Source organism: Scytonema sp. PRP1, assembly GCF_036697665.2.
Taxonomy (GTDB): domain Bacteria; phylum Cyanobacteriota; class Cyanobacteriia; order Cyanobacteriales; family Nostocaceae; genus Kalymmatonema; species Kalymmatonema gypsitolerans.
In genome coordinates, this window is sequence record NZ_JBAHYJ020000113.1 from 230,687 (window position 1) to 288,357 (window position 57,671).

Below are 57,671 nucleotides of genomic sequence, written 5' to 3' on the forward strand. Positions count from 1 at the left end.
ATCTTCTCTCCTTTATGGGGAATCTTATTTATTGCCTTCGGTCTTGGACCAGTCGTCACACGAACAAACGACTGGCTCCCTATCACTCGCAATATTTCCGGTTTCCTCATAGGTGCTTTGGTTGCTTACCTTTCCCCTATTTTCAGTCGGTCTTCTCCTAGTGCTGAAGACCTTTAGCAAAAGTCAATTTTTTGAAAATGAAACCACAGATAAACAACGGACACTTGCTATCTCCTGCCCAGACGCTGCGCGTTCACGAAGTGTGCCCGAAGGGCTTACAACGGGGGGAACCCCCAAGGGCGCAGTGTGCTCCAGATGCACACAGATAATTTATCTGTATTTATCTGCGTGCAATCCTTTGTCCATCTGCGGTTCCAAATACCCTTAAACAAGGGAGTGAGGGGAGATAAGGGAGTAACATCCTCCTCATCCCTTCTAACTCTCCACTCTACGGCGACGGCGACGCGGTCTTTCATCTTCTTCATCGCGCCGCAGGCGGCTACTGACCCCAGTAAAGAAATCCCGTTGGATACAAGGATAATCACTTACCCATAAGTCTCGACTGGGAATATAAATATCGGAAATTTCGTCAATACTGCTCAAATCTGGCCGATTCGACATAACCAATAATTCTGCCCTCTGACCGCGAGCAATGACTTTGTAGGGAACCCGTAGCGGCGCTTGATACTCAACAGTAAATCCTGTGTCATCGCCGACTTCCAAGTTAATCCGTTTTTCTCGGTTTTCGACAATCACCAAATCGCCTTTTTTATCGACAGTTTCCTGTTTACCAATCAACTCTTCTGAAATCCAGTAATCCAGCACTCGACCACGGAGAAAACCGCTGTACTTGTAACGGCGGCATTTTGCGTTCCGCATACTAGCCCAAAATACTGGTCCCCATAGCCAGTAAAAAGCACCAATTAGCCCGATCAAAAATACGATACCAAAATCAAGCCCCAGAAAAACTTTGACAAGGAAAACAACAGCAACTGTCACTACAGAAATGAGCAGTCGCTGCAAAAAGTCTGAAAAGTTCCCCCAGTAGTACTTGTACTGTAGACCAGTGGCAATTAGAGGAATGAGTTGTTCAAATTTCTGGCGAGTCAGTGGGACTATCATGAGTGCTAAGTTCTAAGTGGTGAGTGCTGAGTCTTTTAAAGAATTTTTTCTAATCCATATACTAACGACTTTAACTGGAGGACTTTACGAATTGCCAGTAGGACTCCTGGCATATAGGCAGCGCGATCGCTTGTATCATGTCTGAGCGTATAAATTTGCCCTGCAGCACCAAAAATCACTTCTTGATGAGCAATCAGTCCCGGTAAACGGACGCTATGAATCCTAACGCCCTCGTCGGCTTGACTCCCGCGCGCTCCTGGTAATTTCTCCGTTTCTTCCACAATTGGCTGGTTATATATTTTACCAACTTCTGCTAGCATTTGAGCAGTTTGAATAGCTGTACCGCTGGGAGCATCAGCTTTTTGGTTGTGATGCAGTTCAATAATTTCAACGTGGTCAAAATATTGAGACGCAGCTACTGCCGCTTGTTGCAGCAGCACCACGCCAATACAAAAGTTGGGAATAATCAAACATCCAGTACTCGCCTTATCCGCAAATTCTGCTAAGTCTTGAATTTGTTCTTGACTTAACCCGGTGGTGCCTACAACTGGACGAAGACCATAGGCGATCGCACTACGAACATTGTCATACACCGAATTGGGATGAGTAAAATCGACCATCACCCCTGGCTGTCTTCCTTGAGCTGCAAAAGCCAGCATCGGTTCCAATTGATTGGTAATTGGAATTTCCAAAGCTTCACCTAAACCCGCCAGTTCTCCTGCATCCTGCCCTTGAAGTTCGGGAGTTGTATCAATCGCACCCACAAGATTCATATCTGGTGCTTGCGCCACCGCTTTCACCACCTCACGACCCATTTTGCCCGCAGCACCGATGATCACAACTGGGATTGGACCTTGATTTGCCATAAGAGAAATACTTTTTACATCAACAAAGGCATTGTAAATCCAGCAGGGGAGCTATTGCCGTAGAGAGAAAACTCGATTGTAACTATTTTTGATAGCAGCCCATTTACTAGCAATAGGCATTCGCCAACCAGTCCCAAAAGCGCGATCTGTAATTTTCAATCCCGGGGGTGCTTGTCGCCGTTTAAATTCCGAACGCGCCACCATCTTAATCACTTTGTCTACAGTTGCTGGATCGTGACCTGCTGCGATAATTTCTGCTGTAGACTCATGGTTGTGAATCAAGCGTTGCAAGATATCGTCCAAAATATCGTAAGGCGGTAGCGAATCTTGGTCAACTTGACCAGGTTTAAGTTCGGCGCTGGGTGGTTTGCTAAGGACGTTTTGCGGGATGATTTCACCATTGCGATTTAACCATTGGCAAATCGAGTAAACACGCGTTTTAGGCACATCAGCAATCACTGCTAACCCTCCATTCATATCACCGTAAAGGGTGCAGTAACCAACTGCCATTTCTGACTTATTGCCAGTCGATAGGAGGAGATGACCGAATTTATTGGAAATTGCCATCAATAAATTACCCCTAATTCGGGATTGAAGATTTTCCTCTGCTAGTCCAAACTCTGTTCCAGCAAATAACTCAGCTAGCGTCTTGTCATATCCTTGCATTAACTCCCCTATTGGGATGGTGTGGGTTTTAATCCCAAGATTTTCTGCTAATGCTAAAGCATCACTAATAGAATGGTCAGAACTGTAGGGCGAAGGCATGAGAACACCGAGGACATTTTCTTGACCCAGTGCAGCGCTAGCGATCGCCGCCACCAATGAAGAATCTACTCCGCCACTTAACCCCAGCAGCACCTTAGAAAAGCCACACTTGCGGACATAATCTCCCAATCCTAAAACCAAAGCCTGCCAAATTTCTTCCTCGTCAGAGCTATATTCTGGTGATATGGAACCTAACTGTAAATCTCGTTGTACCTCATCAAATTCCACAACGACCAAATCTTGTTCAAAACCATAGGCACGACACACTATTTCACCCTGACGATTCAAGGCAAAACTTCTGCCATCAAAAATTAAATCATCATTTCCCCCGACTTGATTGGCATAGATAATCGGTTGCCTAAAACGCACTGCACTATGCTTAAGCATTGCTTCTCGAAACTTGTGCTTGCCAACACTGTAAGGAGAGGCAGACAAATTCACAATAAAATCTACACCCAAAATTGCTAAGTCAGCAATTGGATTCGTGATATAACTTCTCTTGCCCCAAAAATCTTCATCATTCCATAAATCTTCGCAAATCGTGACACCAATAGGAACATCATCTAATGTGAAATAATTCGCTTCTGAACCAGCTTCAAAATAGCGATGTTCATCAAACACGTCATAAGTTGGCAAAAGGCGCTTGTGAAAAAGTTGCTGCACCCTACCTTTTTCTAATAAAGCAATGGTATTAAATAAACTTTTCCCGCCATGAGCGTGCGCTGTTAAATTCTCTTCAACGGTTCCTACCAATACAGCTAATTCTGGTGGCAAATCTCTTGCTAATTGTTGCAAGGCAATAGACATTGCCTGTAAAAAGCTCGGATTCAGCAACAAATCACGCGGTGGATAGCCACATAAGGAAAGTTCTGGCGTTAGCAACAAACGTGCACCTTCTGAGACTGCTTTTTGTGCCGCCTCCAGAATTTGTTTGGCATTTCCAGGCAAATCACCAATTGTAGGATTAATTTGAGCGATCGCAATCTTCATTTTTGTTTTGAATTTTGGATTAGAGGTTATACTTCTGGCAAAATTTTGAAATTTTTATGTAAAACCACAGAGGAACACAGATAATCAAGATAATTATTTTGATAATTGTGCTTTATATCAAATAAAAATTTATTTTTCGACTTTCATACCAATTCTCTATAAACTTCCATTTAATAAATCTTCCTCTATTCCTTGGCGTTCTTGGCGTTCTTGGCGGTAGCCTGCGGCACGCCGCTGCGCGTCTACGTTTTCTAATATTATCTGCATTTTCATGGATAATTGCTATTAATAGATAATAGATAAATCAACATAGAACATTGCATATAAATAATTAAGTCTTGTTTTGCCAATGTTTCATATTGCATCAATCCCTTGACGAATTTCTTCGACATTAGAACAATCATCTGGTTTTTTCATAATCTTTTTGCATATTTACAATTAAATAAAAACTAAAGGTTTATCTTTCAATGGAGCAAAAGCTTCGGCATCAAAGCGATATAAACTTGCTGGGCGACCAGCACCACGCGACACTTTTCTTCCTGTATCGCATAAAAAACCTAACTTGAGGAGACGCGCTCGAAAATTAGAGTAATCGGAAAAATTTTCCCCTAAAACTGTTGTGTATAACTGGTATAAATCATTTAAAGTAAACATTTCTGGCAAAACTTCAAACGCCACTGGGCTATACTCCAACTTATTTCGCAAACGCCTGTGTCCATATGCCAAAATTTTGTTATGGTCAAAAGCTAATTGCGGCACTTGCTTTACTGGGTACCAAGCTATGCCAGTAACTCCATCAGTAATCAATTCTGCTTCCTCAAACCGTACAAGGGCAAAGTAACTGACTGATAGATAACGCACACCATAACTACCGGTTACTTCTCGTGGATCTCGTTCAGGACCTCCAAAAGTATACAGCTGTTCCAAATAAAGGTTTTTTACCCTAATTTTTTCAGCCATAATGCGATAAGCAGCATCTTCTAAAGACTCACCTTGACACACCAAAGTACCAGGAAGACTCCAATGATTTAAAAATGGCTCCTGCTGCCTCATGACTAATAAAACTAGCAGTCGATTTTGTGCAGTATCTACAGAGAAAATTACGTTATCAACACCAACTTTGAAATCTGCTAAAGGTGGTTGTTTTAACTGGTGTGCAATCTTTCTTTGGTGGCGTCCTAGCATGGAAACTAATTGTTCAAAGCCTTGCTTTTCCTTTAAGCTAGAGGGAATTTAGGGGTGGCGGAATTCTATGGTAGCGGAGGCGCTCATAGTTCAACAAGTCAAATTTTCGGACAAACATTTGTACAAATGCTCTTTATGAATATAGTCAACGACAAGAGGTGTTAGGGCTTCCTTGTCGCCATTTTCACGATAAGCTGTCGAGGACACATCTGGACCAATAAAATTGGCAACTGTGACTTCCCCCCAAGATTTTGCACAAAGAGCAAGCTAGATTCATCTACTGCATATCCCGGACGCTGTACGACTAAAAGTTGTACTTGCTGCAATAAATCTTCAATACGATACCAATGAGGCAGCTGAGCTAGCAAATCTGAACCTATCACTAATGTAAACTCTGCCTCTCCCCAACGCTCTTTTGCTTTCTCCAACGTTTCCAGCGTTCTCAAGCTACTTAATTCCTGTTCTAAACCAATATTGTGCTTTGACGAATTTATGTCCGTAATTAACAAGTGCAACATCGCCACGCGATGTTCCAAAGGTGTTTGATGTGACTTAAATGGATTATTCGCCGCCCAAACTGCCACATAATCAAAATGCTCTGAGAGCCAGCGGATAATCGCTTGATGTCCAGCTGTTGGTGGATCGGCACTCGTACCAAACAAAGCAACTTTCATAGTCATTAGTTAATAGTCATTAGTCATTAGTCATTAGTCATTAGTTAGGGATTTTCACCTAATGCCCTTCCATCCCCTCTGTACCTACGCGGTATTGTTCTTCGTCTTTTGAGTCAACTCTTCTAACTGGGTGGAAATATCCACTTGCACAGACACAGGATTATCCAAACGGCGCGTCTTATCCGGCAAACTAGCAACCGAAGTAGCAGTTCTTTGTCGAATTTCCGCCAACGTCTCTACGGGTTGCACTCGTTTGCCTTCCTTAAGAAACAGCTGCAACAAAGGCACTTCCGAAGATTGAAGAAATTTTAGATTTTTATCTGTTGTTTTTTCTGTTTCTTCTGTTTTCTCTGTTTGCTGTTGTGCAGCCAAACCCAAAGAGTCTGCTTTTACTTTCCCTCTCTCAAACAAGCGAAAAACCTGCTTGCGTCCTGGGTAAGTTCCTTTACCACTCGAGCGTTTCATCACGGGGATGCCATCAATTTCTACCAGTTTGTAGACTCCATTGATAGGGGAACCTGTCACTAATCGCGTTCCCAGCCCATAACCATCAATCTGAGCACCAGCAGCAACCAGTCGGGCGATTTCCCACTCGTCCAGATCGCCAGTTGCAAAAATTGATACATTTGGAAGAAGCGATCGCACTTGTTTTGACAATGAAACCAAATCACCAGAGTCCAACCGAACCCCTGATAATTTCATTTCTCCTGAATTGACCATCGCCGCCAACCGCTGAGCAGCAGCAATGGTATCGTAAGTATCAATTAACAAAGGCGCACCAGGAAAATACCGATGAAACACTGTGAACGCTTGGTCTTCGCTACCTTCCATTGCTGATAGTGCCATTACAAAAGCGTGAGCCATCGTACCACTAGGTTTTTCTCCCAGTTGTAGCGCAGCTAACACGTTTGATGTCGCATCCAAACCAGCAGCCAACGCTGCACGCGCCGCCCACAAAGACGCTTGAGGGCTAAAGGCACGTCTTGTCCCAAATTCCAGCAGTGTTGCTTGAGACGCTACATCGCGTAATCTTGCTGCGCGTGTGGCAATCAAACTCTGGTAATTTAAGGTATTTAAAAGGTAAGTTTCTACCAGTTGCGCTTGCCAAAGCGGTGCTTCCACTCGCAACAGAGGTTCATTTGCAAACACCGCTGTTCCCTCGGGTACAGCCCAAACATCCCCAGTAAAACGTCCCTCAGCCAGCAGTGACCAAAACTTCTCGGAGGCATTAGCAAAAATTCCCGTCGCCTGCAAAGCCTCTATTCCAGAAGAACTAAAGCGGAATTTTTCCAAATATTCCAACGCTTGCGCCAGCCCCATAGCAATCAAATAGCCAAAATTGTCTGGCAAACGTCTGACAAACAACTCAAAGCTTGCTCGTCGTTGTTCTAAACCTTCACCTGTATAACAAGCTGTCATTGTCAACTGGTAAAGATCTGTCAGCAGGCTGTAATCAACAGCAGAAAGTGTCAATTCTGGATTCTCTATGTTCTGCTGTTGCTGGTTGTTTGTATATCCATAGTTCAAGTTTGGGAAACTTGTCATGGCATAGGGCCCTTAGAAGAATACTTCCTTGCTTTATGGTAAATTTTACCATAAAGTAATGTTAATTTGAAACAGGCTCAGATTTCCGACCTTTTAAAGAAGCCGGGAATCTTGTTGTTCAGGAATAATTTAGTAGGATTGTTATATAGCATAGGGTTCTGTCAAATGTGAAAGTATGCCAAATGGAGGATGAATAGTCACATCCACATTGATTTACACTTCAAACCCTTATCCTTGAACCTTGATTTGGCTGTTTTCTTAGCTAAAGTATTGCAACTATCTATCAATGAATATTGCAGAGAATGTAGATATATTGCCTATTCGTGCCAACAGAGAATGTCAGGCACTAGAGTAGATATGTCAGGAGATATATCGCAATGAAAGCGATTACAAAAAACGGGGGTCTTATATTATGGCTTTCTCCAGGATGCTTGCCACGGTAACACAATATATTTCTGAAGCTTTCATACGTATTTTTGGACCTAATGACGATGCATATCCTAATATCGGTGTACAACCGTTTACAGGAGAGCCTTATAACGAAAGAGCAGCCGACACTTGGTAAATGATTTTATAAAAAGAGCTAATAAAAATTAAAATAGGTGGAGAGGAAAATCCGACATCCACCTATTTTTTTATTTATTAATTATTATTAATTATTAGTTATTCTCCTTTGTTGTTGCCTCTCCTGGTTAACAGTGATCCCACTCGAATTCAGCAAGTAGTAGTAAGCAGATGACCATTAAACCGCCGGTCGTCAGAAATTGCCAACTACCGCTATAAGGCAAGATGAAAATTCCCAGTACATGAACTACGCCTGTAAATAGTAAGGTACGCGATCGCACTGCTAATCCAGTACACAAGTAGCCTAAAGCACATAGACCCAACCACAAAGGACAGAGATTCAATAATATTTCTCCCCATCCTAGAAAAATACCCAAATCAGTTAAGACGACGCCCAATAACATCAGCAGTACCCAGCAATACAGTATCCAGATAACCTGTCTTCGCTTCACCCAATAGGTACTCCAATAGACCATTGCTGCAGTACCAATAAAAGAGAGGATAGACCACAAAGCCGCCTGCAAGTCCCAACCTATAGGTAAAAACTGGGCAGTTGCAAACATTGGTATGATAAGCAAACCCCAAATTATGAAAGCTTGGTCTATGCGGGTATAAAAATTTGAATAAAGCTTAATGTTGCCGATTTGCCAGTTAACTAGCCAAAGTCCTTCTTCTAACTCGTGAATATTTAGCGGTGCTTGTTTGCGACGCAGAGGTGGCACAGAATTATTAAAAAAATTCATTTTATTCATTGCTAAATTTTAGGAAAATTTGACTTTTTCGGGCTTATGATAGCCATATTTCTTTTTTATATATATTTATTTAGTAACTTCTAATCTGAATCTCTCTCTAGCTATGACTTTAGCTATGTTATATTCTGTCCTGCGTTAGAAATTTGTTAGATTTTTTACATACAGCAGATTGCAGATAAATGAGGTACAGTCTTAGTAGTGCATGAATGGCTAAAATGAAAGGTTACTCCAACGAAACAGCGAGAAAAAATAGTAAAGACCTACGAACAGGGAGACACCTCAGTCAGGAAGGTGGCCTCGAGATTTGGTGTAGCTAAAAGTTTTGTACAAAAACTGCTCTCCATGAAGAAAACTCAAGGTCATTTAAAACCGAGACAACAGGGTGGAGTCATGAAGGGGGAGTTGGATCGATGTGAAACTCAACTTGCTGCAATGGTTGAACAATATCCAGACGCAACATTATTAGAATGTTGTAATGGATAATGTTCCGGCACATAAAGTGAAGGAAATAGAGCCTTGAATTCAATTCTGAAACCCCCGGATTCATCCGTGGGGTATTCTGATTCCTGAATTCTGACTTCTGAGTTCTTTTCATTGCGCCTTTTCACTTACACATCTTGTTATAGTTATGTCAAAAATGCAAGGACAGTTAAGACAGTTAGGACAGTTAAGAAATACTTAATATTTTTTTTAGCTTTCGAGAATTAAATTTTAAGGAAGTGATATTTATAGGAAAACCTCCAGTAATAGCAACTACTGGAGGCGTATGCTGAACCAATATTTGTTCTATTCAGTATTAGACAGGTAAAACAAATATTAAAAAACTTAACACAACTGAAAAAGAGAGGAAAGGACAGTTAAGACAGTTAAGACAGTTAAGGAATATTTAATAAAAATTTTTGATTTTGTCATACAAGCTTGAAACATACATCGCTCAACTATCATTTTCTAAACCAAACCGCGATCGCCCCTGTGTCTTCTTCTCCATCATCTACACCGCACCTACCACCGCAATCAGTCCACACCGTAGTCCACACCGCCAGTCCGTCAAGGAAAATCTCCCAATAAGTCAATCAAACGGCGATTGCCCTCGCGGTACGGCACGGCTGCGCCAATATGTAAATAATTTTAAAACAGTGGAGTAGCGCTCACTAAGAACTCTCTTCACCCTGCTTGAAGTGGTAATGCTTTTATATAGACTTTTCTTCAGCACAATCAGCCTTTTCGTTTCACTGCGTAAATCCTATTTCAGCCAAATCACACTACACATTCCCTACTTTTGCTAGGGAACGAGAAATGAGGAGCGTGAAACAATGTTTTGGAAATTCATAGTTAGTGCTTTACTGTTGCCTAGTTGCCTTGGCTTTGAGATTGCCGCAGCATCATTACAAAAAGGAGTTCAGACGCAGCCAGAAGCGGAGGAATTGAAAGCGCAAGTTGCTCAGATTGGTGACGATCCGTCAATTCAAACAGATTGGGAGGCTGATACTGAACAACTAAAACACCATAAACACCACCACTATCATAAGCCCCGTCGCCGATATTCCCGTCCTCATAGACCTTGCCCACAAAGCTACAGACAGCATTACCGTCGCGGATCTTACCATCCACAGTATATTCATTACCGCAGAGGGCATGGCAATCACCACAGATATTACCGTCACGGGCAAAACCACCCCGACTACATTTATGACCGCCATCTGTATCGCAACCCGTACAGATATCACCGTCACGGGCGCTATTACCATTAAAACAGTGAACAGTCAACAGTGACCAATGAACAGTGAACAGTGACCAGTGAGAAGATTGACTTGGGACATCTTGATACTGCGGGTACTTGATAACTGATAACTGATTTTTGATAACTGATAACTGATAACTGGTAACTGTTAATACAAGAACTGGCTTAAAACAAAAGCTAGGGCGGCACTGCCTAAAGGAACTGTCAAATTATCAATACCAACAAAGGAAAAAACTTCTAGGCAAGTAGCGACTAAGGCAACCGTCAAAGATATCAGCCAAGTTTGCCAAAGGTTCCCTTGTACACTGACTAAAATCAAACTCGTGATCAGAAAACTCACAACTGTCATTGTCAGGGAACCTTCCCAACTTTTTTGTCTGTCAAAGATCGTGTATTTGTGTTGCCCAAATCTTTGCCCAATTAAAGCTGCAAATCCATCTCCCCATGTCATAACCAAAACTCCTAGCACGGCATACTGGGGTTGTTGCGTCCAGAAACAGGCAATTAACACACCAATACTAACGGCATAGAAAAATGTCCCAAAACTTTTGCGTCCGACGCTATTAATACCAGGGAGAATCGGAAATCGGTAGGACAATAAGGTAACAGTACTCGCTACAATCGAAGCCGTAATGCCCACACTTGCGGGGATATCTAGCCACCAAGCGAGCAGAATCACATTGCCAGTGCCTATGTGGACTATCTTCCGCAGAATTTCTGGATCTTTATTGGCAAAGCGATTTACCAGCCCTGCGACGAAAAGCATGAGCAGCACCCAAATTGCAACGGCAGCACTTTGCAGCCACAAAGGGGAAATCGACTCTAAATCAAAAAATGAAGTTAGCAAAGATGCAACAAAATGGAAAAATATAATCTTTATTACCACTGTATTAGATTTCGGGGACAGCAATGAAATTATTATTGATTTTGCTGATTCGCTTCTACCGAATGTTTATCTCGCCGCTGTTTCTTCCCACCTGTCGCTTTCAACCAACTTGTTCAATGTACGCCATCCAAGCAATTGAGCGATTTGGAGTCTGGCGCGGTAGTTGGTTGGCAATTCGGCGCATTCTGCGATGTCATCCGTTTCATCCGGGCGGTTCCGATCCCGTACCAGAAGCGTTAGGAACAGCAACAAAACAGTCGTCTTGCTGTGAACATCACGAATGAGACCTTATCATAAAGTACCAATCATTGAGTGTGGTGAACCATTGGTAAAGATTCCTTTGGAACTGTTCGCAGTGGAATCTCCGCATCCTTATGAAAAACTGGGTGCGCCTTATGGCGATCGCTCTCCATATTTTCTTCGCCAAAGCGTTGTTGACAATTTGATAGCAGCCCAAAATGAGCTGCAACTGCTGCTTCCTAACTGGCGTATCCAAATCTTTGATGCTTATCGCCCTGTCGCTGTACAAGAGTTTATGGTTAATTACGCTTTTGGCGAAGCCTTGCAAATGGCGGGACTCACCGAGGCTGAGTTATCACCAGAAAATAGCCAAGTCATATGGGAGGAGGTTTATAAAATTTGGGCTGAACCGAGTCTGGATGAAAAAACTCCGCCTCCCCACAGTACCGGCGCTGCTGTTGATGTGACACTGGTAGATGATACGGGAGAAATTGTGAATATGGGTTCGCCTATAGATGAAATGTCACCAGCGTCGCATCCAGACTACTTTGCCAATTCTTCCACCGCACAGGCACAACGGTATCATACCAATCGCCAGCTATTGTGCGATGTTATGCAAAAAGCAGGATTTCAGCGCAATCCGAGAGAATGGTGGCACTTTTCCCTAGGGGATCAGATGTGGGCTTGGCTGAAGAATCAAGCCAATCCCAGCAATCCAGTTATTGCACGATATGGACGCGTTGTGTAGTTTGACATCTCCTCGACTATCGCGGTACGAGGATTCTTGGGCTGAACTTGCCTTCTTCTGGTTTCCCTTCTACAAGCTCTTACGGTTCATGCTTATCCGAAACACGGTTTTTTACGCCTTGCTCCACTTACGGATAACTCCCCAAGCGTTTACCCATTTCCGGGTACATTTCCGTGTGCCCCACGGTACGCGGATTACTCCAAAACCTTTTAATTTTCGACAATCGTTTGAATGTCTTAGCTGTTTATCGAGTTTTCGCTGCTCGTCGCCCCTAAAATTCCTAACTAAAAGTGTGTCTGAACAGTTTCACGATGTTAGAGGAGTTTCACCCCGGCTTTTTAACTATCGCGCAAAACTTTCTTGTTTGTCAATGCAAAGCCGTCAAACGAAGGACGGGGCTTTAAACCCAGCTTTTCGGTAACGCACCTAAGCATCTTGAGGGTTGAGCTGGATTAACTCTTCTGTAGTGTAAGTTCCCACTGGACTCCAAACCAAATATGGAACGAGTAACAGCGCCGCTAGTTTAGAAATCGGTAAAACAGAGAGTGTGAGCAACACACCCAAGATCACACCAACTGATCCAAGAACTTCCCCGACTCTGAGACTCCGCCACCTTAGCATTGCTGGGATGTAGGCGATGGTGATAATTTCTAACAACAGGTATAAACCCATTACCACCCAGGTTATCAAGCTTCCTGGATTTTTTTGCCAGACAAAATTGGCAGAAGCAGCACCGCAAATAAAAATTACAGTCCAGATGATCGGGATAAGTGGCTCAAAAACCAACCACCGGGGGCGACTTAACCGTGCAAACCATTTGACATCACGAGGCGTGATGAAAAAACTACCGATCATAATTGCAAAAGTGACAGCCCCAATTACTATCCAAGATGGAACCATATTAATTATACCTTTTTAGTTATTTTGTCAAGGTCTTCAAGGCAATTTTGGCAATTTAGGGCATGAGTTTAATCAACCGCAGGGATGAAAATTTCAACCAGTTATCAGTTATCAGTTACCAGTTATCAGTTACCAGTTATCAGTTATCAGTTATCACTTAATTCACTGTTTAGTGTTGACTGTCCACTATTCAGTGTTTTAGGCATCTTGAGGATTGAGTCGTTTCATTGTCCAAGTGGTGTATGTACCTATTGGACTCCAAAGCAAGTAAGGAACGAGGAGCAGTGCCGCCCAACCAGAAACAGGTAAAACTACAAGTGTTAATATAATGCTTATAACGAAACCCGTGCCGCCGATAATCGTACCCGCCTTAAGACTGCGAAGCCTCAACATCACAGGGTTGAAGGCAATGGTAACAATTTCCAGAAGCAGGTATAATCCCATACGCAACCAGGTTGCGGTGGTTCCTGGGTCTTTTTCCCAAACAATATAAGCTGACCAAGCGCCGCAAATAAATACAATAGTCCAAATAACTGGAATCGCTGCTTCAAAAGTTAACCATCTGGGTCTTTGTAGACGCTTGAACCACTTGACATCGCCAGGAGTAATGAAGTTAGCAGCCAAAGCGACTAAGAAAGCCACTCCCCCAATCACCATCCAAGATTTAATCATGCCCGGTCATCCTTTACATGGCTCTTTTATCACGCCATATAGTGCGATTCTGTCAGGTTGGAGGCTGATTACTCATCATACCTGAGTGGGAACTGGTTAGTGGGTAGTGGAATTTAGGTAGTGGGTAACAACAACCAACAACCAATAAATGTACAGACGCGCCATGACGCTACAAACAAATGTAGAGACGCGCTGTTTGAAGCGTCTCTACAACTAACAATTCCTACTTAACCACCCCAGAATGCCCAGGTATATTACCTATTGGTTCTACGCGTCCCCCCAGGTATTTGGCAAGAAACTCTTCGGCTTTCGCAAAGAAGTGTAACCTGTTTTGCGGACGCGCAAAACCGTGTCCTTCATCTGTGTAGAGGATGTACTCTACAGGCTTATTTGCTTTTCGCATCGCTGTAACGATTTGTTCACTTTCCGCCTGCTTCACTCGTGGATCGTTTGCACCTTGTCCAATCAGCAACGGTACTTTGATGCGATCGACAAAAAATAACGGAGAACGAGACTTGAGGAAATCTGGCTCTTTTTCTAGATTACCCACACGATTGTAGAATTCCGCCCGCCCTGACTCCCAATAAGGAGGAATACTTTTTAACAGCGTGAGCAAGTTGCTAGGACCAACAATATCTACACCAGCAGCAAACACATCAGGAGTGAATGTCAATCCTACCAAAGTCGCATAACCGCCGTAGGAACCACCCATGATCGCAACTTTTTTCCGATCAGCGATACCCTGTTGGACAATCCAGTTAACGCCATCAATCAAGTCATTGTGCATTTTACCCCCCCATTCACGATTTCCGGCATTCAAGAACTTTTTGCCGTATCCGGTAGAACCTCGGTAGTTGACTTGTAGAACTGCGTAACCACGGTTTGCTAGCCACTGCGCCTGTGAGTCGTAACCCCAAGTATCCCGCACCCAAGGTCCGCCATGCACGAGTAAGACTGTGGGTAAATTCTTTGCTGGAATTCCTACAGGTGTTGTCAGGTAGCCGTGGATAGTCAACCCGTCCCGAGATTTGTAAGAAATCGGTTTCATTTGGGCGAGTTGTAGTCCTTCCAATTTCGGTTGATTGCTGAAGAGGAGTTTGCTTTGCTTGGAGGTACGGTCATAGGTGTAGTAGTAGGTAGGACCGTTGTCATTATTGTAAGAGACTAGCCAAGTTTTATCAGCAAGGTCGCGGTCAACTACGGAAAATTCCCCTCGCCGGACTTTGGATATTGTCTGAAAATCTGGGGCAATACTTTTATCGAGTACTTGCCACTCTAATTTATCTTTGTAAAAGGCAACAGCCTGAATTTGGCGTTTCGTTGGATGAATAAACATCCCTCCCTGATCATACTGTGGGTCTTGGGCAATCACGCTTTCTTTACCCGTTGCTAAGTTAAGCGCCAAAACTCGTGTCGCATTAGCATTATGACTACCCGTGATATAAAGCGTTTTGCCATCAGCGGAAAAGCCAACAGTACCGCCTTGATCATCAGGTCCCCATTTGCGAACTATCTTCCAGGGTTGATTTGTTGTTTCCCTAACGGATAAGGTAGAACCACCATCAGGAGTCGTGGCTACAGATGCACGGATTTTTAACTGTGGATCTGCAACTGACTCAGTCACGTTGACAGAGTTTTCTAATTCCAGCTTTGCTGTTCCCGTTTTCAGGTCGATACGGTAAGCATCGTGCTTGCGGGGGTCTTTGATATTCATCCCCACCAACATTTCATTAGGAAAATTGGGATCTAGGGCGATCATTTGGGCTTTCACGCCCTTGTATGGTGTCAGGTCGCGCACCTGATTGGACTTTACATTAACAGCATAAAAATGATAGTTTTCATCACCATCTGTATCTTGCAAGTATATTAATTGCTCACCGTTATAAGTCCAAAAGTAACTACGGATACCCCGCTTTTGATCAGCAGTCAGCACGCGATCGTCGTTCTTACCTACAGTGCGTATCCATACCTGTAAAACATTATTTTTATCAGGTGCAATGTATGTCAAGTATTTTCCATCGGGAGAGAGTTGCGGATTCGTTCTTTCTGGATTTCCAAATAGAATCTGTCGGGGAATGAGTGGCGGTAAAGCAGCTAAGGATTGACTGATGTTGGTGAGGAGAGTTGCAGCAACTGCTAAGGGTACAGCTGCTATAGAGAAATATTTTTTGTTCATAAACTGAATACACTGGAAAACCTGCAAAGCCGAATGCTTGCAAAGACAGTCACAAGTGTGACGTTGCATATTTGCAGGATGAATTTTGTGTTTTTGTGGGATGAACCGGACAGCCCTTCCCTTGAATTTTTTGGGTAGGTAGGATGCCTACCCCACAAGAATCATCCCTGAATTCAACAACGCCCACAAGTATAAAAGACTCGTTCACGAGGTTCTAATACTCACTCACGAGTATAAAAGACTCGCTCACCAGGTTCTAACACTCGCTCACGAGTATAAAAGACTCGCTCACCAGGTTCTAACACTCGCTCATAAATATAAAAGTACTAGTACGTTACGGCGGAAATAAAGCTACCCTTCGGGTATCTCCTACGGAGACCCTACGCGAACACCAGTCGCTGTGAGTTCGGGAAACCCTCCTGCAGCGCTGGTTCACCATTCCAAATCAACGAAAAGCTTACATCATAAGCTTTTTGACTTTTGACCCCTTCGGGGTTCGCCAGTCGCCTGCGGAGGGAAACCCTCCTGCAGCGCTGGCTCACTTTTGACTTCCGCGCAGCGGTGCTAGGTTTCTTCCGAAAAATTGGTAGATGCTACGGTATATTCTGTAATACAGAATTATCTAGTGTTCCATAAGTGCCCATTTGTGGTTCCTATTTCCTGATGTATTGCACTCAACCCCTGAAGGACTATATAAGTGACAGTAACAACCAGATGCAGCCGACTCGCCATCACAATGTCGATGATCATATCATGACCACAGCGGGCAGCTTAACTAGGTGGAATGACTTTTAGCAAAGCCCATCGAAAATTTACAAATTCAACATGGCATATGGATAGTACAAATCTAGCGCAATACATCGAAGCAACTGGCAGTATTGCCAAACCTTGGCTATTAGTGCAACTGCGACTGAAAAAACTTCAAGAGTGTCGAGCCACACTTTCAGAAAATGAGTACGCTCAACAGTTAGAAGACATTCATCAAGACTTGATGAATTTGGGGGAATGGTGGCGGGGTATCGAAGATGAGGTATTTTAAGAGTTACCAGTTATCAGTTATCAGTTTCATCCGCGCATGTTTAAATCCCCCACCAAAGCGAGCCGTCACTGCGGCTGGTACTGTTCACTGTTTTAAGCTTATGATTATTGACTAACTTGAATTGATAGCGGTGTTTTAACTGATGGATTATAAAGATGCTGGAGTTGATGTTGAGGCTGGTCGAGAGTTTGTCAATAAAATTCGTAATTTAGTTCACAGCACCTTTAGACCGGAAGTTGTTGGTGGATTGGGTGGCTTTAGTGGCGGCTTTCAACTACCAAGTGGTTACAAGGAACCTGTTTTGGTTTCTGGGACTGATGGTGTGGGAACAAAGCTGAAAATCGCTCATGCTCTCAATCGTCACGACACCGTTGGCATTGATTTGGTAGCGATGTGTGTCAACGATGTGTTGACATCTGGCGCAGAACCGCTGTTTTTTTTGGATTATCTGGCGACAGGTAAACTAGACCAAGAGCAGCTCGCTGGAGTGGTTGCAGGTATAGCCTCTGGGTGTCAGCAGGCGGGTTGCGCTTTACTAGGAGGAGAAACGGCAGAAATGCCGGGTTTTTACCAGGTTGGTGAGTATGATTTGGCTGGGTTTTGTGTGGGAATTGTGGAAAAAAGCCAGATGCTCGATGGTTCCCAGGTACAAGTGGGAGATGTGGCGATCGCACTGGCTAGCAGTGGTGTACACAGCAATGGCTTTAGTTTAGTCAGGAAAATTGTCAGCGAAAAAGAATTTTCCTGGAGCGATCGCCTAGAAATATTTAATTCACAAACATTAGGAGAAACTTTCCTCACACCCACGCGTATTTACGTCAAACCCGTACTTGCTGCGCGTCAAGCGGGTTTAGAAATTCACGGTATGGCTCATATCACGGGTGGAGGATTGCCAGAAAATTTACCTCGTTGTTTAGGTAAAGGACAAGCGATTAAGATTGAGGGCGATTGGTCTATCCCACCTCTATTCCAGTGGTTGGCGGAAGTTGGCTCGGTGAGTCCGCAAGCTATGTATAACACTTTCAATATGGGGATTGGTTTTGTGTTGCTAGTACCTCCCCATCAAGTACAGCAAGTAATAACCTACTTTGATTCACAAAACGTAACAGCCTTTACAATTGGTGAGGTTATTGCTGGCTCAGGTGAATTAATTGGATTGCCAACATAAGTGATAAGATTTATACACTATATAATTAATTTTTTTTTGTGTTTTAAAGTGCTTATTTGCACTATTTTTAATATTTACTAAATATTTTTCACGGTAGCAAAATGTGGGTTTAACCGACATGAATTGCAACATTTCTTACTTTTGCTTATAAAACTAATCGAAAATACGCATGATCGTTAGCCTTTGAATTTGCTAACGTAGTCTTAACATATTGAAAAATTTTGCCAATGATGCCCAGAAAATAGGTACCAACACTCGTTTGCGGTGCTGGTGCATTCTGGGCTGTCGATGTCGTGCTTTTTCGTGTAAAAAATCACCTAATACAGAAAAGAGGGGGTTATGACTGTCAATATTGTTGAGGTATTTACCTCTAGTGAACAATTAAAGCAAGTATTCCAAAGCATTGATGCAAAAAGTTGCCCGACGTGTTTCAACTTTCATATGCACACTGTCCACTCAGATGGCAGGTTGCACCCCTTTGCATTGATGGAGCAAGCTGTCACCATTGGTCTAAAAGGGCTTGCGATTACCGACCATCATAGTATAAGTGGCTACCAAACAGCTTTAGACTGGTTGGAAAATTGGAAGTGGAACAACCCAGGCGCAAACGCTCCTCACCTCTGGAGTGGCGTAGAAATTAATGCCAATCTTTTAAATATTGAGGTTCATATTTTGGGTTATTCTTTCGAGCCAGAACACCCCAGCATGAAACCATACATCCAAAGAAAAATTACTACAGGTGAAGAATATCAAGCAGCTAATGTAATTGCTGCTATTCAGAAAGCAGGGGGACTGGCGGTATTAGCTCACCCAGCTCGTTATAGGCGATCGCATTTTGACTTGATTCCTGCTGCTGCACAAGTGGGTATCAATGGCGTTGAAACTTTTTACGCCTACAACAACCCCAACCCTTGGAAACCTAGTGCCGTAGAATCGATGCAGGTGCAACAATTGGCTAGTGAATACGGTCTTTTGAACACCTGCGGTACCGATACTCACGGTTTAAACCTGCTTCAGCGGTTGTAAACATGGAGTTTAGTCTTTTAGCAATACTCCTGGTTCAACAAACCAGGGGCTAAAAACAGATGATGATATTGGATTTGAGATGATCGATTGTAAAAGTTAGAGTTAGAATTCTGCTAAATTATTGCTGAAATTGGGATAGTAACCAAGCACCCACCCTTCCGTGATTCATTTCACGAGTACAGCGGAAAGCTTCTTCCAGAAGAGAAATTGCTAACCCAGGTAGAACTTGAGACTGAGAAATTTTCCGACTCCCACCATTTTCTACAGCAAAAGCAATAACTTGAACACTTTGTACATCCATAATCCAGTATTCACCTACTCCTAATTCGTCATACAGAAGGCGCTTGTCACCTTTATCATCTGCAACAGAAGTATTTGCAACTTCAATAACCAAATCAGGGGCTGGATAGATATCCAGTTGGATTATCGAAGTACCCCAAGGAATGACTTCCGCATTTTTACCAATGTAGAACGACTCATCAGGTTGCGCATCGTTATAGCCTGTTTTCCGGTAGGTGCAGTTATCATTGCCGTTCAAATCAATACCTTTAATGCTGGCAAACAGATGTACGGCATAGATAACAATCGAGTGGTCTCGTGAATGGTCATTACCTACTGGTGCCATCTCAATCCTCATTTTGCCATTGTAGTAGTAGCTCTTGGCTTTTTCATAAGCTGGATTTTCAATCAGCTGAAGATATTCATTCCAACTAGCTGCTACCCATGCATCAGTTGGTAATTTTGTTTGTAAGTTACTCATAAATCACCATATTGAGTTAAGGCTCTTGTTATATTGTGTCTTGAGCAGCATCTTCACAGGAATTTTGACTTACAACCTTTTTCATAACCTCAAGGAACGTCTGCAAAACTGGTAATGGCTCATCTTGTCGCCAGGCTGCGACTAGCTCCACCTCTGCGTTTAATGTATTTAAAGTAATGTAGACAACCCCTGTCCTGTGAATATTCCGAATGGATGCAGGAGCGAGAGAAACACCCAAACCAGCAGAGACAAGACCGAGATTAGAACTACAGATGCACAGAAATTAACCGAGAGAAATCATCTGTGTCCATCTGTATGCATCTGTGGCAAAAATCCCTGCCAAAACTTTCATAAATGAAGAGAATTAAACTATGAATTTGGAATTTAGCACGAAGACTTTTGAAAAAGAGAAGATTGTCTTAGCAGGTAGCGAAGAATATATCGTTCGAGGAGGACGCCATCTTTTTCCGCTTTTACCTAAAGCTTTTGAAGGAATTCAGCAAATCGGAGTGATTGGTTGGTCGTCTCAAGGTCCTGCTCAAGCACAGAATTTAAGAGATTCTCTGGCAGGTACTAATATTAAAGTCAAAGTAGGTCTTCGGAAAAATTCATCTTCTATTCCATTGGCAGAAAAAGCTGGGTTTACTAGAGAGAACGGTACATTAGGAGAAATGTATGAAGTGATTTCCGAGTCGGAACTATCAATCATTCTTATTTCCGATGCTGCACAGGCAGAAAATTACCAGCAAATTTTTGAGGCTACACGTTCAGGAGCAACATTTGGATTATCTCATGGATTTTTGCTAGGACATTTGAAAAACATTGGTGAATCTTTCCCTGAAAATATTAATGTAATTGCTGTTTGTCCCAAAGGTATGGGACCTTCTGTTAGGCGACTTTATGAACAAGGAAAACAAATTAACGGAGCAGGTATTAACTCCAGCTTTGCAATTCATCAGGATATTAATGGAAAAGCAACAGATTATGCACTGGGATGGGCAGTTGCAATTGGTTCTCCGACAATTTTCCAAACAACTCTTGAATCAGAATATAAATCTGACATATTTGGAGAAAGAGGAATCCTTCTGGGAGCAGTTCACGGCATTGTAGAAAGTTTATATCGTTGGTTTATTCATCATGGATATTCTCAGGAAGCAGCTTATGTAAATTCTGTAGAATCTCTCACAGGAATAATCACCAGGATAATTTCTAAGAACGGAATCTTGTCTGTTTATGAATCTCTAAATCATGCAGACAAAGAAACCTTTAAGAAAGCTTACTGTGCTGCTTATCATCCGGCTTTTGAAATTTTAATCGAAATTTATGATGAAGTTGCTTCTGGAAACGAAATTCGCAGCGTTATTCAAGCAAATCATCGTCATCAACGTTTTCCTATAGGAAAAATTGACGGCACAGAAATGTGGCAAGTTGGCATTAATGTTCGTGCCAATAGACAATCCGAAAAACTTGCCATTGATCCTGTTGCTGCTGGAGTTTATATCGCTACCATGATGGCTCAAGTAGACTTACTCAAGGAAAAGGGACATCTTTATTCTGAAATTGTGAATGAATCGATCATTGAAGCTGTGGATTCTCTAAACCCTTATATGCATCAAAAAGGAGTTGCTTTTATGGTTGATAATTGCTCTATCACAGCACGGCTTGGAGCTAGAAAATGGGCACCACGATTTGATTATGTATTATGTCAACAGGCTTTCACTGCATTGAATGATGAGAAACAAGTAGATGAAAGACTATTTGACAACTTTTTGAGGAATGACATTCATCAAGCTTTCTCAGTTTGCGCCCAGTTACGACCTTCTGTTGATATTTTTGCATAGAATATAGCAATCTTAAATCATTGGTGAACAACAAGATTCCCGACTTCTTAAAGAAGTCGGGAATCTTTGAATTTTGAATTACTTAAAACAGTGAACAGTGACCAGTGAGGCCTGCTATGGTGGGGGATTTAAACCCTGCGGATGAAACTGATAACTGATAACTGGTAACTGATAACTGGTAACTGTTAATATGGTGGATAATCATCTTCATCAGGGTAAACGTAGGAACTAGAAACCCCCGCCATCTCCATCCGAGGTGTTTCTACTTTCATCGTTTCCTTACCAAAGTCCTTATGCTCTTCAAAAGTCTTACAGATAATTTCAGACTCTTGCGAGTCGGAACTAATCAGGTACTGTGTTAAGGTGGCGACTGTGGGATGTTTATAATCCACTGTTGAAGCTACTAAAACTATATTCGGTTCAATTCCTCTTTCTTCACAATTAATAATCGGGGAAAAAATCCCGTGGGCGTGGAATAACGCACCTTTTGGCGTGAGAGGCTGCTTGCGGTATCCAGCATAAGCCTTTTCTAGTTCGGCAAGGAAACCACCAGTGACTCTACCTTGTTGGTATTCACAGTAAGCTTTACTGAAACTTGCTCCGGCGGCTCCATTTACAGTAAGCTGTAGCGGTGATTCATGTAAGAAATTTTTATCTTCTCCTACTAAATAAATTAAATAGCGAGTAAATGTTTTAAATTTAAGTTTGTCTGCTAAAAAAGCATCGTAATTGTCTTTGAGTGTACCCAATTTTACTCCAGTTTCCCGGTCTTTGACAGATAACGGTCCCCGACGCAGTACGACTAACCGTGGAGTGGTGGTCATATACACCGTTTCGACTCCGGAGCTAAATTCATGCTCCATTTGCTGCCAATTGTCGTCGGGCTGAAAGCCTACAGCGTTAGCGTTATCGAGCTTAATTGCCAAACCGTGAGGCTGTAACCCATTTGTGCCATAGCGAGGATTTATCATCTGACACCAAGGGAGTACTTGAGAAGCTGGTGCGTTGTACTTCTCGTCCTCAAAGTCGAATTTTGCAGATGGTTTCATCGTCTTAGGCGTTGTCAATGTTTTGCAGATCAAGTTTACACGGTTTAGCAATGCTTGGGACTTCGATGCACTTAGTGGCTTTAGACACAATTGGTCTAAAAGTGAGAATAGTCTATCACTTATTCAAGAACTCACGCACAATCTAAATATCTACAACACCGTTGGTTGCCCCTCTATTTTATAGAAGGGGCTTCTTTTTTGGGCAAGAAGGCGATCGCCAAATCACTACTTTCCGAAAATTATAATGAAAGAAACATCAAAATCAAATACGCTCCCTTCGACCAATTTCGTCAAGTTTCAAAAAAATTGGTTGTTTCAAGACCGAGAGAAAGGAACTGCCCACCTCTCGCAATGTTTGGGATGCGATCGCCAAATTCTCGTTAATCTAACCTTGCTGAATTTTTTTGATTAAAACTACTATTTTTTCATGTTCCCCAGTCTGCCCTTGATTAAAAAAGAGTCCAATTGAGTAAAATTACACTAAAATTTTTATTCCAGTAACCCAGCGCATTTATTATGCACAGTGGTGGTTTTCGCGAAACAACAAACTAGAGTCAATCTTTTCCACACTCGCACAACCACTCAGCGCCATAGCCACATCTAGCTCATCTCGAAGAATTTCGATCACATGAGCCACACCAGCTTCTCCAGCTACGGCTAATCCCCACAACACAGGACGTCCCACAAGCACTGCTTTTGCTCCCAATGCTAAAGCTTTAAGAATATCAGTACCTCTACGAATGCCGCCATCTAACAATACTTCAGCGCGTCCATCCACAGCTTCTACCACTTCAGCTAAAGCGTCAAGAGATGCAACTGCTCCATCTAATTGACGACCGCCATGATTAGATACAATCATTGCCTTGGCTCCACACTCCACGGCACGAGCGGCATCATCTCCGCGTAAAATTCCTTTCAGCACCAAGGGGAGCGGACATAAAGACTGAAACCATTCCAAATCATCCCACGTTACCGCAGAGTTGAGTTGCTCGGCAACATAAGTAAACAATCCAGATTCCCCTTCTTCGTGAGGAATGTTCAACCCCGAGAGAGTTGTCAGATTAGCCAGTTGCATACCTACTGGCAAAGCAAACTCATTACGCTTATCTCGTTCGCGCCGTCCCAAAACAGGAGCGTCTACAGTGATACAAAGTGCTTTATACCTCGCAGCATAAGCCCTTTCTACCAAAGCACGAGTTAATCCCCTGTCTTTGTGGATGTAAAGCTGGAACCATTGCGGAGTATGAAGATTTGTGTCGTGACAGACTGCCGCCACTTCCTCTATACTTTTGGTAGAAAGCGTACTCAACACCATGCCAACACCAGCGGATGCTGCTGCTCTTGCCGTGGCAACTTCTCCTTGTGGATTGGCAAGACATTGAAATGCCATTGGAGCAATAAACAGAGGCATTTGCAGCGATTGACCTAAAACTTTGGTTGCTAGGTTGCGATCGCTGACATCTACTAACACTCGCGGACGGAGTTTAAATCTTTCAAAAGCAACCCGGTTATCCCGCAATGTCACTTCATCCCAAGCACCGCTAGCATAGTAGTCCAAAGCCATTTGAGACAGGCGCTTAGTAGCTAGCTGTTCGTATTCAAATAAGTTCAGCGGTTTAAACGATTTTAGTTTTTCCATCGCCGTGCCAATCTCAAAGATGCACAAGTCTCTGTTGAACTGTAGACCGATTTTTTTGCAATTAAAAACCCAGTTTCTCACAAAAACTGGGTTGATCTGAATCAGATTAAAAAATAATTACAGATAGACACAAATGCACACAAAACCGTTTGTGTGCATTTGCAGTTGCTTATTTCTTATTTAATAGGGAAAACTTGGCACCTTAGATTTTGCATTGTTTGAGGACTCCGTAACCTGTACTGCTTCAGTGCGTTGATTTTTGAAAGTTAAAATGACAGACAGTAATTTGGGAAACGCAACGCAAGCGACAACGTTTATCAACGTTAGGAGTAGACCTTCCATCAAACCCATAGATAATTCCCCTCTTCATAAAGGTGCTTTTTATATTTTATTATTTTTACAGAAAATTCATTAAAACGGGTGAAAAGAAAAATTGGATTTTCTTGTTTGGTATATAAGTTACTATTAATATAAAATTTTCTTACTATAACCATAGAGTTTTATGAGTACTTTATAAATAGCCCAACCAGTTATTAATTATCAAGAGACTTATTCCAAAAGTATGATAAATAAATGTTTAGAAGTTCAGATTTGGCACCCAACAAGAGCCAGAGGCTCTAATATCTCCTTACCAGGTTCAACCTGGTAACGAGGGTTTGGAGGCTTCGCCGACTCACTGTTGCAATTGCAAGATATCAGTAAGCGCAAATGCACGCAGATAAATTATCTGTGTGCATCTGTGTCCATCTGTGGTTTCACAAAAATGTCTTTTGCAAGAGGTTAACTAAACACTGAAGCCTATTAGCCAGGGGAACACCTATCACAAAAACTAGGATAAAATTTACAAAATGAACTTTTTGTCAAGGTGTAAGTTGTACAATATGGAAAACTGGTAATTTCAGTTTTGTTATTCTGTTTTGTCTGTATTGTTGAACTTGGCGATAACTGATTACATCTATTTTTCACAGCCAAAATGAAAGATAGAAGCTTGGGAAACACAAGACAGCCAGCAACATTGATCAGCGTTAAGAGTAGAATATCCATCAAACGCATAGGTCATCTCTTTCTTTTACAAATTAGGTGCTCAGTGCTTCAAGTCAAAAGTACAATTCCTGCAACGACTTGGAAGCAAACTTTTACATTGCTTCTATCTTAGATAAATTAACTATAGCATAAACTTTTATCAATATATAGTTTCATGAACTTTTGAAAATTGCTATAGACAGAAGCAAATGTGTCATTGAAGATCACCTATCTCATCCACATATCGGAATATGCTGGACATATAACAAATATGTATTTAGGAGATGTGTGATGTCGAAAACATATGATATTTCCGCCATATTATCTAATCTTACTGAGCGAGAACGCCAGGAATTACAGCGTTTAACAGATTACTCTAATCTGAAGTCGGTGCCAGAAATTTGGGCGTTGGTAGCAAAGCGATGTGGTGATACTGTCGCCCTCCGCGATCCTCATGCTAAACCAGAAGTTGTGATTACATATACGCAACTCTTTCAAAAAATTCAACAATTTGCTGCTGGATTGCAAGGTTTGGGGGTGAAAGCAGGAGAACGCGTCTCCCTGATTTCTGATAACAGTCCCCGGTGGTTGATTGCAGATCAAGGTATTATGACTGCTGGGGCAGTTGATGCAGTGCGTAGTTCCCAGGCAGAACGGGAAGAACTTATATTTATCTTGGCAAATAGTGGTAGCAGGGCGCTTGTCGTGGAAGATTTGAAAACTTTCAACAAGCTTAGACCACGTCTTGAAGATTTACCAATTCAATTGGTGATTTTGCTTTGCGATGAAGCACCCCCAACAGACGAAACTCTGAAAATAGTTAATTTCACTCAGTTGATGGAAATAGGGGCAAACCATACTCTAGAACCAGTAGAGCAAAAGCCTGACACTCTGGCAACCCTAATGTATACTTCTGGGACGACGGGCAAACCCAAAGGCGCGATGCTTTCTCACAGCAATTTGATGCATCAAATTTTAGCGCTTGGGGCAGTTGTGCAACCGCAAGTGGGAGACATGGCTCTCAGTATCCTCCCTACGTGGCATGTTTACGAACGCAGTTGCGAGTATTTCTTACTTTCTCAAGGTTGTACGCAAATTTACACTAACTTGCGCTCTATCAAACGGGATTTAAAAGAATTTCAACCCCAATATGTGGTATGTGTACCGCGCTTATTGGAATCAATTTATGAAGGAGTGCAAAAGCAGTTCCGCGAACAACCTGAAAATAAGCAACGTTTGATAAACTACTTTCTGGGCATTAGCGAAAAGTATATCAAAGCGCAGCGAATTGCCCAAGGATTGAGTTTAACAAATCTCAACCCCTCAACGTTTGAGCGATTGGCAGCTCGTATGCAAGCAACTGCTTTGTTCCCACTGCATGCTTTGGGAGAACAAATAGTTTATGGCAAGGTACAGGAAGCAACAGGGGGGAGAATCAAGCAAATGTTTAGCGGTGGTGGTGCGCTTCCCAAGCACATAGATGACTTTTTTGAAATTATTGGTGTGGAGATTTTGCAGGGCTATGGCTTGACGGAAACTTCTCCTGTGACTCATGGGCGTCGTTATTGGCGCAATTTACGTGGTGCAGTTGGGCAACCAATACCGGGTACAGAAACGAAAATAGTAGATCCTGAGACTCGTAAACCTTTACCCACCGGGGAGCGAGGTTTGGTGCTGCTGCGGGGACCACAAATTATGCAAGGCTATTACCAAAACCCCGAAGCAACAGCGAAAGCAATTGACGCGGATGGTTGGTTTGATAGCGGGGATTTGGGTTGGGTGACACCGCAAAATGATTTGGTACTAACCGGACGGGCAAAAGATACGATTGTATTAACCAATGGGGAAAATATCGAGCCGCAGCCAATTGAAGATGCGTGTTTGCGATCGCCCTACATAGATCAGATAATGCTTGTTGGACAAGACCAACGCAGTATTGGTGCATTGATTGTCCCCAATTTGGAAGCCCTGGAAAAATGGGCCGAAACTCAGAATCTGCATCTACGTCTACCAGATGAAGCCGCCAGAGAACAAAATAAGGAGGAATCAGCACACAAAACGCAAGTCAGCGTGGAGAGTAAAATAATTCAGGATTTATTTCGGCAAGAATTGAATCGGGAAGTGCAAAATCGTCCAGGCTATCGACCGGATGACCGCATTGGTCCGTTCAAGCTGATTCTGGAGCCGTTTTCCATCGAAAATGGCATGATGACACAAACTTTGAAAATTAGGCGACACGTGGTGATGGAGCGCTATCGCGATATTATTAACGGCATATTTGCCTAATTATTTCACCTGCAAACTATAGAGTGAACGTGAAACATTTATGAACCTCTCCAAACCTCAACAACTGCTCCTAAAACGCGGTGTTAACGTCAAAGCGATTGTCACTCCTCTGTGGAAAGAGGAAGTGCAGCAGCAACTGCAAGCTCAAATTAATCAAATTGACCAGCAGTTGCAACAACTAGACAATGAAGGACAGCGAGCGATTTCAGCAATTCAAAAGCAGAGTCTGCAACCACCTGGTCCTCAAACCCTGCAACAAATTGAAAATATCCAAGTTCAAGTTAATCAGAAGAAAAGCGAACTCCTGGAACAGAAAAACCAAAGTCTACAAAACCTCCAGCAAGTACAGCTTCTACAGTTAGATGAGGAAGTCAACCAATTCCAAATGGAAGGCTTTTTCAACGTGGAACCAGGTGATAACTTGATAAGCAAATTACAAGTAGAAGTTGTGCTACGTGATGGTGTTGTAGAAGAAATTCGCGGCGATATTTAAATTTGATTTAAATTTGTCCAAAGTCTAATTGTCCTTGGTTCTTACCAGTGATTCATGACTAGTACAATTTGTTACAAGGCGCAAATGTTAACCACATAAGCTTTTTGTGTCTTTTTAACAGTTGGATGATTTCCCCACCCGCTGCACTAGTGACAAATAACTACTGACAGGTTTGGGTTGGCTGTTTTGTGCTAACGCTACTTCCAGGTATACATTGTACCTGGGAGCCAGCCCAAACAATTTGCCACACACGAGGGGAGTTCACCAAAAGCGATCGCCCAAAGGTTGCGAGTTCCACTCGATATTTAACTGCTTTGAGAGAATTGTTGGCTGGCTCTATTTGCGTAATCGTCACAAATGCTTGATTTGGGAGCGGATAAAATACCTCGACTTTGCGAGTTGCGCTTGAGTCCTCCTCATCAAAGGCATTAAGGGCAAGTTCAGCAGGATCGCTGCCTAAGAGAGGAGAGGTGATTTTTTCTAGAGGTACAGGATTATAATTGGCTCGCTCCGGGTTGACAATCTCCTCTGTTAGGTTCACATCCGAAAACTGCGGCGGTTGTCCATTGCTCGTATCAGAAACCGCTTCAGTCGTTTGACGCTGGGTGATGTAAACACCAGTGGCAGCGGTGGCAAATATACTAACTACCACTATCAGAAACCACTTCAACTTTGGCGACATAAAATTTAACAGTTAATTCAAACAGGCTAAATATCAATTTTGAATTTTAGATTGAGGTAGCGTCCTTCATCTTCTTGCTTTTGAGTGGAATTCAAAATTTGAAAAAGCCGTGATCAGAAATACAAACTTATAGACCTTGTGGTCTTAATATAGTTCCTCGCATCTAGGTAAATTAGGGGTAAGGATGTAGGGGTGTCAGGGTATCAGGAAAAATAAGAATGTCATTTACTATTTTCTTTTCAAAATTTAAAAATTATTCCCCTACATCCTACACCCTTGTTCCTCGATACCCTGCCCCGAAGGGAGCTAGGTCAAGATACAATGCGATCTGACACTAGCTGTAAAAATCCATTAATTCTCGATTCACCAAACCACCCATATGAGCATTTACGAAGTATTTATGCCGGCGCTAAGTTCCACCATGACCGAAGGTAAAATCGTTTCCTGGGTAAAATCACCTGGAGACAAAGTGGAAAAAGGCGAAACAGTGGTGGTTGTCGAGTCAGATAAGGCAGATATGGATGTGGAATCCTTTTATGAAGGATATGTTGCCACAATCCTTGTGCAAGCTGGTGAAACAGCCTCCGTTGGAGCTGCGATCGCCTTGTTAGCAGAAACCGAAGCTGAAATCGAAACTGCGATCCAACAAGCCAATTCTGGAAGTAGTCCTGCAAAACAAGAAGCAACTGCTGCCACTTCTGGAAAAATAGCAGAAACAACCACAGTCGCAACCCCTGCTGCTTCTCAAAATGGAACAAGCCGTACAAATGGGCGGCTTGTAGCTTCACCCCGCGCCCGCAAGTTAGCCAAGGAACTGAAAGTTGATTTGAGTGGCATTTCTGGAAGTGGTCCCTACGGTCGCATCGTCGCCGAAGATGTAGAAGCAGCTGCTGGAAAATCTAGCAAACAACCTGCCACAGTTACCCCTGTCGTATCCACCCAACCAGCACCAACTATTACCCCAGTTGCACCTACACCCACAAAAGTCGCACCAGCACCCGCACCCACGCCAGTCACCACCGCAGTACCGGGTCAAATAGTGCCTTTGACTACCTTGCAAAATGCCGTAGCGCGGAACATGGTAGCCAGCCTTTCCGTGCCTGTCATCCATATAGGATACACAATTACCACAGATGCGCTAGACAAGCTTTATAAACAGATTAAATCTAAAGGCGTGACGATGACAGCGCTACTGGCAAAAGCGGTAGCGGTGACGTTGCAAAAACATCCCCTGCTTAATGCCAGCTACTCAGAACAAGGAATTGTCTACCACTCTAATATTAATGTTGCCGTGGCAGTAGCAATGGATGATGGAGGATTGATTACACCAGTGTTGCAGAATGCAGACAATATGGATATATATTCTCTGTCACGCGATTGGAAGTCCTTAGTTGAGCGCGCCAGAGCCAAAAAGCTGCAACCAGAAGAGTACAACAGTGGCACCTTTACAGTAACGAACTTGGGAATGTTCGGCGTAGATAGATTTGATGCAATTCTACCACCCGGACAAGGTTCTATTTTGGCAATTGGGGCATCACGTCCGCAAGTCGTCGCCACAGCCGACGGTCTATTTGGCGTCAAGCAACAAATGCAGGTAAATATTACCTCTGACCACCGGATTATTTACGGTGCTCATGCGGCAGCGTTCTTGCAAGATTTGGCGAAGTTGATTGAGACAGATGCTCAATCTTTGACAATGTAGATTTCAAAAGACGTTATATATAGCGTCTTTTAGTTGTTTTGTAGAGACGTTGCACAGCAACGTCTCTACATTAGTTTTTGGGCAAGCTCATATCGCATAAACTAAAAATAAACCGCCGCGATCGCCGCACCTTTAAGACAATCCGTTGAGGCAAGTGTCTGTTAAATCATCGGTGTTTATCGGTGTACCCTCCGCGAAGCCGCCTCCTTTGTCTACATGTGTGGTTCCAAATATCTTTAAACCAGACGAGTGCAAGAAGTCTATGAATTTGAACGCTAGGTTTATGCTTACTTCTTAGCCAGCACAAAAAAAGTTGTAATATCCAGCAAAACACCTTGCTCAGTTGCTAAAACTTCAACTTCTTTTGCATATTCAGCCTTAATTTCTTCGATTTTCTCTGTTGATAATTCCAATAATGGATTCTTCGGGTGAAGCCAGCCACCACCCCACCACTTTTTCGCATCATCGACGCTGAGATATTTACCCAACTGTTCAGTTTTCACTTCGATATTTTGAAAGCCAGCTTGTTGTAACAGATTTTGACACCTTTGGGGTGTACCAAGTGGTTCATGAATATTTGGCAGTGAAACTCCATGTTTAGCACAGGCTTTAATAATTATGGGTGTCATAAAAGAAGTTTCCCCCAAGCATGAAAAGCAACAATTCCACCGGGTTTAAGCCAGCGATACCATTTGTAAAAAATTGCCGGGATATCAGTAAATAACACAATTGCTGAAGAACAAAAAATTGCATCAAAGCTATTTTCGTCAAACTTGAAATTTTCTGCATCTGCCTCAAATAATTCGATATTTTTTAATCCTGCTGCTTCTATCTTTTGTTGTGCTTGATTCAAAAAAGCTGACGCTATATCTACGCCGATAACTTTGCCTTCATTCCCCACAATTTCAGCAGCAGCTATGGCGACAATAGCTGTACCAGTGGCGACATCTAATATTTTTTGTCCTTTTTGCAATTGCGCTAATTCGACTAAAGGAATAGCGCGTTTATACGCTAATTCACTACTGTCATAGTCAGTTCTCTTATTGTAGAAATCAGCTACTTGCTGCTTGTATTCGTCGAGATGTGGTTTATCTGCCATTTAAACTATTCTCCTGTTTTATGTTTTTATTTTTTATACTTATTTAGCTTTACAAATTATCTCGTAGTGAGCGCTTAAGCGCTTACTACAAACCTCTAAATCAGCCAACTTCAACAAGCAAGCGCACCAAGGGTTTTCGTTCGTCGGCTTTAACAAAGTGTTAGGCTACGCTTTCACCACTGTTTAAGGTTTCGGTTTCTGGTTTTCGACCCAGGATATACCAAGTAGTGAGTTCATCCCACACTCCTTGTTCGGTTTGGAGTGCCTCTAATTTTGCCTCAAATTCAGCTTTAGCTTTTACTAACTGCTCTGACGAAAGCTTTGAGGAGAGATTTCGATATTTTGCAAGGGGTGGACGAGAAATTCCTTCCCATGTTGCTTTTGCCTGTTCTAAATTAATGTAGTTACCATGCTGCTCAGTCTTGATTTCTATCACTTCAAAGCCAGCGTCCACGAATAGACTTTGACACATTTCAAGTGTGCCGATTCGATTACTAGCCTCTAGCAAAACACCATACTTTTCAAAGACCTCTCGCAAAACAACGTATCCGACATATGCAGTATCGGCAGGTGTATGAATGCCAATGACCCCACCAGGTTTGAGAAATAAATGCCAAATCCGCAATGTGGCTTCTTTGTCCTCTATCCAAGGAAATGTATTTGCACACAAAATTTGGTCAAAACTATTGGCAGAAAAATTGAGCGATTCAGCATCGGCTAGTAGAAACTCAACATTCCTTAAACCTAATGCTTCAACCTTACATCTGGCCAACTCCAACATTCCACTAGAAATATCCACACCAATAACTCGACCACCATCTCCAACGATTCGAGCTGCTTCAATTGCAAGGTGACCTGTACCCGTTCTAATATCCAAAATATGCTGTCCAGAACTGACGTGGGAATATTCAAGGAGATGTTGACAAATTCGCAAATGCCACTCGCTATCATCATAAGTTTGGCTTCTGCGGTTGTATAAATCTGCTATTCCCTGTTTGTAATCATTTAAGTCAAGTTGTTTGGTCATTAGGGTTTCTCTCACCAAGAGTCGTTAGTTCATCGCTAGCCTGAGGATAAATTGCCAGTGAGGCTGCTGTCTTCTGAAAACTTGCGCTCTTTGATGTTGAAATCTTGCAAAGTAGCAAAATTACAGTTCGTAATAACCGCTCTTTGCCCTTACTACAAACTATCTTCAGTTTTAGAAAGCCGACTTACAACATTTCTCTGTATGCCTTAGGTGTCATTCCTACCAGCTTGCGAAACAAAGCTGTAAAATTGCTTTGGCTAGAACAGCCAACACGAAGGGCAATTTCAACAATAGGTAACTGAGTATAAGTGAGTAAAAATTTGGCACGCTCGATGCGACATTGAATTATATATTGATGTGGAGTCAGCCCCATTAAGCGTTTGAACCAACGACAGAATGAATAGGAACTCATGTCCACCAGCACAGCCAATTCTGGCAGACTTAGATCCAGTGCTAGGTTGTCATGAATATAATCAATTACCTGTCGCAATTGTCGCTCAGAAAGATTAACCTCAGGTGGAATGAGTTGCGGTGATACAGAATAGGTTTTGAGGAGATGAGCAGCAACAGCTGTAGCAACGGATTCTCCGTAAAGTTTCCCAGATGGGCATCCAGCTTCCAGTTCCGCTTTCAGCGCCATTCCTAAGTGAAAAATTTGCGGGTCGCTTACTCCCCGGTGTGGTATGAGTTCAACATCAACCACATTGTCTGCTACTCTCTTAAATAGACTGGAATTGACAGACACCAAAAGAAATTCGACATCCTGATACCAACGAGCTTGTGTCTGAAAGCCTTTTGGAGTGATACCAATTTCACCTCTCCTCATCTGTGCGCTGTGTAACCGTCCGCCTGCTAGTCGCCAGTCAATTTGATATTCATTACCAAGCATGATACTGATGCTGTGCTGCTGCAAGCAAAGCTCTGGAGACTCAGCGGGTGGTAAATGATGATATTCAACCACAATGCCGTCCCAGTTTGTTCTGGTACTAGAGAAAATTGGGGGCTTGCAGGTTATCGCAACAAGTTTTCCGCTTGCCAGATTAATGGCTGAGAGTCGTTCAGATTTCATGCTACTTTTTGACTTTGCAGCTACTACAAAAAAATGCTCGCATCACACAAAGCACAAAAGCCCAGCTTTTTTGTATTCCTAGTAACAAAAGGTAACTGGGCTTTTGTTGCTAATGGCTCATTGCTAATTGCTGTATCGCCATGAGCCATAAGCTATTAGCAACTAAGAGAGGGCTTTGTCGATTCAGCTTGAACTACTTAGGATTCAGGCGTAAGTCGGAAAATCGGTGTAGCCTTCTTTGTCAAAAGAATACCAGATACTTGGATCGGGTGGTGGATTTAGAGGCCAGCCATTGGTAAAACGCTCAACTAAATCAGGATTGCTAATTATCGGTCGCCCAAAGGCAATCAAATCAGCACTACCATCCTTGATTGCGGCTTCAGCGGTTTCTTGTGTATAGCCACAGTTACCGATGAGCGAACCTGTAAACACAGAGCGAAGTTCAGCCAACGTCATCGGCTCTCCCAACTCGTGAAAGCCAAATCCTAGTCCATCTAGTATATGCAAGTAAGTTAGACCGTAAGCATTCAACTGCTGGGCGACATAAAGAAACGTTTCCCGGAAATCTGGTGAACCCATGTCATTATAATTGCCATTTGGAGACAGCCTCACTCCTATTCGGTTAGCAGGCCATACAGTTAAGATAGCCTCCACAATTTCTTTGAGAAAACGATAGCGATTCTCAAGGCTACCACCATATTGGTCTGTCCGATGGTTGGTCTTAGATTGCAGAAACTGATCGATTAAATAGCCGTTAGCTGCATGAATTTCCACTCCATCAAAACCAGCATCTTTTGCGCGCTGGGCTGCGCGACGATAATCCTCCACCACTAGAGGGATCTCGTTCGTCTCTAAGGCTCGGGGAGTTTCGTAGGGTTGTTTGCCAATCGGAGTGTGAATGTAATCTCCATTCAGCTTCACAGCAGAAGCGGAAACTGGCAGTTGACCATTTTCCTGAAAACTACTGTGAGAAGCTCGCCCCATGTGCCAAAGCTGTAGAAAAAACGGCGTTCCTTTACTATGCACTGCATCCACAACTTGCTTCCAGGCTTGGGCTTGTTCGTCTGAATAAATACCAGGGCTATTTACCCAACCATTAGCCTGTTTCGAGATTACGGTAGCTTCCGCAATCATCAAACCAACTGTTGCCCGTTGAGCGTAATACTCCGCCATCAGGGCGTTGGGCATACGCTCGTTACCTGCGCGAGCTCGAGTCAGGGGAGCCATTACGACTCTGTTTTTGAGAATCAACCCTCCCAAATCAAAAGGGCTAAGCAGGGCTGTAGATAGCGTTTGAGTAGTCATTTATTTGTGATCTCCAAAAGTGAACTTTGGACAAAAAGAGCAGATCCAGAAAAAGCAATAGACAAGAGTCCTCCAGAAAAGTTTATCTTGCGCTCTTTTTCTTTTTTAGATTACCAGCCGTATCAAAACGAGCAGAAATTCTAGCTGTATCGCTTTTCTGCCAAAACCTGGTTGAACGCTACATCAAAATGGCAGTCAGTTGCACAATTGATTTAAAAGTGAAAGCTAATTGACAAACCCTGTCGCTTCAACTTTTCCTGCTTTTTTATGGACTTTTGCAATTACAGCGCTTTTCAAGTAAATAAACCACGGGGTAGGGGCTGTTCTGTGCCCATACGTGTCAACTTAAGCTAAAACCCTGTCTTTAAAATCTCGTTTCCAGGTTCCACCTGGAAATGCCCTTGAAGCGGCTAGTAACGCTCTTAGGCAGGCAGAGCCTGCCAAGGCTGCATTCCCAGCCTCAGGCTGGGAACGAGGCAATCTCTTAAAGCTTGTTCTATACTGGTTTTGACCTTAAGTTGACACCTATGGGCAGTGCCGTGCCCCTACGAAAATCTGTGGTTCAATTAACTGAAAATAGCTGTAATTCTGAGTTTTGGGTTTTCTTCGTTGTAACAAGGTGATTGCCACTCAGATAAGTCTGCCACAAATGATTTGCATTTCACACAAAGCACAAAGACCCAGCTTTTTTGTATTCCGAGTGACAGGCTGACTTAAGTTGAGGCATCTCCTTTAGGCAGAGGTTGAGACAAAGCAGTAAGGTTATGCTCAAATCTATATCGAACAGTGTATGGGCGGAAGTACCCAGCAAAATAGCTAGGAACTGGGGTATTAAAATGGCTATTAAAGAATTTTTAAACAAAATCTCTGACACAATCTGGGAAGTGCCGATTTCCTACAAACAAGGGATGCGCGTTTCCGCCCGGATCTATGCCACAGAAAAGTTAATTGAGGACTTGGACGAAGCCGTATATGACCAAGTGACCAACATAGCGACACTTCCAGGGGTAACTAAGTATGCGTTATGTATGCCAGACGGACACTTTGGTTATGGTTTTCCCATCGGTGGTGTGGCGGCGATGGATGTGGAGCAAGGGGGAGTCATTTCTCCTGGCGGTATCGGTTTCGATATTAATTGCGGTATGCGCTTGTTGGTCACCAACCTGACTTACGATGAAGTGAAACCAGATATCAAAAAGCTTGTAGACAAGCTTTATCAAAGGGTTCCCGCCGGGGTGGGAAGCACTGGTTTTGTGAAGCTTTCACGGAATGATTTTCGCGAAGTGGCTGAGCAAGGCGCACAATGGTGTATCCGCAATGGCTACGGTTGGGAAGAAGATCTAGCACTGATGGAAGAAAACGGATGTATTAAAGGTGCTGATTCCTCCAAAATCAGTGAAAAGGCAATTGATAGAGGTTTCAACCAAATCGGTACTTTGGGGTCTGGTAACCATTATCTAGAAATTCAAGTTGCTCGACCGGAAAACATTTTTGATAAGGAATTAGCCGCGAGTATGGGAATTACCATGCCAAATCAGGTGGTGGTGATGTTCCACTGCGGTAGTCGAGGATTTGGTCATCAAGTCGCAACTGACTATCTGCAGGTCTTTTTGAAAGTCATGGAAAGCAAGTACGGCATCAAAATTCTGGACAGAGAATTAGCCTGTGCGCCTTTTAACTCTCCTGAAGGTCAGGCATATTTTGCGGGGATGAAGTGCGGTATCAATATGTCTTTTGCCAATCGTCAAGTCATCCTGCACCGCGTTCGGGAGGTGTTTTCGGAAATTTTTGGATACTCGGCAGAGGAATTGGGTATGCACATGGTTTATGATGTCGCCCATAATACCGCGAAATTAGAGCGTCATATTATAGATGGCAAAGAGCGATCGCTCCTCGTCCACCGTAAAGGTGCAACTCGCGCTTTTGGTCCTGGGATGCAAGATGTTCCAGAACGGTACAAGGATATTGGTCAGCCAGTGATTATCGGTGGCAGTATGGAAACTGGGTCTTATTTGTTAGTGGGTGTACCCACCGGCGACCAGACTTTCTTCAGCACTGCTCATGGTAGCGGACGCACAATGAGTCGGGCGAAAGCACGAAAAACCTATCGTGGCGAAACACTCAAGAAGGATATGGAAAAGCGGGGCATTTATGTCCGCAGCAACTCTTACCAAGGACTGGCGGAGGAAGCCGGTGGAGCATATAAGAATGTAGATGATGTTATCGAAGCGGCTGAGTTAGCTGGGATTAGCAAACGGGTGGTACGCTTAACCCCGATTGGGAATATTAAGGGATAGGTTATGCTAAGTACATGATTCCATAAGTTCATAGCGAAAACTTGAACAAAGACTCTGTGTACCTTTGCGTTTACCGAGAGCGTTCCTCTGCGTTTAAAAACGTTACGAATTAATGAAATGCTGTACTAAGCAAGGAGGTTCTGCTTGAACACTAAGGTATCATTCTGGCTTATTCCCTCGGCAGAACACAAAGCATTTTTCCAAAAAATTATAGATACTCTTGCACAAGAGTATGACGCTCCAAGTTTCACCCCTCATGTCACTATCTACTCTGGTGAATACGCCCTTGATGAATCTCCTTCTGAACTTATAGAAAAGGCAACACAGGGAGTTGAAAGTTTTAGTTTAAAAGTCGATAAGCTCCTATATACAGAGGAATTTACTAAGACTTTATTCGTACAATTTCACCAGAATCCGATTCTTAGTAAGATATCAGAAACCATACGTTGCAGTTCACAAAAGCAATCTAACTTTGCTCTTAATCCCCACTTGAGCTTAATTTACAAACATTTAAGTGAGGAAATAAAGAAAAATGTAATAACTTCGATTCGTCTGCCAAAATCTGAAGTGTTTTTTGATGAAGTTCAAGCTATTGCGACTTCGGAGGAAGTACAAAACCGAGATGATGTTGAAAGCTGGACAGTCATTTGTACAAGGAAACTTCAATCTTAGAACAAAAATAGAGAACAAATAAGTTATGGCAGTACGCACACCACTTACAGTGATTACAGGACCGTTGGGAAGCGGCAAAACAACGCTGCTGCGTCACATCCTCGAAACTGTCCCCAAAAAAATCGCGATTTTGATGAACGAATTTGGCGAAATAGCGATTGATGCCAAAATCATTCAAGGCAAAAATGTCGAGATGGCGGATCTGGGTGGCGGTTGCGTGTGTTGTTCCCTACTGGGCGAGTTTGAAGCCGCTGTCAATGAAATCATTGATACAGTTGATCCAGACCAGATGGTAGTAGAAACAACCGGAGTCGCAGAACCCGATGCACTGGTTTTTGATATTCAAGAGAGTTTAGAAAGAGTGCGGCTGGATGGGGTAGTTACAGTTGTTGACGCTGATGCAATGGTGAAATATCCGTCTGTAGGTCATACAACTCGGATACAAATTGAAGCAGCAGATACTATCCTGCTAAACAAGGTTGATTTAGTTTCTGAAAGCGAGTTGCAAGCAATAGAAAAAAAGTTAAATTCCATTAACCAAATTGCTTCAATTTTACATACTGTGCGGGGTCAGGTAGATCCAGATTTGTTGTTTGGTATCGGTCGCGATCGCCTGCAACCACCACCGCACCACGTTCACCAACCGGAATTTGATTCGTTTAGCTACACAACTTCTGCTACTTTGAATCGTCAATGTTTTGCGGAATTTGCTGATACTTTGGAAATAGACGTTTATCGAGCAAAAGGATTTGTCCGCTTTCCCGAAGGTATTTATCTATTTAATTTTGTGGCTGGTCGTTGGGAATTGGAACCATTTGAACAAGACGCGACGCAACTGGTTTTTATTGGTAAACAGTTGAGCGAAAGAAAAGCAGAAATTCTCGGTCGTTTAAACAAGTGTGAGCAGTAGATCCCCCCAACCCCCCTTAAAAAGGAGGGCTATGAGATCACAGATATGTAGATTTACTTAAAAAAAATGTTATTTATGTCATATGAATTTTTGGAAGATGTTGCCACTGCCGATATTGCCTTTCGCGCTTGGGGAAAGGATTTACAGGAAGTTTTCAAAGCGGCGGGTGATGCAACAATTAACACTATGATTGAAGATTTGGACTCGATAGAACTTAAGGAAACGCGCACCTTTAGTTTAGAAGATGACCAATTAGACCTTTTGCTGTTCAATTTTCTTCAAGAACTGGTCTACTACAAAGATAGCGAACTCCTGCTGCTGCGATCGCAACAAATTGAGTTTGAACAGAAAGATGGTAAACACCAGCTAAGCGCTGTACTCCAAGGAGAAACGCTGGATCGCGATCGCCACCAACAACGAGTAGATGTCAAAGCTGTAACATTACACCTTTTCCAATTAGAAAAAAGCAATGACGGTTGGACAGCGATGGTCATTCTTGATATTTAATCAGTATCAGAGCTGCACAACTCTCTTTTGTAAAGTTTCTTTGCCCAAAGGGAGTAAAAACTTTAAAGTGTCAGTGTTTTAGCGGATACCCTTCCTATAATATCCGGATTCAAATATAAAGCTTATGTAAAGAGCGTGGAAATACCTAAGAAACTGTTAAATTTAGCAATACTAGTTTTGTTGATTTAAAGCGAAAACTAGATCAAGCAGGGAGCATTAAGCAAAAACTTAACACTTGACAGTGCTGTTCTTGGGCACTGTTGGCTTCTTAGGAGGAGTGAAACAAAACCAGGATTTTTACCATGCTCTTTTTTACCGCAGAGGATCTAGAAAATCAAGGTGTTTTCTGCAAGGAAGCATCACAAATTATCTTTAAAAATAAAATTTTGACTAGATTTATAGATTTTTCCACACAAAATCGCCGAAGAGCCATCAAATTTTGTCAAGAATTTCTTGAAGAACAACTTTTCTGTTTGATCGTAGAAAATCAGTCATATCTGACGGTTTGGGTGGAGAAGAAAGAAGTGAGGTTCACAGGCGAAACTGGAATCGCAATAAATTATGTGCAGCCAGTGTCTCATAGTCTTTCATCTCAAGCTAAAGATAAACCTGAGGAAGCTGAAATCTCAATAAATCGTGTGCAGTCTGTGTCTACTAGTCTTTCATCTCAAGCCCAAGATAAAGCTGATGTTCAAACAGAGTTGAAGTTTAGAGACTCTGTTTATCCCGAACGCTCTACCCCAGATTTATCTCCAAATAATGAAAAAGATTCCGATTCAAATCCAATAAAAGAACGGGGTGAGTTTGACATACCTTTATCTCAGTCACCTACCGAAGACAAAACATCTACTAAAAAACCAACTAAGAGATATCGAGGGGTTTCTTACTAAAAAGTTTCAGGATTATCTGGATTAAACCTTGTATTAAGCTATAGCGGGAGGATGTATTTGTCCCCACAAAAAATCTCTATTTCCATGCCTAGGAAGAAGTTCAAGAAATCAAAGCATAAGAAAAGCCGACTCTGGGCAAATTGGTTAACCTGCTTAGCCTTTGTCGCTATGATTCTGCTGATGTGGAGCTACGCCGCAGTTGCGGTTTCCCCAAGCCTAGAGCAGCGTCTAGAGGTATTAGAGAAAGGTCAACAGAGCATTCGAGTAGTTGCAGATACCGTTTGGGTGATATTTACAGGTACTCTAGTGTTCTTTATGAATGCTGGTTTTGCCATGCTAGAAACAGGTTTCTGTCGCCAAAAGAATGCGGTCAATCTGTTATCCAAAAACCTGATAGTCTTTGCGCTTTCTACAGTAGCTTTTTGGGCAATTGGTTTTGGAATCATGTTTGGCGATGGAAATGGGTTGTATGGACGCAACGGGTTTTTCTTAAGTCCATTAGACAACAGCCCCACAATAGGGGTTGACTACAGAGGAGTTTACACGTCCCTGAGTTCGGCAGGCATACCCCTCCAGGCAAAGTTTTTCTTTCAATTAGTCTTTGCGGGAATCGCAGCCACCATTGTTTCTGGCGCTGTTGCTGAACGCATCAAGTATGGGGCATTTCTCATTTTCAGTCTTTTATTTGTAAGCCTTTCTTATAGCGTCACGGGTCACTGGATCTGGGGAAAGGGTTGGCTATCAAATCTAAATTTTTGGGATTTTGCTGGTTCAACCGTAGTTCACTCGGTAGGCGGGTGGGCTGGTTTGATGGGGACTTTGTTGCTAGGAGCACGCTTGGGCAAATACCAAGACGACGGTAAGCTTGGCAGACAAAGGCTCAGTTATTCCCCCCAAAACCGTAGCGTTTTTGGTAAAAAAATTGTTGCAATACCAGGGCATAATCTCAGCCTCTCTACTCTAGGTGCTTTGATTCTTTGGCTCGGCTGGTTTGGCTTTAACTGTGGCTCGACGCTGGCTGCTGACCCCCCAGCCATTAGTCATATTCTTCTGACAACTAATATGGCAGCGGCAACGGGCGGATTAGCAGCTACCATAACTTCTTGGCTATATTTTGGGAAACCCGACCTTTCATTCCTGATCAATGGAATCCTTGCAGGCGCGGTATCGATTACAGCCTCCTGTGCCTTCGTCAGCATGGCTCATGCAACCATCATTGGTACGGTTGCTGGGGTCATTGTTGTTTTTTCAGCCGTTCTTTTAGACAGGCTAGAAATCGATGATCCAGTGGGTGCTATTTCAGTTCACTTGATCTGTGGTATTTGGGGAACATTTGCAGTCGGGCTATTCAGTGTAGGACCTAATATTTATCCTTGGTATGGTGAAAATAATGGTCCTGCGAAGGGGTTGTTTCTGGGAGGTGGTTTCTCTCAAATCTTTGCTCAAGTTATCGGTATTGTGTCAGTGGGTGTTTTCACGGCTCTATTTAGTCTATTTGCTTGGTCAATGATTAAGCTCACGATAGGTCTAAGAGTCTCACAACACGAGGAGATCGAAGGTCTTGACCTTAGTGAACATAGTATGTCTGCCTACGAATACGAAATCACCGAGAAGGAATAATTTCAACGTTTGAGCGCGATTAGCTCTCGTCCCTTTCAATAGATTACTTGCAAAAGTCATGATTAATGGATATTTAGAACTACAGATAAACACAGATGGACACAGATAAATTATCGGTGTTCATCTGTGTCCATCTGTGGTTTCATTTTCATAAATTTGATTTTTGCAAGAGGTCTATTGATAAGAAAAATCTTGCAATAGGCGATCGCTCTTTGCGTGTCCGCAGGACTAGTAGTTCACCTTTATTAATTATGATAGTTGTATAAGTTCGTAGTAAGGACTTTAGTCCTAAACTCTTTGAGCGATGGCAGCACTCAGTACGAAGCCTTCAAAACAAATGCCATAGACCAGTAGCTATGGTCATCTTTGATATCTAAAGCATATCTAGATCGAACTCTGTCCAAACAGCAGCGTGGTCAGATGCTGCTGTTGAACGGTCTTTTACTGTTGGGAAGGACTGTTCTCGTCCATTTGTCAATCGAGAAAGAGTAAATAATCAATTTGATCTAGCTGCTTACCAAAGGATTGCTCATACTATGAAAGCTTACAATGAATGACGTTAAATAACTAACATAAATGTATAGCAACAGCCAAGGTGCGTACGACGCTAACAGATGATAAAACCTAGACACAAAAAGACTTTTCACCCAGTCCCCAGTAAAGAGTCCCTTGTCCCCTGCTATATAGCGGTTCTCGTTTGAATGAAGTACAAAATTATCTGTGTCCATCTGTGTCCATCTGTGGTTTATATTTCTTGGTGTATTGCACTCAATTGAGAACCGCTATATCTATTTGACAGAAAAATTAGATTAATTTCATTTTCTACAAAAATCCTCGCCCATGAGCGACCATGGACGAGAAGCTTCAAATTACCACAAACTACCAACGATATGCGGTTAACCAACCAGTTCCTTCACCTTGTTGATGATGCCTTCAGGGTCGATTCCCTGATGGGGGAACTGTTCCCATAAACCGCCACTACCTTCTCTATGAGTGCCGAGGTGGGCGAACTTTGGTGTTAGTCCGCGCTCAAGCAACCAAGTCCCAAAACGGCTACCCAGCCCTGTACGGCGGTTAAATGATTCAACGACCAATACAAAGGGCGCTTTACCAACTTTCGCGAGCGTTTCTTCGTCAATAACGTTGAGTGTAGACTTATTGATTAAGCCGACGTCAATCCCTTGCTGTTTAAGACGTTCTACTGCATCCAGTGCGCGGTATAATCCTTCACCAAAGCTGACGATGTAACCAGCAGTGCCTTCACGCACGACTTCATCTTTGCCAGGAGTAAAGGTATAACCTTCGCCGTAGAGGTTCTTTCCATTGACATCAACAATGTTTGGAGTCTTGGAACGGGTGGAGAAAATAAACCGTAGTCCTGGATCAAAGAAAACTGCTTCAACACAAGCTTTCATTTGAGCGGCGTCTGCGGGGAAGTACAAGCGCGTTTCGTAGCCGTCATCTAAGCCGTTGTCGGCAAACATATTGTTTATACCGAAGTGACAGGTATTATCCGCCATGTCATCTACGCCAGAGTGAGAGAAGTGACACAGGACGTTGGAGTAGTTCAGCCGCGCCATCGTGATTTCCGAAATGCACATCTCCAAGAAGGCGCTGAAGGTGCCGAAGATGCCCTGCTTGCCTTTTTCCATGCCAAATCCGGCAGCCGCAGAGAAATTACCTCTCTCCATAATGCCAGAACTAATGAAGATTTCTGGATAGGCGTCGTGAATCTTCTTCAGTCCGCAAGAGCCTTCGAGGTCACTATCGATACATATTACCTTTTCCTTGCGCTCTGTTTCACTCATGCGGCTGAGGACGGATACCACCGCATCACCAAACACGTTGCGGTTAGAATCCCATTTGTCACCGGAACCTGTGAAGGTGTAGCTGTGCTTGGGCTTTTGAATGCTCTTGAGATATCTGACGGCATCGGTGAGTCCACGCTTTTCCAAGTAGGCGATCGCCTTGTCCACTGGGATAACATCATGACCATGCGTTGAACCTTCTATGCCTTCAATCCCTACAGCCATTTTCCGCTTGTTAACCAAGGCGACGGGTCCATCAGTCGTCACTGCTTGACTTATGCGACGATACAAATCATCCAAGTCCTCGCCATCTCCCTCATTGACATTCAGCCCGTGACCAGAGAGTGTTTTGGCAACGCTGAAACCTGGCAGATAATCAGAAGGATGTCCGGCGATCGTAACATCATTATCATCGATAATCAGCTTCACATTCAGATTCTTGGCAACCGCCAAACGTGCTGCTTCTGCATCATTACCTTCCTGCTGCGAACCATCAGATCCAAGGCAGATAACTACCTTATTCGGATTTGCCAGCGCCACACCATTAATGTACGGCCATACATGTCCCAACCGTCCAGAACTGAACTTCACTCCGGGCGTCAGTCCGAGTTCAGGGTGTCCAGGCAGTTTTGCACCAGCTTCGCGGTAATGGACAAGACTTTCAGCAGACAACTCACCGTGCAAGACAGCCATGAGGTATTGCGTGGCAACGCGGTGTCCGGCTTCATCAAAGAAAATCGGCACGAATTTATCTGGTGCGCCCCGGAAAAATGCATCGAGAATGACGACCTCTGGCACTGTGTCGTAAGCACCACCCGTGTGACCGCCCAGACCTTTGGCAGCACCTGTAGCGGTGAAGAAAACGATCGCATCGCGGCACAACTGAATGTTAGCTTTGAGTGTCTCCCGCTGTTCATTCGTGAGGTTCGGATTGGTAGGGTCTAGTGCCAGTGGCTTGTATGCACCAAGGTTAATAGAAAAGCTAGCTGTAGCAATAGTCATGGCTGATATTCCTGTATGTAAATCATTAACACGGGAGAGAACCGTCCTCTTTGACGGTACACTGCAACGGGAATCTATATTGTTATGGTGGATTGCAATCAACTCACCGGACGTTTATTTTCTTACCCAGTTTTCCAAGAGAGTTTTTATCCTCACATCCTTATTTGCATCAGAAGTGTAGCCATTGTTAGCCGTCTTTAGACAGCTTGGAATGGCATGAAACGCTGCACTTTCGACTCTATTGAATGGCAACGATTATAGATAAGTATAAATGCTTATGGTAAGAATGAGCAAGATAAATCTTGAAGATTAAGACATTTGTGCTGTTGAACACAGCAGTAAGGGTGCTGCTTGTGCTGATTAAGAAACGCTTTGTTGCTTATGATTCAATTCCATGCGAGTGTAATATCAAATGTGGCATCCGAGGAAAGGACGAGAAACTCAAAGTTTCCCTTGTTTGCTTAATGTCCCCTTTACCAAGTCCATACCTTAAGTCCAAACTACAGTCAATCAGGTTAAATGACTGATTTTAAGAAGTTATTATAAAGATTTTACGAAATCATATAAAAGCTTCATGAAGTTTGGAACAAATTGATCTTATAGTAGAAAAAGATGCAAATAATATTAAAGGTGCACAACGACTCCAATGATTAGAGCTTTTAAGGCTTCATGTGAGTCAGACTAAAAGATGTTTTTTGACAGTGTCAGGTGAGAAGTTAAAAAACTTGCTTGCCCAGAGTAAATCGACTGAATAGCGGGTATCTACCGCCAGCCAAAGCTTAAAAAGCTTTTTAATAGCTGGAATTCTAACGCCATGTAAAGACGCTTACTGTTGCTTCGTCAAGTGTCTCTACAGCTAACCCGTAATCACAAGAATTTACTATGTACAACCAAAAGTTTCGGGCTTTCACTAGCATTAGCCCAGTTTTCATTGATTCTCAACTAGCAGAGATCGCTTTCGTGAGTAAAGGCGTTACACCAAAAGCCAAGGTGATTGTCCTCGACACTACAGAGAACAAAAACGCACAAATTACCAAAGTCTTTAACCCACATCTCAATATCTCTAGGGTCCCTATCTCCCACCAACAATCGGAAAGTCTGCAATTAGGGACAACCTAACCAGGGCAAACAAAACCTAAATAAAAACCACACTGCCTCTTAACAAGAGTAGGTAAGAGCATCAAATAGAAATGCTAATACCGAGCTTTATGGTGGCTTTGGCTATGCTAAGGGCGACTAGAGCCGCCTTTGGGCAACAATTGGCACGAGCCAACTAGTACTCCACCAGACAAACTTTGCGGGTTTGTAGTGAGCGATTTATCGCTCAAAGGCGCACTTCTTCGTGCTTACTACGTACCCCTCAGGCTTTGCCTTGGCGGACTACTACAACTGAGACCGCAACTATCTGTGATCACATAATCGGCACGGATCTATATGTGCAATTCATATGAGCATGACGTGATAGGCATGGTCAGAAGCTTGTTGCCCATCGGTACTTCATCGAGCGTGATAGCTACCTACTTTATCTATCTTTAGACCACTTTGTTGGTCATAGTTCATAAGTTATTGGTCAAGACAAACAACAAACAAGGATTGATTCAACATGGCTACTATTACCGTTTCCTCTACTGCCGACAATGGAGCCGGTTCTCTTAGAGATGCGATCGCTCAGGCAAAATCAGGTGATACCATTCAATTTGGCTCAAACCTTGCCAAGCAAACCATTACCCTGACTTCAGGTCAACTCACAGTTAACAAAGACCTGACAATTGATGGTGCAGGTGCTAGTGGTTTAACAATTAGTGGCAATAATGCGAGCCGGATTTTTGATGTACCACAAGGTGGCTCCACTTTTACTTTGCGAAATTTGACGCTTGCGAATGGAAAAGCCAGTGGTGATTGGGAAAATGGTGCTGGAGGTGCAATTCGGACAGTTAGTAGTGATAAGCTCACCACTCTTAATGTAGAGAACAGCAAATTTGTGAATAACAGCGCTTCCGGCGCAGGAGGAGGCGCAATTTGGGGAGGCTTTAACACCGCTAACACCATCACTGGCAGTGTATTTGAGGGGAACGACAGTACTGCTGGTAGAAGCGAACGTGGTGGTGGTGCGATCGCTGTCAACACTAACAGTACTCTGACCGTGAAAAATAGTGACTTCACGAATAACAAGGGAACGAATGGCGGTGCAATCAACACTGTATTGAGCAAACTCACAGTAGAAGACTCTACTTTCCGCAATAATGACTCAACCGCCGGAGGTCCGATAGGTCCTCACACCATAGGTTATGGTGGTGCGATCTATACTGATGGAGCAAATGCCTCTGGACCAAATTACGATTATGGTCCAGTCGGAGGCACAATTACCATCCGCAATAGCGAATTTGAGGGTAACAAAGCCGCGGGACAAGGGGGAGGACTGTTTCTGTATGCTTATCCGCCAGACAAAGTGATTGTTGAAAATTCCAAAATTAGCAAAAATGAGGTCATTCAGGACTCTCGAGGCGATTCACTCGGCGGCGGTTTGCGAATTGGTAATGGTGAGTTTACCGTCAACAACACCACCTTCAGCGAGAATCGAGCACTCCAGCAAGGTGGTGGTTTATGGGTAGGAGAACAAGCGCCAGGTACCATTAGCAAAAGTACATTCACTGGTAATCGAGCCGAGAGTGCTGACGGCAAAGGTGGTCAGGGTGGAGGAATCACTTTAGCCAATTACTCCAATCCCGTCACTATTGATGGTACGACTGTTGCTGACAACTACGCTGGTTTTCAAGGTGGAGGTATTTCCGGAGGTGGCTCATCCACCACTGTCAAAGACTCAACCTTCGCAAATAACGTTGGAGGTAGCCCTTGGAAGATCAAGAACCAAGTTACTGATCAACTCAGCGATGGTGGGGGAAATACCCAATGGCCAGCCAAAAACGCGAATGATCCCACTGACCTGAATGTCACAGCATCTATTAATATTGCAGAACCCAAGGGCGGTGGTTCGCAAAATATTGTCCCAAGAGCAGCCAATTCTGTAGGTATTGATAACAATGACCCCACCCTTGGTACGGGGAATAACCTCAGCCCAGCAGTTGTTAGTGACAATACCTTAAGCAACACAACTTCTGTTGTAGACACCACAGGTAACAGCTCCAACGCTACGTTGAGTAGTATCTTTCCTGTCAATACCATAGGTAACAGCGACAATGGTAACAAGACCCCTGTAGATATTAGTGGAAATCCTACGAACGCTGATTCAGATGGTGGTCTTACCCCAGTCCTTAGCGGTAGCGATAGCCAGCTGTGTGGCAATATCACTATGGACGATAATCTCTACAACAGTTTTAAGGAACAAATCACACAAGGCAAGGGGCTTGACGGGTTCACACTAAATCCTGGTCAAATTTCTGAATTGAATCGTAATTTCAACTCTGGAAAAGACTACACCGGCATCAGCTTGTTAGATGCTCTAAATCCAGCTCAATCGTCAACTAACAAGCCAGGCGGTGATAGTTGGAATCTCGACAACACTCAGCGTCAGTCACTGGCGAACTTGCAAGGAACCAACACTTCGACGCTTGTGAGTAACCCCCAATCTGGCTCTGGGCAACTTTACCCAGTTCAAACCCTGTAAGCGTGTTGGGTATTGGGTGAATCATCTTGTGTATGATGATTAGCACCCAATACTGACAGGTACTACAGATAGCTAATCTCATCACTTGCGAGCGTTTTCGGATTCTTCAGGTTTGACAGAAGTCTGGTTTTGTCAAACCTGATTTCTAAAATACTCTCACTTGTAAGCTAATACAAAAAATATCGGAGCATCACACCAAACGCCTTGTTTTGTCATGGGTAACGCCTGAATTTCTGATATATATTCAGCCTTGCATTGCTCTAACTGATTTGGTGAAAGTTGCAATACTTGATAGCCAAAAACATTTTTGGAGTTCATTTTCCATAACTCCTCAGCAGTTTGAGCATCAGGAGTGAAATACCAACCAAACTGCTCTTGTGTCACTTCAATATTTTTAAAACCCGCCTCTTGTAACACGTTGTGGCATCTCTCAACTGTACCAAGTGGTTCATTTGGGTTGGAAACTTTTACACCATATCTTTGAGCAACTTCACGAAATAAAACTGACGGAGGAAAAGCTGTTTCTGCCCAAGCATTAAACGCCAAAATTCCACTAGCTTTGAGAAAGCGATGCCATTGCCGCAAAGCGGTGGGAATATCAGTTAAATAACAGATTGCCAAAGAGCATAAGATAACATCAAAACTATTAGCAGTAAAAGTTAATTTCTCTGCATCTGCTTCTTGAAAATTAACATTTTTCAAACCCTCCGTCGCCAGTTTCTGTTTTGCATAACTAAGCATTCCTGAGGAAATATCCACACCGATGACTTTACCTGCATCGCCAACTATTTTGGCAGCATTAAGAGCGACTATACCTGTACCTGTTGCAATATCTAAAATTGTTTGTCCACTTTGGAGTTTTGCAAATTCAATCAGGCGATCGCCAATAGGAGTATAAAACCTGCCTTGGTCGTAATGAGTTCGGGAATTGAAGTCAGTTAGTAATTGCTGTTTATACTTTTTTATATCTACTTCTTGTAGCATTGGAACAATTTCCCAAATTCTTTTTCTGTCTAACTGCTATGTCACTCCTGAAAGCTGATTTTTATAACTGATAATCTTTTTTCAACAAAGAAAATATTCTCAAGTCATGAAATTGACCCTTCCAGTAACCATATTCTCTAAGAATACCTTCCTCTAGAAATCCTAATTTTTGCAACAACTTAACAGATGCTGTGTTTTCCAGCATCACCATCGCCTCAATTCGATTCAATGCGATCGCTTGAAATCCAAACTCAATGACAGCCCCGAGTGCTTCTGTCATAATACCTTGTCGCCAATGGGCTTTTGCAAGCTCATAGCCAAGTTCTGCCAAAAAAGGATTCTTGTAGCGATAACCGCAAGAGCCAATGATGACATTATCGTTTTTTCTAGCTATTCCCCAACGAATTCCCTGTTTACTTTGGAAACGTTCTGACCTACGATGAATCAAACCTTTCACTTGTTCGATACTTGTAGGAGGTTCTAGATCGTGATATTTAGTTACGTCTTCATTAGCAAAAACCTGAAAAATGGCTTCTGCATCAGATAAACTGGTTGCCCTCAATATGAGATTTTTGGTTTCTAGTTGTGGAAATTCGCACTTTGCACTATCAGACATCATCCTGCATTTTGCTCCTGGTTAAAATGGCGATCGCGAAGCGGGCGCTCTGCGCAATCGCCTTTTTTTATGTCAATGATTTACGATAAATCATTACTTTCCCTTAGAATCCTTGCTTACAAAAATTGGTATGAAGCTTCATGAACAAGATTTATGACTCATCATTCAAGCTTCATACCAATTTTCAACCTTTTACACACACAACTTGCTTCAAAGTTGCTACAACTTCGACTAAATCCGCTTGATTGTCCATAACTTCTTCTATCGGTTTGTAAGCGCTTGGAATTTCATCCAAAACGCCTGTATCTTTACGGCACTCTACGCCTTTTGTTTGCTCAATCAAATCATCTAATGTGTAGACATTTTTTGCCTTTGCACGAGACAGTAAACGTCCTGCACCGTGCGAACAACTGCAAAAACTATTGGCAGAACCTTTACCCTTAACAATGTAGGATTTAGCCCCCATTGAACCGGGAATAATGCCATAATCTTCTTCTGTTGCGCGGACTGCACCTTTACGAGTGACGTAGACATCCTCGCCAAAATGCACTTCTTTTTCAGCGTAATTGTGATGGCAATTCACCTCTAATAAAGGCTTAGTTGCTTTACCACCTGCCAAATGCTTTTCGACAATGCGCTGGAAACGCGCCATCATCACCTCACGGTTGAAACGCGCATAATTCTGCGCCCATTGCAAATCGTGCCAGTATGCCTGGAATTCTGGCGTACCAGCGACAAAATGAGCCAAATTAGGATCAGGCAATTTATTACCCGCCATTTTTGCTAATTCTTTAGCCGTGTTAATGTGGCACTGTGCTAATTTATTGCCGATGTTGCGCGAACCAGAATGCAGCATCAGCCAAACTTGGTTCTCTGTATCGAGGCAAACCTCAATGAAGTGATTTCCTCCGCCGAGAGAACCCATTTGCTTCATCGCTTTAGCTTGTAAATCTTGCACCCCTGGATGCAAGTCTTTGAAATCACGCCACCGTTGCCAGTTGGTAGCACTTTTTTCAACGTCTTTATTTTCGTTAAAACCTGTAGGAATTGCTGCTTCAATATCCACGCGGATTTTCTTGAGCTTACCTTCTAGTTGATCACCATTAAATGGTGTTTTAATAGCGCACATCCCGCAATTGTGAACGAAGACACCAGCTTTTAAGGCGAAGTTGTGATACTCCGGTACTGTTAGACAATAAACATCTTGTGTATAGTTCACAGACAGCACAGCTGTAACTTTGTGATTGCACTGGTGTTCTTTCCTTCGGTGGTTGTGTAGCCCAATTGGAGTTTTGACCTCTGCACCACAAATATCACAGGTGTAGTATCTATTTGCAATTTCCTTGGATTTTGCTCTACCTTTTTCACTTTGGTTGTAAGCTCTCAAGTATTGCTTACCACGTTCGCCATTGTCAGCAACTGATTGTCTAAAATGTTCTGGTTCTTGCTGCATATATTGAAGAATATTTTGAGTCCCTCGAACTGCGTAGTACTCATATCCTTCTTGTGTTTGAGCTTTTCTTTTAAGTGCAGTTACTCGCTTTTGTTCAAACTCTGGCGATTGCCAGTGTTGATTACGTTCAACCAAGCTGCGATGATAGGCAGAATGGTCGCAGTTGCCCATGAACTCGAGGTTCTGGGGACTATTGTCAGATTCATTAAAGTTCCGATGATGAATGACCGTTCTCTGCCCTTCAAATTTGGGAACCTTACCTAATAAGCCCGATCTAGCAATGATCCAGTGTGCTTTTTGCCATTTACCTGAGTAGGGTTGAGCAATTAAGGTATAGCCATCTTTATCAACTTTAGAGTAGAAGGGCATGAGGGATGTCTCTGGCTGAAGATGCTGAGCTTCCTTATATGTTCCATTCCGCAACATGAATTGGTGATCTGGAGTGCAAATAATCTCTTCACCATTATCCAGAATCACTTTTACCAGGGAAGCATTACGTCTAGTCAACCTAGCAGTTGCTTTAGCTGCTACGATTCTTCCAGTTGAGGTGCAGGCATAGACAATAAACTCTTCATCCCGATGAGCGAGTTCTTGTATGGGATAAGACTGACCATCAACTAGTGGGATAAGGGTATCGCCCACAAAGCAACCGATATCCACGCCGACAGCAGCGGGAATAATTGCTTCTTTTGTTGCAATCACAGACCCCACTAAGGCACCTTTACCTAAGTGAACATCTGGCATCAAAGCTACGTGTTTAAAAACAAATGGCAGTGATGCGACATTCTTTGCCATCTTGGTTTCTTCTGAGCCCAAGGAGTGATTCGCCCAAGACAGAACGGGCGATGGTGTTGAAATTTTTAACTCTTCGTAGGGCATATTTTTTTGTATTTTAGATTTGACTCGTCTGAATCGAGTTTTTACATCAGGTAGTTACAACAATCTCAATCTTGTATAGCAATCCGGTTTTATTTTTGAAAAAATTTAAGTATTTGTAGGGTGGGCAATGCTCACCAAAACCTAGATATAACCCAGATATACTGGGCATTGCCCAACGCCAGATGCTTCAAGCCGGGAAACCCTTTCGCCAGTCGCCTGGCTGTCGGGAAACCCTCCTGCAGCGCTGGCTCACCAACGCACTGGCTCTCCTACGTGTATTTCAAAAATAAAATAGGAATCTTGTATAGTCTTTCATTTTATTTACGACTTCCTTACTAATGGATGTATACCTATATCGTGTGTAATGCCCACCAGAACCAGATAAGGGTGGGCATCACCTATTGCTACTCCCAGCAGGTAGCAATAAATGTATTACACTTGTAGCATATAAAAACTATTAATGTCCACTCTTTCGCTAGATGAGGCGTGCTAGTTTGAAGAGATATATTAAAATTTGTAAATAAAATCACACTACCTTAAAAAACCCAATAAACTCAAATACAATCCTATGGCAGTTCGTCAAGATACAATCTGGGAACGTTTTCTATCGCCTGTAATGCGTTTGCTTATCGATGAAGAGGCGTTGCGGCGGTACGCCGAGAGTGTTGACTGGGAAACAGAAAGCAGCCGCTTTCGACGTGGTGATGTGGCAATTCCGGCATACTACAGCAGCCAAAACTTTCATGGAATTGAGCGTGGATATCTCAATTCTGGTGCGGCGGTTACTTACGATCCGATTACCCAATATGTTCTCGCGCCTAATGAAACTATAGTACGTCAGGCTTTAATTGATGCTGTCAAAGTACAGCCGCGACGAATTCTTGACTTGGGTTGTGGTACAGGTTCCACAACTTTGATGTTAAAGCAGGCTTTTCCCCAAGCAGAAGTCGTCGGTTTGGACTTATCGCCTTATATGTTGGTACGTGCTTCCCATAAAGCTGAAAGTGCTGGTTTAGACATTGTCTGGCGACATGGGAATGCAGAGAAGACAAGTTTCAGTAATGCTTCTTTTGACTTGGTAACAGCTTCTTTGTTATTCCACGAAACACCAACAGCCGTATCTCAGGCAATTTTGCGGGAATGTTTCCGGTTGTTGGTAACGGGTGGACAAGTGTTGATTTTGGATGGGAATCAAAAGACCTTGCGTCAGTTAGACTGGTTAAATAATGTTTTTGAGGAGCCGTATATTCACGAATATACTGCTGGAAGTGTGGATGCGTGGATGGGTGCAGCAGGATTTGAAGCGGTGCAAACCCAAGATGTATGGTGGATAAATCAAGTTACGAGTGGGGTGAAACCAATTCTATCTGAAGATGCTAGCGTTCAAACAAATGTAGGGCGTTACACTCCTGCACAGGTAGACAACAAAGTGGATAATGAAGATTTGCAGGGCTTTCCATCACCAGCTTTTGACACAACAGCATGAGTTTAAAGGCAGTTTTCTTTGATTTTAATGGTGTCATCATTAATGATGAGCCACTCCACGAGCGACTGATAGAGCAACTTCTGCTTGAGGAAAACCTCACCCTCAAGCCTGGTGAGTATCACAAAGTGTGCTTGGGACGTAGCGATCGCTCTTGTTTGTCTGAGTTGCTTGCTAGTCGTGGTCGTGTTGTTAATGATACCTATTTAACTCAGTTGCTTCATCGCAAAGCAGAAGGGTATGCTCTGGAACTGGAAAAAATCGAAAAACTGCCTTTGTATCCTGGCTTAGATGATTTGTTATCTCAAGTGCGTTCTTGCAATTTGAAACTAGGAATCGTCAGTGATGCCATCGGCAAAGAAATAGAAGTGGTACTTGATCGCACTCAACTGGCTGAATACTTTCAAGTTGTTGTCGCGGGTGATGACATTACCACCAGTAAACCAGAACCAGATGGTTATTTGCTTGCTGTGGAACGTCTAAACCAGAAATATCCTGATTTAAATCTTCAACCACATGAGTGTCTAGCAATTGAAGATACTCCTGCTGGTATCCAAGCCGCAAAAAAAGCGGGTATGCAAGTGGTTGGTGTCGCGAATACTTATCCATTCCATATGCTTCAACGCTGCTGCAACTGGACAGTGGATGATCTCACTGACTTGGAACTCGAACGGGTACAGGAAGTTTTTTCTCAAAAAGAATTGCAACGTACTACAGGTGAATGATACTATAATAAGTTGGGTGTCTTTAACCGGGGAATTAGCTCAGTTGGTAGAGTGCTGCGATCGCACCGCAGAGGTCACGAGTTCGAATCTCGTATTCTCCATGTGTACATTAAATAATTATTGTCAGTTTTAAAGAATTGATGTCCATTTTTAGGAAGTTCAGGGACATAAGTTACGTATTTTCATACACTATCTGGAAAATCTGCCCAGCGAATTACCCGAAACGCTTCAACAATTATTTACAGAAATACAACCCACCAAAACACCCTTAACCGTCACCCATGACGGGGAACCCTTAGTTATTATCTATCCTGCTAGCCCTCAACCTCAGCGCCCAGGATTTGGAGCCATCAAGGGTAGCGGCGAAATATTGGGAGACGTGATTGCTCCAGTAATCCCTCAAACGTCTGAATCACGGATTAGACAGATTCAAGGATGACACGGAGTTAGAATCTGTGTCATCTTGTGATTGATCAAAATCCGTGATTTAGAAGAAAATGAGTAGCTTAAAATACGCTGACATCACCCAAAAAATTATTGGAGCCTCCTTTGAAGTCCATAAATTTTTAGGCAACGGCTTCCAAGAAGTTATCTACCAACGCGCTCTAAGCTACGAGATGCGTCAAGCAAGACTAGAATTTGCCCGCGAAATAGAACAGCACATTTACTATAAAAACCTACTCGAACCTATCGGTACACGCAGAGCCGACTTTGTAGTTGAAAACAAAATACTCGTAGAACTAAAAGCCGTCATCCAACTCGAAGATGTTCACCTAGCCCAAGCGCTCAACTATTTAAAAGCCTATAGATTAGAAGTTGGATTACTGATAAATTTTGGTAGCAAAAGCCTAACCTTCAAAAGGCTTGTAATGTAGAACACGGATTAGACGGATTAAAGGATGACACGGAAAAAACTTACTTGCACAGCAAAGAATCTCATGAATAACCTGTCTACTTCATCTTAATCATCTGTGTAATGTCGTAATCCGTATCAATCCGTGATTCAGACAATGGCGGAAATGTGATATTTAAGATTTACTTTATCACTAATAACAAGCAGTGGGTTAACACTTCAACTCCCCAAACTTGGGACTCCACCACCCTTTTGCAGTGGTAAAATAAGCGACATCCTTATGTTTCTGGTCATTGCGGGACTTAGAATCGGAACAGCGAAGCATTGTCTTACTCTGTCCGTCTTTCGTATAACTGTACTCCTCCAGAGGTTTCTTACACACAGGACAGGGATATGTCGTTATCTTGACTGGAGAGTTTGCGGAATTTGCTGATTTGACTGCTTGAGAACGAGGTGCTTCCCAAGTCTTCGTGCGATCGCTCCAAAACAGGACGGTATCTTCACACCCGCTGAGACATTTGAGGAAGTATTTCTTTGTAACTTTATTGCTGGGAATTTTCGCTAAGTAATTCTTACACTGAGGGCAACGAGTTCTGGAAGTCTGAAATTTGCGTTCAGCCACAGGAGAAGCTTTCGCCTCATTTGATGAACTGACAACTGAACTGACAACGACAGTTTTTGCTTTTGCCAAAGCTGGTGCAAAATAATTCTGGTTCCAATTTGTCAGGTAGTGCTGCCAAGGCTGTTTCCCGGAAGCAATTGCGTCTAAGGCATCCTCCATCTTTGCCGTAAATTCTGTTTGCAACAAATCTGGTAATGCCTTCTGCAAAAAAGCATCGACTTCTAGTCCTAAAGTTGTCGGCTGTAGGTTTTCTTTTGTGAGCTGGACATAACTTCGTTTCTTAAGCGTCGCAATTGTGGGAGAATAAGTACTAGGACGACCAATGCCTTTACGCTCCATCAGTTGTACGAGTTTTGGTTCGCTGTAGCGGGGTGGCGGCTGGGTCTTTTTCTTCTCGTGACCTGCATTCTCCAAAGTCAGCATCTGCGCTTGTTGCAAGTTTGGCAGCATTGTATCCTTGCTCAGGTTCGACCAGTACCGGGCATAACCGTAAAACTCTATGACTTGTCCTCTCGCTTGCCAGAGAATTTGACCAGACTGAGTGATGACGAGAGTTTTCCGGAGTTGTGCAGCGCGACATTGGGAGGCGATCGCCCGTTTCCAAATCAAGACATACAAGTTAAACTCGTCTGTAGAAAGTTGTACTCGCAATTCAGTTGAAGGGCGAAACACATCCGTTGGTCGGATTGCTTCATGAGCTTCCTGAGCGGTTTTATTGCTACGATGTCTAGCAACAGAAGGCGGCACATTCTGCGGATCATTCTGCTCTAACCACTTGCGGGCACTCGCGCAGAACTCTGGACTCAGCATAACTGAATCAGTCCGCATATATGTAATTAACCCCGCCTCATACAACTTTTGAGCCACCTGCATAGTTTTTTCAGGAGCAAATTTCAACCTCGAACCAGCAGCTTGCTGAAGAGTAGAAGTGATAAAGGGTGGAGGTGGTTGGCGGTTGGCGATTTTCCCCTCGTATTGGACAATTTGGTGAGGATAGCGTTTCGCTTCCTCAACTAAGTGTGTTGCTTCTGCTTCCGAAAGAACGCGAGTAGACTCGGTTGCTTCTGTGCTGTTAACTGCGGCGTCATCATGAACTTCAGCTTCCTGTGGTGATTCCGACGGAGTATCCACCTTACCTTTGTAGAAAGCGCGGAATCCTTCCGCATAATCAACCCAGACACTCCAATAATCTTGCGGCACAAAAGACTGAATTTCCCTCTCGCGCTGGCAAATCAGGTGCAGGGTAGCACTTTGAACGCGTCCGACACTCTTCGCGCCATTATTCAACGCCCAAACCAGCGGGCTTCCCTTGTAACCGACGAGTTTGTCAAGACAATCGCGGCACAATCCTGCTCCCACCAAGTTAAGATCAAGTTCTCTAGGATTGGCGATCGCACTTTTCACCGCAGACTCTGTAATCTCCGTGTAGACGACTCGTTTCGGTGCTTTCAAACCCAAAGCTTCCTTGAGATGCCAAGCGATCGTTTCTCCTTCTCGATCTGGATCAGTCGCTAAGACAACTTCCTTGACCTGGCGAACCGCAGCCTTAAGTTGTTGAATCGTTTCCTTTGCTTGCTGGTTGCGGGGTACATAACGACATTGTACACTACTGCCATCCAAGGTAAAACCCAGCGAATCCTCACCTTCATCGCTGAGTTCTCGAATGTGACCGCAACTAGCACGAACAATCC

Annotated in this window: 51 protein-coding genes, 1 tRNA gene and 1 pseudogene (2 of these 53 running past the window's edge); 26 read left to right on the forward strand and 27 right to left on the reverse strand. The window is 43.1% G+C overall.

Going from position 1 to position 57,671, the window contains the following annotated elements:
- Positions 1 to 177, forward strand: the 3' end of a protein-coding gene (locus V5G28_RS30490) for a TPM domain-containing protein (RefSeq protein WP_096565883.1). Its footprint begins 636 nt before the window's first position; only the last 177 of its 813 coding nucleotides appear in the window; its start codon lies beyond the left edge, outside the window; the stop codon is at positions 175 to 177.
- Between the two features lie 258 nt (positions 178 to 435).
- Here V5G28_RS30490 and V5G28_RS30495 read toward each other — a convergent pair whose 3' ends face one another.
- From V5G28_RS30495 to V5G28_RS30520, 6 genes and pseudogenes are all read right to left on the reverse strand, one after another.
- Complete coding sequence (locus V5G28_RS30495; RefSeq protein ID WP_332987137.1) at positions 436 to 1,122, reverse strand: phosphate ABC transporter permease; 687 nt, start codon at positions 1,120 to 1,122, stop codon at positions 436 to 438.
- A gap of 35 nt (positions 1,123 to 1,157) precedes the next feature.
- A complete protein-coding gene (dapB, locus tag V5G28_RS30500) occupies positions 1,158 to 1,988 on the reverse strand; it encodes a 4-hydroxy-tetrahydrodipicolinate reductase (RefSeq protein ID WP_332987138.1) in 831 nt (276 codons plus the stop codon).
- Between the two features lie 51 nt (positions 1,989 to 2,039).
- Entirely contained in the window at positions 2,040 to 3,743 is a 1,704-nt protein-coding gene (locus V5G28_RS30505; RefSeq protein WP_332987139.1) for an NAD+ synthase, read from the reverse strand.
- 438 nt (positions 3,744 to 4,181) lie between these two features.
- Positions 4,182 to 4,928 carry an NUDIX hydrolase gene (locus V5G28_RS30510; protein ID WP_332987140.1) on the reverse strand — a complete coding sequence of 249 codons (747 nt, stop codon included), beginning with the start codon at positions 4,926 to 4,928 and terminating at the stop codon, positions 4,182 to 4,184.
- 90 nt (positions 4,929 to 5,018) lie between these two features.
- Positions 5,019 to 5,602, reverse strand: a pseudogene (locus V5G28_RS30515) (nicotinate-nucleotide adenylyltransferase).
- A gap of 84 nt (positions 5,603 to 5,686) precedes the next feature.
- Positions 5,687 to 7,147, reverse strand: a complete 1,461-nt coding sequence (locus V5G28_RS30520; RefSeq protein WP_332987141.1) for a nicotinate phosphoribosyltransferase — start codon at positions 7,145 to 7,147, stop codon at positions 5,687 to 5,689.
- A 412-nt stretch (positions 7,148 to 7,559) separates the two neighbouring features.
- Between V5G28_RS30520 and V5G28_RS30525 the strand changes: the two genes are divergently transcribed.
- Positions 7,560 to 7,712 (forward strand): hypothetical protein, encoded by a 153-nt coding sequence (locus V5G28_RS30525; protein WP_332987142.1) that lies wholly within the window; start codon positions 7,560 to 7,562, stop codon positions 7,710 to 7,712.
- A 127-nt stretch (positions 7,713 to 7,839) separates the two neighbouring features.
- On the opposite strand, the gene V5G28_RS30530 is transcribed toward V5G28_RS30525, so the two are convergent.
- Complete coding sequence (locus tag V5G28_RS30530; protein WP_332987143.1) at positions 7,840 to 8,454, reverse strand: hypothetical protein; 615 nt, start codon at positions 8,452 to 8,454, stop codon at positions 7,840 to 7,842.
- 351 nt (positions 8,455 to 8,805) lie between these two features.
- Between V5G28_RS30530 and V5G28_RS30535 the strand changes: the two genes are divergently transcribed.
- Complete coding sequence (locus tag V5G28_RS30535; RefSeq protein ID WP_332987144.1) at positions 8,806 to 8,946, forward strand: hypothetical protein; 141 nt, start codon at positions 8,806 to 8,808, stop codon at positions 8,944 to 8,946.
- Between the two features lie 422 nt (positions 8,947 to 9,368).
- Positions 9,369 to 9,608, forward strand: coding sequence for a hypothetical protein (locus tag V5G28_RS30540; protein WP_143172865.1), 240 nt, complete (start codon positions 9,369 to 9,371; stop codon positions 9,606 to 9,608).
- Between the two features lie 205 nt (positions 9,609 to 9,813).
- Here the strand turns inward: V5G28_RS30540 and V5G28_RS30545 are convergent, their stop codons facing one another.
- On the reverse strand, positions 9,814 to 10,230 hold the full coding sequence (locus V5G28_RS30545; protein ID WP_332987145.1) for a hypothetical protein: 417 nt from the start codon (positions 10,228 to 10,230) through the stop codon (positions 9,814 to 9,816).
- Between the two features lie 122 nt (positions 10,231 to 10,352).
- Positions 10,353 to 11,051 carry a diacylglycerol/polyprenol kinase family protein gene (locus V5G28_RS30550; RefSeq protein WP_332987146.1) on the reverse strand — a complete coding sequence of 233 codons (699 nt, stop codon included), beginning with the start codon at positions 11,049 to 11,051 and terminating at the stop codon, positions 10,353 to 10,355.
- 62 nt (positions 11,052 to 11,113) lie between these two features.
- Here V5G28_RS30550 and yidD point away from each other — a divergent pair, with 62 nt between their 5' ends.
- Together yidD and V5G28_RS30560 are read left to right on the forward strand one after the other, a co-directional pair.
- Positions 11,114 to 11,374, forward strand: a complete 261-nt coding sequence (gene yidD, locus V5G28_RS30555; protein WP_332987147.1) for a membrane protein insertion efficiency factor YidD — start codon at positions 11,114 to 11,116, stop codon at positions 11,372 to 11,374.
- Positions 11,371 to 12,078, forward strand: coding sequence for a M15 family metallopeptidase (locus V5G28_RS30560; protein ID WP_332987148.1), 708 nt, complete (start codon positions 11,371 to 11,373; stop codon positions 12,076 to 12,078). The genes yidD and V5G28_RS30560 overlap by 4 nt, the downstream gene beginning before the upstream one ends.
- 426 nt (positions 12,079 to 12,504) lie before the next feature.
- Here V5G28_RS30560 and V5G28_RS30565 read toward each other — a convergent pair whose 3' ends face one another.
- From V5G28_RS30565 to V5G28_RS30575, 3 genes are all read right to left on the reverse strand, one after another.
- Complete coding sequence (locus tag V5G28_RS30565; protein ID WP_332987149.1) at positions 12,505 to 12,978, reverse strand: TspO/MBR family protein; 474 nt, start codon at positions 12,976 to 12,978, stop codon at positions 12,505 to 12,507.
- Positions 12,979 to 13,176: 198 nt separating this feature from the next.
- Positions 13,177 to 13,650, reverse strand: a complete 474-nt coding sequence (locus tag V5G28_RS30570; protein ID WP_332987150.1) for a TspO/MBR family protein — start codon at positions 13,648 to 13,650, stop codon at positions 13,177 to 13,179.
- Positions 13,651 to 13,873: 223 nt separating this feature from the next.
- Positions 13,874 to 15,826: a S9 family peptidase gene (locus V5G28_RS30575; RefSeq protein ID WP_332987151.1), complete on the reverse strand. Its 1,953-nt coding sequence runs from the start codon at positions 15,824 to 15,826 to the stop codon at positions 13,874 to 13,876.
- Positions 15,827 to 16,658: 832 nt separating this feature from the next.
- Between V5G28_RS30575 and V5G28_RS30580 the strand changes: the two genes are divergently transcribed.
- The 3 genes from V5G28_RS30580 (at position 16,659) to V5G28_RS30590 (ending at position 19,059) form a co-directional block, all read left to right on the forward strand.
- The gene (locus V5G28_RS30580; RefSeq protein ID WP_041041270.1) at positions 16,659 to 16,865 is read left to right on the forward strand and encodes a hypothetical protein; all 207 of its coding nucleotides are present in this window, start codon (positions 16,659 to 16,661) and stop codon (positions 16,863 to 16,865) included.
- Positions 16,866 to 17,007: 142 nt separating this feature from the next.
- Positions 17,008 to 18,033 carry a phosphoribosylformylglycinamidine cyclo-ligase gene (gene purM / locus V5G28_RS30585; RefSeq protein ID WP_332987152.1) on the forward strand — a complete coding sequence of 342 codons (1,026 nt, stop codon included), beginning with the start codon at positions 17,008 to 17,010 and terminating at the stop codon, positions 18,031 to 18,033.
- A 339-nt stretch (positions 18,034 to 18,372) separates the two neighbouring features.
- Positions 18,373 to 19,059 (forward strand): PHP domain-containing protein, encoded by a 687-nt coding sequence (locus V5G28_RS30590; protein ID WP_332987153.1) that lies wholly within the window; start codon positions 18,373 to 18,375, stop codon positions 19,057 to 19,059.
- Between the two features lie 118 nt (positions 19,060 to 19,177).
- On the opposite strand, the gene V5G28_RS30595 is transcribed toward V5G28_RS30590, so the two are convergent.
- The gene (locus tag V5G28_RS30595) at positions 19,178 to 19,819 is read right to left on the reverse strand and encodes a Uma2 family endonuclease (RefSeq protein WP_332987154.1); all 642 of its coding nucleotides are present in this window, start codon (positions 19,817 to 19,819) and stop codon (positions 19,178 to 19,180) included.
- Positions 19,820 to 19,847: 28 nt separating this feature from the next.
- Positions 19,848 to 20,099, reverse strand: coding sequence for a LysR substrate-binding domain-containing protein (locus V5G28_RS30600; RefSeq protein ID WP_332987262.1), 252 nt, complete (start codon positions 20,097 to 20,099; stop codon positions 19,848 to 19,850).
- 91 nt (positions 20,100 to 20,190) lie between these two features.
- Here V5G28_RS30600 and V5G28_RS30605 point away from each other — a divergent pair, with 91 nt between their 5' ends.
- The gene (locus tag V5G28_RS30605) at positions 20,191 to 21,660 is read left to right on the forward strand and encodes a ketol-acid reductoisomerase (RefSeq protein WP_332987155.1); all 1,470 of its coding nucleotides are present in this window, start codon (positions 20,191 to 20,193) and stop codon (positions 21,658 to 21,660) included.
- Between the two features lie 185 nt (positions 21,661 to 21,845).
- Here V5G28_RS30605 and V5G28_RS30610 read toward each other — a convergent pair whose 3' ends face one another.
- On the reverse strand, positions 21,846 to 22,709 hold the full coding sequence (locus tag V5G28_RS30610; protein WP_332987156.1) for a DUF5895 domain-containing protein: 864 nt from the start codon (positions 22,707 to 22,709) through the stop codon (positions 21,846 to 21,848).
- A gap of 244 nt (positions 22,710 to 22,953) precedes the next feature.
- Here V5G28_RS30610 and V5G28_RS30615 point away from each other — a divergent pair, with 244 nt between their 5' ends.
- A complete protein-coding gene (locus V5G28_RS30615) occupies positions 22,954 to 23,121 on the forward strand; it encodes a hypothetical protein (protein WP_332987157.1) in 168 nt (55 codons plus the stop codon).
- 102 nt (positions 23,122 to 23,223) lie between these two features.
- Here the strand turns inward: V5G28_RS30615 and V5G28_RS30620 are convergent, their stop codons facing one another.
- The gene (locus tag V5G28_RS30620; protein ID WP_332987158.1) at positions 23,224 to 24,348 is read right to left on the reverse strand and encodes an alpha-hydroxy acid oxidase; all 1,125 of its coding nucleotides are present in this window, start codon (positions 24,346 to 24,348) and stop codon (positions 23,224 to 23,226) included.
- Between the two features lie 1,314 nt (positions 24,349 to 25,662).
- On the opposite strand from V5G28_RS30620, the gene V5G28_RS30625 reads away from it, so the two are divergent.
- A complete protein-coding gene (locus tag V5G28_RS30625) occupies positions 25,663 to 27,657 on the forward strand; it encodes an AMP-dependent synthetase/ligase (protein WP_332987159.1) in 1,995 nt (664 codons plus the stop codon).
- 40 nt (positions 27,658 to 27,697) lie between these two features.
- Entirely contained in the window at positions 27,698 to 28,150 is a 453-nt protein-coding gene (locus V5G28_RS30630; RefSeq protein ID WP_096565903.1) for a YlqD family protein, read from the forward strand.
- 160 nt (positions 28,151 to 28,310) lie between these two features.
- On the opposite strand, the gene V5G28_RS30635 is transcribed toward V5G28_RS30630, so the two are convergent.
- Entirely contained in the window at positions 28,311 to 28,832 is a 522-nt protein-coding gene (locus V5G28_RS30635) for a hypothetical protein (RefSeq protein ID WP_096565905.1), read from the reverse strand.
- A 379-nt stretch (positions 28,833 to 29,211) separates the two neighbouring features.
- Between V5G28_RS30635 and V5G28_RS30640 the strand changes: the two genes are divergently transcribed.
- Positions 29,212 to 30,534, forward strand: a complete 1,323-nt coding sequence (locus V5G28_RS30640) for a dihydrolipoamide acetyltransferase family protein (RefSeq protein ID WP_332987160.1) — start codon at positions 29,212 to 29,214, stop codon at positions 30,532 to 30,534.
- A 287-nt stretch (positions 30,535 to 30,821) separates the two neighbouring features.
- On the opposite strand, the gene V5G28_RS30645 is transcribed toward V5G28_RS30640, so the two are convergent.
- The 5 genes from V5G28_RS30645 to V5G28_RS30665 form a co-directional block, all read right to left on the reverse strand.
- A complete protein-coding gene (locus V5G28_RS30645) occupies positions 30,822 to 31,163 on the reverse strand; it encodes a hypothetical protein (protein WP_336231483.1) in 342 nt (113 codons plus the stop codon).
- Positions 31,160 to 31,633, reverse strand: coding sequence for a class I SAM-dependent methyltransferase (locus V5G28_RS30650; RefSeq protein WP_336231484.1), 474 nt, complete (start codon positions 31,631 to 31,633; stop codon positions 31,160 to 31,162). The genes V5G28_RS30645 and V5G28_RS30650 overlap by 4 nt, the downstream gene beginning before the upstream one ends.
- Before the next feature lie 160 nt (positions 31,634 to 31,793).
- Entirely contained in the window at positions 31,794 to 32,660 is an 867-nt protein-coding gene (locus V5G28_RS30655) for a class I SAM-dependent methyltransferase (RefSeq protein ID WP_332987162.1), read from the reverse strand.
- Positions 32,661 to 32,844: 184 nt separating this feature from the next.
- The gene (locus V5G28_RS30660) at positions 32,845 to 33,729 is read right to left on the reverse strand and encodes an AraC family transcriptional regulator (protein ID WP_332987163.1); all 885 of its coding nucleotides are present in this window, start codon (positions 33,727 to 33,729) and stop codon (positions 32,845 to 32,847) included.
- A gap of 204 nt (positions 33,730 to 33,933) precedes the next feature.
- Positions 33,934 to 35,034 (reverse strand): alkene reductase, encoded by a 1,101-nt coding sequence (locus tag V5G28_RS30665; protein WP_332987164.1) that lies wholly within the window; start codon positions 35,032 to 35,034, stop codon positions 33,934 to 33,936.
- An 836-nt stretch (positions 35,035 to 35,870) separates the two neighbouring features.
- Here V5G28_RS30665 and V5G28_RS30670 point away from each other — a divergent pair.
- From V5G28_RS30670 to V5G28_RS30695, 6 genes are all read left to right on the forward strand, one after another.
- The gene (locus tag V5G28_RS30670; protein ID WP_336231485.1) at positions 35,871 to 37,331 is read left to right on the forward strand and encodes an RtcB family protein; all 1,461 of its coding nucleotides are present in this window, start codon (positions 35,871 to 35,873) and stop codon (positions 37,329 to 37,331) included.
- A 144-nt stretch (positions 37,332 to 37,475) separates the two neighbouring features.
- Positions 37,476 to 38,003, forward strand: a complete 528-nt coding sequence (locus tag V5G28_RS30675; protein WP_332987166.1) for a hypothetical protein — start codon at positions 37,476 to 37,478, stop codon at positions 38,001 to 38,003.
- A 25-nt stretch (positions 38,004 to 38,028) separates the two neighbouring features.
- The gene (locus V5G28_RS30680) at positions 38,029 to 38,913 is read left to right on the forward strand and encodes a CobW family GTP-binding protein (RefSeq protein WP_332987167.1); all 885 of its coding nucleotides are present in this window, start codon (positions 38,029 to 38,031) and stop codon (positions 38,911 to 38,913) included.
- Positions 38,914 to 38,988: 75 nt separating this feature from the next.
- On the forward strand, positions 38,989 to 39,420 hold the full coding sequence (locus V5G28_RS30685; protein WP_332987168.1) for an archease: 432 nt from the start codon (positions 38,989 to 38,991) through the stop codon (positions 39,418 to 39,420).
- 302 nt (positions 39,421 to 39,722) lie between these two features.
- On the forward strand, positions 39,723 to 40,310 hold the full coding sequence (locus V5G28_RS30690) for a hypothetical protein (RefSeq protein ID WP_332987169.1): 588 nt from the start codon (positions 39,723 to 39,725) through the stop codon (positions 40,308 to 40,310).
- Between the two features lie 84 nt (positions 40,311 to 40,394).
- A complete protein-coding gene (locus tag V5G28_RS30695; protein WP_332987170.1) occupies positions 40,395 to 41,930 on the forward strand; it encodes an ammonium transporter in 1,536 nt (511 codons plus the stop codon).
- A gap of 896 nt (positions 41,931 to 42,826) precedes the next feature.
- On the opposite strand, the gene V5G28_RS30700 is transcribed toward V5G28_RS30695, so the two are convergent.
- The gene (locus V5G28_RS30700) at positions 42,827 to 44,740 is read right to left on the reverse strand and encodes a transketolase C-terminal domain-containing protein (protein ID WP_332987171.1); all 1,914 of its coding nucleotides are present in this window, start codon (positions 44,738 to 44,740) and stop codon (positions 42,827 to 42,829) included.
- A gap of 882 nt (positions 44,741 to 45,622) precedes the next feature.
- On the opposite strand from V5G28_RS30700, the gene V5G28_RS30705 reads away from it, so the two are divergent.
- Together V5G28_RS30705 and V5G28_RS30710 are read left to right on the forward strand one after the other, a co-directional pair.
- Complete coding sequence (locus V5G28_RS30705; protein WP_096565956.1) at positions 45,623 to 45,859, forward strand: DUF4347 domain-containing protein; 237 nt, start codon at positions 45,623 to 45,625, stop codon at positions 45,857 to 45,859.
- A 484-nt stretch (positions 45,860 to 46,343) separates the two neighbouring features.
- On the forward strand, positions 46,344 to 48,365 hold the full coding sequence (locus tag V5G28_RS30710) for a hypothetical protein (protein WP_332987172.1): 2,022 nt from the start codon (positions 46,344 to 46,346) through the stop codon (positions 48,363 to 48,365).
- A 156-nt stretch (positions 48,366 to 48,521) separates the two neighbouring features.
- Here the strand turns inward: V5G28_RS30710 and V5G28_RS30715 are convergent, their stop codons facing one another.
- The 3 genes from V5G28_RS30715 to V5G28_RS30725 form a co-directional block, all read right to left on the reverse strand.
- Positions 48,522 to 49,349 carry a class I SAM-dependent methyltransferase gene (locus tag V5G28_RS30715; RefSeq protein WP_332987173.1) on the reverse strand — a complete coding sequence of 276 codons (828 nt, stop codon included), beginning with the start codon at positions 49,347 to 49,349 and terminating at the stop codon, positions 48,522 to 48,524.
- Positions 49,350 to 49,410: 61 nt separating this feature from the next.
- Positions 49,411 to 49,968 carry a GNAT family N-acetyltransferase gene (locus V5G28_RS30720; protein WP_332987174.1) on the reverse strand — a complete coding sequence of 186 codons (558 nt, stop codon included), beginning with the start codon at positions 49,966 to 49,968 and terminating at the stop codon, positions 49,411 to 49,413.
- 181 nt (positions 49,969 to 50,149) lie between these two features.
- Positions 50,150 to 52,297: an RtcB family protein gene (locus V5G28_RS30725; protein WP_332987175.1), complete on the reverse strand. Its 2,148-nt coding sequence runs from the start codon at positions 52,295 to 52,297 to the stop codon at positions 50,150 to 50,152.
- Positions 52,298 to 52,865: 568 nt separating this feature from the next.
- Here V5G28_RS30725 and V5G28_RS30730 point away from each other — a divergent pair.
- From V5G28_RS30730 to V5G28_RS30745, 4 genes are all read left to right on the forward strand, one after another.
- On the forward strand, positions 52,866 to 53,783 hold the full coding sequence (locus V5G28_RS30730) for a class I SAM-dependent methyltransferase (RefSeq protein ID WP_332987176.1): 918 nt from the start codon (positions 52,866 to 52,868) through the stop codon (positions 53,781 to 53,783).
- On the forward strand, positions 53,780 to 54,505 hold the full coding sequence (locus V5G28_RS30735; protein WP_332987177.1) for an HAD family hydrolase: 726 nt from the start codon (positions 53,780 to 53,782) through the stop codon (positions 54,503 to 54,505). The genes V5G28_RS30730 and V5G28_RS30735 overlap by 4 nt, the downstream gene beginning before the upstream one ends.
- A gap of 28 nt (positions 54,506 to 54,533) precedes the next feature.
- Positions 54,534 to 54,606 (forward strand) — tRNA-Ala (locus V5G28_RS30740).
- A gap of 396 nt (positions 54,607 to 55,002) precedes the next feature.
- Positions 55,003 to 55,380: a GxxExxY protein gene (locus V5G28_RS30745; protein ID WP_041041002.1), complete on the forward strand. Its 378-nt coding sequence runs from the start codon at positions 55,003 to 55,005 to the stop codon at positions 55,378 to 55,380.
- A gap of 189 nt (positions 55,381 to 55,569) precedes the next feature.
- Here the strand turns inward: V5G28_RS30745 and topA are convergent, their stop codons facing one another.
- Positions 55,570 to 57,671, reverse strand: partial view of a type I DNA topoisomerase gene (gene topA, locus V5G28_RS30750; protein ID WP_332987178.1) — the 3' portion only. It continues 73 nt past the right edge of the window; only the last 2,102 of its 2,175 coding nucleotides appear in the window; the start codon falls outside the window, past its right edge; the stop codon is at positions 55,570 to 55,572.

Bases quoted from the DNA above. Each gene is read 5' to 3' on its own strand.
- V5G28_RS30495 (WP_332987137.1), bottom strand. From the start codon at position 1,122: ATGATAGTCCCACTGACTCGCCAGAAATTTGAACAACTCATTCCTCTA.
- dapB (WP_332987138.1), bottom strand. From the start codon at position 1,988: ATGGCAAATCAAGGTCCAATCCCAGTTGTGATCATCGGTGCTGCGGGC.
- V5G28_RS30505 (WP_332987139.1), bottom strand. From the start codon at position 3,743: ATGAAGATTGCGATCGCTCAAATTAATCCTACAATTGGTGATTTGCCT.
- V5G28_RS30510 (WP_332987140.1), bottom strand. From the start codon at position 4,928: ATGCTAGGACGCCACCAAAGAAAGATTGCACACCAGTTAAAACAACCA.
- V5G28_RS30520 (WP_332987141.1), bottom strand. From the start codon at position 7,147: ATGACAAGTTTCCCAAACTTGAACTATGGATATACAAACAACCAGCAA.
- V5G28_RS30525 (WP_332987142.1), top strand. From the start codon at position 7,560: ATGGCTTTCTCCAGGATGCTTGCCACGGTAACACAATATATTTCTGAA.
- V5G28_RS30530 (WP_332987143.1), bottom strand. From the start codon at position 8,454: ATGAATTTTTTTAATAATTCTGTGCCACCTCTGCGTCGCAAACAAGCA.
- V5G28_RS30535 (WP_332987144.1), top strand. From the start codon at position 8,806: ATGAAGAAAACTCAAGGTCATTTAAAACCGAGACAACAGGGTGGAGTC.
- yidD (WP_332987147.1), top strand. From the start codon at position 11,114: ATGAAATTATTATTGATTTTGCTGATTCGCTTCTACCGAATGTTTATC.
- V5G28_RS30560 (WP_332987148.1), top strand. From the start codon at position 11,371: ATGAGACCTTATCATAAAGTACCAATCATTGAGTGTGGTGAACCATTG.
- V5G28_RS30565 (WP_332987149.1), bottom strand. From the start codon at position 12,978: ATGGTTCCATCTTGGATAGTAATTGGGGCTGTCACTTTTGCAATTATG.
- V5G28_RS30570 (WP_332987150.1), bottom strand. From the start codon at position 13,650: ATGATTAAATCTTGGATGGTGATTGGGGGAGTGGCTTTCTTAGTCGCT.
- V5G28_RS30575 (WP_332987151.1), bottom strand. From the start codon at position 15,826: ATGAACAAAAAATATTTCTCTATAGCAGCTGTACCCTTAGCAGTTGCT.
- V5G28_RS30580 (WP_041041270.1), top strand. From the start codon at position 16,659: ATGGATAGTACAAATCTAGCGCAATACATCGAAGCAACTGGCAGTATT.
- purM (WP_332987152.1), top strand. From the start codon at position 17,008: ATGGATTATAAAGATGCTGGAGTTGATGTTGAGGCTGGTCGAGAGTTT.
- V5G28_RS30590 (WP_332987153.1), top strand. From the start codon at position 18,373: ATGACTGTCAATATTGTTGAGGTATTTACCTCTAGTGAACAATTAAAG.
- V5G28_RS30595 (WP_332987154.1), bottom strand. From the start codon at position 19,819: ATGAGTAACTTACAAACAAAATTACCAACTGATGCATGGGTAGCAGCT.
- V5G28_RS30605 (WP_332987155.1), top strand. From the start codon at position 20,191: ATGAATTTGGAATTTAGCACGAAGACTTTTGAAAAAGAGAAGATTGTC.
- V5G28_RS30610 (WP_332987156.1), bottom strand. From the start codon at position 22,709: ATGAAACCATCTGCAAAATTCGACTTTGAGGACGAGAAGTACAACGCA.
- V5G28_RS30615 (WP_332987157.1), top strand. From the start codon at position 22,954: ATGAAAGAAACATCAAAATCAAATACGCTCCCTTCGACCAATTTCGTC.
- V5G28_RS30620 (WP_332987158.1), bottom strand. From the start codon at position 24,348: ATGGAAAAACTAAAATCGTTTAAACCGCTGAACTTATTTGAATACGAA.
- V5G28_RS30625 (WP_332987159.1), top strand. From the start codon at position 25,663: ATGTCGAAAACATATGATATTTCCGCCATATTATCTAATCTTACTGAG.
- V5G28_RS30630 (WP_096565903.1), top strand. From the start codon at position 27,698: ATGAACCTCTCCAAACCTCAACAACTGCTCCTAAAACGCGGTGTTAAC.
- V5G28_RS30635 (WP_096565905.1), bottom strand. From the start codon at position 28,832: ATGTCGCCAAAGTTGAAGTGGTTTCTGATAGTGGTAGTTAGTATATTT.
- V5G28_RS30640 (WP_332987160.1), top strand. From the start codon at position 29,212: ATGAGCATTTACGAAGTATTTATGCCGGCGCTAAGTTCCACCATGACC.
- V5G28_RS30645 (WP_336231483.1), bottom strand. From the start codon at position 31,163: ATGACACCCATAATTATTAAAGCCTGTGCTAAACATGGAGTTTCACTG.
- V5G28_RS30650 (WP_336231484.1), bottom strand. From the start codon at position 31,633: ATGGCAGATAAACCACATCTCGACGAATACAAGCAGCAAGTAGCTGAT.
- V5G28_RS30655 (WP_332987162.1), bottom strand. From the start codon at position 32,660: ATGACCAAACAACTTGACTTAAATGATTACAAACAGGGAATAGCAGAT.
- V5G28_RS30660 (WP_332987163.1), bottom strand. From the start codon at position 33,729: ATGAAATCTGAACGACTCTCAGCCATTAATCTGGCAAGCGGAAAACTT.
- V5G28_RS30665 (WP_332987164.1), bottom strand. From the start codon at position 35,034: ATGACTACTCAAACGCTATCTACAGCCCTGCTTAGCCCTTTTGATTTG.
- V5G28_RS30670 (WP_336231485.1), top strand. From the start codon at position 35,871: ATGGCTATTAAAGAATTTTTAAACAAAATCTCTGACACAATCTGGGAA.
- V5G28_RS30680 (WP_332987167.1), top strand. From the start codon at position 38,029: ATGGCAGTACGCACACCACTTACAGTGATTACAGGACCGTTGGGAAGC.
- V5G28_RS30685 (WP_332987168.1), top strand. From the start codon at position 38,989: ATGTCATATGAATTTTTGGAAGATGTTGCCACTGCCGATATTGCCTTT.
- V5G28_RS30690 (WP_332987169.1), top strand. From the start codon at position 39,723: ATGCTCTTTTTTACCGCAGAGGATCTAGAAAATCAAGGTGTTTTCTGC.
- V5G28_RS30695 (WP_332987170.1), top strand. From the start codon at position 40,395: ATGCCTAGGAAGAAGTTCAAGAAATCAAAGCATAAGAAAAGCCGACTC.
- V5G28_RS30700 (WP_332987171.1), bottom strand. From the start codon at position 44,740: ATGACTATTGCTACAGCTAGCTTTTCTATTAACCTTGGTGCATACAAG.
- V5G28_RS30705 (WP_096565956.1), top strand. From the start codon at position 45,623: ATGTACAACCAAAAGTTTCGGGCTTTCACTAGCATTAGCCCAGTTTTC.
- V5G28_RS30710 (WP_332987172.1), top strand. From the start codon at position 46,344: ATGGCTACTATTACCGTTTCCTCTACTGCCGACAATGGAGCCGGTTCT.
- V5G28_RS30715 (WP_332987173.1), bottom strand. From the start codon at position 49,349: ATGCTACAAGAAGTAGATATAAAAAAGTATAAACAGCAATTACTAACT.
- V5G28_RS30720 (WP_332987174.1), bottom strand. From the start codon at position 49,968: ATGATGTCTGATAGTGCAAAGTGCGAATTTCCACAACTAGAAACCAAA.
- V5G28_RS30725 (WP_332987175.1), bottom strand. From the start codon at position 52,297: ATGCCCTACGAAGAGTTAAAAATTTCAACACCATCGCCCGTTCTGTCT.
- V5G28_RS30730 (WP_332987176.1), top strand. From the start codon at position 52,866: ATGGCAGTTCGTCAAGATACAATCTGGGAACGTTTTCTATCGCCTGTA.
- V5G28_RS30735 (WP_332987177.1), top strand. From the start codon at position 53,780: ATGAGTTTAAAGGCAGTTTTCTTTGATTTTAATGGTGTCATCATTAAT.
- V5G28_RS30745 (WP_041041002.1), top strand. From the start codon at position 55,003: ATGAGTAGCTTAAAATACGCTGACATCACCCAAAAAATTATTGGAGCC.